This window comes from Actinotignum urinale DSM 15805, from assembly GCF_000420445.1.
In the GTDB taxonomy this organism is placed as follows: domain Bacteria; phylum Actinomycetota; class Actinomycetes; order Actinomycetales; family Actinomycetaceae; genus Actinotignum; species Actinotignum urinale.
On record NZ_ATUY01000006.1, the window covers coordinates 1 to 57,671 of the forward strand.

The 57,671-nt window shown below is 52.4% G+C and carries 45 protein-coding genes and 1 tRNA gene (1 of these 46 running past the window's edge); 12 read left to right on the top strand and 34 right to left on the bottom strand.

All coding sequences use genetic code 11. The annotated features are described in order from the left end of the window. The 7 genes from G445_RS11760 to G445_RS0105240 all read right to left on the bottom strand — a co-directional run. Window positions 1–235 (bottom strand): hypothetical protein (locus G445_RS11760; RefSeq protein WP_211210509.1); only part of this gene is annotated, 235 nt, incomplete at its 3' end. A gap of 140 nt (window positions 236–375) precedes the next feature. Further along, window positions 376–448 (bottom strand) — tRNA-Thr (locus G445_RS0105215). 378 nt (window positions 449–826) lie between these two features. Further along, complete coding sequence (locus G445_RS0105220) at window positions 827–2,371, bottom strand: alpha/beta hydrolase (RefSeq protein ID WP_022866497.1); 1,545 nt, start codon at window positions 2,369–2,371, stop codon at window positions 827–829. 148 nt (window positions 2,372–2,519) lie between these two features. Continuing rightward, window positions 2,520–3,716, bottom strand: coding sequence for a DNA polymerase III subunit delta' (locus tag G445_RS0105225; RefSeq protein WP_022866498.1), 1,197 nt, complete (start codon window positions 3,714–3,716; stop codon window positions 2,520–2,522). Window positions 3,717–3,718: 2 nt separating this feature from the next. After that, complete coding sequence (gene tmk, locus G445_RS09865) at window positions 3,719–4,702, bottom strand: dTMP kinase (protein ID WP_022866499.1); 984 nt, start codon at window positions 4,700–4,702, stop codon at window positions 3,719–3,721. Beyond that, complete coding sequence (gene topA / locus G445_RS0105235; protein ID WP_022866500.1) at window positions 4,702–7,440, bottom strand: type I DNA topoisomerase; 2,739 nt, start codon at window positions 7,438–7,440, stop codon at window positions 4,702–4,704. Before topA ends, tmk begins: the two co-directional genes overlap by 1 nt. Before the next feature lie 232 nt (window positions 7,441–7,672). Then, window positions 7,673–9,529: a DUF7059 domain-containing protein gene (locus G445_RS0105240; RefSeq protein ID WP_022866501.1), complete on the bottom strand. Its 1,857-nt coding sequence runs from the start codon at window positions 9,527–9,529 to the stop codon at window positions 7,673–7,675. Window positions 9,530–9,841: 312 nt separating this feature from the next. On the opposite strand from G445_RS0105240, the gene G445_RS0105245 reads away from it, so the two are divergent. The 3 genes from G445_RS0105245 (at window position 9,842) to G445_RS0105255 (ending at window position 15,195) form a co-directional block, all read left to right on the top strand. Then, window positions 9,842–12,238 (top strand): carbon starvation CstA family protein, encoded by a 2,397-nt coding sequence (locus G445_RS0105245; protein ID WP_022866502.1) that lies wholly within the window; start codon window positions 9,842–9,844, stop codon window positions 12,236–12,238. A gap of 163 nt (window positions 12,239–12,401) precedes the next feature. Then, window positions 12,402–12,584: a CstA-like transporter-associated (seleno)protein gene (locus G445_RS0105250; protein WP_022866503.1), complete on the top strand. Its 183-nt coding sequence runs from the start codon at window positions 12,402–12,404 to the stop codon at window positions 12,582–12,584. 289 nt (window positions 12,585–12,873) lie between these two features. Continuing rightward, window positions 12,874–15,195 (top strand): DEAD/DEAH box helicase, encoded by a 2,322-nt coding sequence (locus G445_RS0105255; protein WP_022866504.1) that lies wholly within the window; start codon window positions 12,874–12,876, stop codon window positions 15,193–15,195. 176 nt (window positions 15,196–15,371) lie between these two features. Here G445_RS0105255 and G445_RS0105260 read toward each other — a convergent pair whose 3' ends face one another. The 7 genes from G445_RS0105260 to G445_RS0105290 all read right to left on the bottom strand — a co-directional run bounded on the left by G445_RS0105260 (window position 15,372) and on the right by G445_RS0105290 (window position 20,639). Beyond that, entirely contained in the window at window positions 15,372–15,800 is a 429-nt protein-coding gene (locus G445_RS0105260; RefSeq protein WP_022866505.1) for an Rv3654c family TadE-like protein, read from the bottom strand. Window positions 15,801–15,934: 134 nt separating this feature from the next. Then, window positions 15,935–16,312: a hypothetical protein gene (locus tag G445_RS0105265; RefSeq protein ID WP_022866506.1), complete on the bottom strand. Its 378-nt coding sequence runs from the start codon at window positions 16,310–16,312 to the stop codon at window positions 15,935–15,937. Beyond that, window positions 16,305–16,511 carry a DUF4244 domain-containing protein gene (locus tag G445_RS09870; RefSeq protein ID WP_022866507.1) on the bottom strand — a complete coding sequence of 69 codons (207 nt, stop codon included), beginning with the start codon at window positions 16,509–16,511 and terminating at the stop codon, window positions 16,305–16,307. Before G445_RS09870 ends, G445_RS0105265 begins: the two co-directional genes overlap by 8 nt. A 216-nt stretch (window positions 16,512–16,727) precedes the next feature. Then, entirely contained in the window at window positions 16,728–17,309 is a 582-nt protein-coding gene (locus tag G445_RS09875; protein ID WP_169511067.1) for a type II secretion system F family protein, read from the bottom strand. Then, a complete protein-coding gene (locus G445_RS10870) occupies window positions 17,309–18,019 on the bottom strand; it encodes a type II secretion system F family protein (protein ID WP_022866509.1) in 711 nt (236 codons plus the stop codon). The genes G445_RS09875 and G445_RS10870 overlap by 1 nt, the downstream gene beginning before the upstream one ends. A 77-nt stretch (window positions 18,020–18,096) precedes the next feature. Continuing rightward, window positions 18,097–19,428: a TadA family conjugal transfer-associated ATPase gene (locus tag G445_RS09885; protein WP_306718312.1), complete on the bottom strand. Its 1,332-nt coding sequence runs from the start codon at window positions 19,426–19,428 to the stop codon at window positions 18,097–18,099. Continuing rightward, window positions 19,425–20,639: a hypothetical protein gene (locus tag G445_RS0105290; protein ID WP_022866511.1), complete on the bottom strand. Its 1,215-nt coding sequence runs from the start codon at window positions 20,637–20,639 to the stop codon at window positions 19,425–19,427. Before G445_RS0105290 ends, G445_RS09885 begins: the two co-directional genes overlap by 4 nt. A gap of 288 nt (window positions 20,640–20,927) precedes the next feature. On the opposite strand from G445_RS0105290, the gene G445_RS0105295 reads away from it, so the two are divergent. Next, the gene (locus tag G445_RS0105295; protein WP_022866512.1) at window positions 20,928–22,247 is read left to right on the top strand and encodes a hypothetical protein; all 1,320 of its coding nucleotides are present in this window, start codon (window positions 20,928–20,930) and stop codon (window positions 22,245–22,247) included. Between the two features lie 471 nt (window positions 22,248–22,718). Next, window positions 22,719–23,396 carry a Crp/Fnr family transcriptional regulator gene (locus G445_RS0105300; protein WP_022866513.1) on the top strand — a complete coding sequence of 226 codons (678 nt, stop codon included), beginning with the start codon at window positions 22,719–22,721 and terminating at the stop codon, window positions 23,394–23,396. 344 nt (window positions 23,397–23,740) lie between these two features. Here the strand turns inward: G445_RS0105300 and G445_RS0105305 are convergent, their stop codons facing one another. Together G445_RS0105305 and G445_RS0105310 are read right to left on the bottom strand one after the other, a co-directional pair. Continuing rightward, window positions 23,741–25,162, bottom strand: a complete 1,422-nt coding sequence (locus tag G445_RS0105305; protein WP_022866514.1) for an MFS transporter — start codon at window positions 25,160–25,162, stop codon at window positions 23,741–23,743. A 143-nt stretch (window positions 25,163–25,305) separates the two neighbouring features. Next, window positions 25,306–27,687, bottom strand: a complete 2,382-nt coding sequence (locus G445_RS0105310) for a glycoside hydrolase family 2 protein (RefSeq protein WP_211210510.1) — start codon at window positions 27,685–27,687, stop codon at window positions 25,306–25,308. A gap of 201 nt (window positions 27,688–27,888) precedes the next feature. Between G445_RS0105310 and G445_RS0105315 the strand changes: the two genes are divergently transcribed. Then, window positions 27,889–28,809, top strand: coding sequence for a LacI family DNA-binding transcriptional regulator (locus tag G445_RS0105315; RefSeq protein ID WP_169511068.1), 921 nt, complete (start codon window positions 27,889–27,891; stop codon window positions 28,807–28,809). 140 nt (window positions 28,810–28,949) lie between these two features. On the opposite strand, the gene G445_RS0105320 is transcribed toward G445_RS0105315, so the two are convergent. The 3 genes from G445_RS0105320 to G445_RS0105330 all read right to left on the bottom strand — a co-directional run bounded on the left by G445_RS0105320 (window position 28,950) and on the right by G445_RS0105330 (window position 33,741). Beyond that, window positions 28,950–30,671 (bottom strand): SulP family inorganic anion transporter, encoded by a 1,722-nt coding sequence (locus tag G445_RS0105320; RefSeq protein WP_022866516.1) that lies wholly within the window; start codon window positions 30,669–30,671, stop codon window positions 28,950–28,952. Between the two features lie 222 nt (window positions 30,672–30,893). Further along, a complete protein-coding gene (locus G445_RS0105325; protein ID WP_026420972.1) occupies window positions 30,894–32,279 on the bottom strand; it encodes a sugar porter family MFS transporter in 1,386 nt (461 codons plus the stop codon). Window positions 32,280–32,721: 442 nt separating this feature from the next. Further along, a complete protein-coding gene (locus G445_RS0105330; RefSeq protein ID WP_022866519.1) occupies window positions 32,722–33,741 on the bottom strand; it encodes a LacI family DNA-binding transcriptional regulator in 1,020 nt (339 codons plus the stop codon). Window positions 33,742–34,069: 328 nt separating this feature from the next. Here G445_RS0105330 and G445_RS0105335 point away from each other — a divergent pair, with 328 nt between their 5' ends. The 4 genes from G445_RS0105335 (at window position 34,070) to G445_RS0105355 (ending at window position 39,680) form a co-directional block, all read left to right on the top strand. Then, window positions 34,070–35,689: a xylulokinase gene (locus tag G445_RS0105335; protein ID WP_022866520.1), complete on the top strand. Its 1,620-nt coding sequence runs from the start codon at window positions 34,070–34,072 to the stop codon at window positions 35,687–35,689. A gap of 202 nt (window positions 35,690–35,891) precedes the next feature. Then, window positions 35,892–36,593 carry an L-ribulose-5-phosphate 4-epimerase gene (locus G445_RS0105340; RefSeq protein ID WP_022866521.1) on the top strand — a complete coding sequence of 234 codons (702 nt, stop codon included), beginning with the start codon at window positions 35,892–35,894 and terminating at the stop codon, window positions 36,591–36,593. A gap of 236 nt (window positions 36,594–36,829) precedes the next feature. Beyond that, on the top strand, window positions 36,830–38,338 hold the full coding sequence (araA, locus tag G445_RS0105350; protein ID WP_022866523.1) for an L-arabinose isomerase: 1,509 nt from the start codon (window positions 36,830–36,832) through the stop codon (window positions 38,336–38,338). Window positions 38,339–38,711: 373 nt separating this feature from the next. After that, complete coding sequence (locus G445_RS0105355) at window positions 38,712–39,680, top strand: aldose 1-epimerase (protein WP_022866524.1); 969 nt, start codon at window positions 38,712–38,714, stop codon at window positions 39,678–39,680. A 90-nt stretch (window positions 39,681–39,770) separates the two neighbouring features. On the opposite strand, the gene argF is transcribed toward G445_RS0105355, so the two are convergent. The 11 genes from argF to G445_RS0105410 form a co-directional block, all read right to left on the bottom strand. After that, complete coding sequence (gene argF, locus G445_RS0105360; RefSeq protein WP_022866525.1) at window positions 39,771–40,721, bottom strand: ornithine carbamoyltransferase; 951 nt, start codon at window positions 40,719–40,721, stop codon at window positions 39,771–39,773. A gap of 68 nt (window positions 40,722–40,789) precedes the next feature. Then, window positions 40,790–42,049 carry an acetylornithine transaminase gene (locus G445_RS0105365; RefSeq protein WP_022866526.1) on the bottom strand — a complete coding sequence of 420 codons (1,260 nt, stop codon included), beginning with the start codon at window positions 42,047–42,049 and terminating at the stop codon, window positions 40,790–40,792. After that, on the bottom strand, window positions 42,042–42,989 hold the full coding sequence (gene argB / locus G445_RS0105370) for an acetylglutamate kinase (RefSeq protein WP_022866527.1): 948 nt from the start codon (window positions 42,987–42,989) through the stop codon (window positions 42,042–42,044). The genes G445_RS0105365 and argB overlap by 8 nt, the downstream gene beginning before the upstream one ends. 137 nt (window positions 42,990–43,126) lie before the next feature. Then, window positions 43,127–44,278 (bottom strand): bifunctional glutamate N-acetyltransferase/amino-acid acetyltransferase ArgJ, encoded by a 1,152-nt coding sequence (gene argJ / locus G445_RS0105375; protein ID WP_022866528.1) that lies wholly within the window; start codon window positions 44,276–44,278, stop codon window positions 43,127–43,129. A gap of 29 nt (window positions 44,279–44,307) precedes the next feature. After that, on the bottom strand, window positions 44,308–45,462 hold the full coding sequence (argC, locus tag G445_RS0105380; RefSeq protein ID WP_022866529.1) for an N-acetyl-gamma-glutamyl-phosphate reductase: 1,155 nt from the start codon (window positions 45,460–45,462) through the stop codon (window positions 44,308–44,310). 142 nt (window positions 45,463–45,604) lie between these two features. Further along, window positions 45,605–46,036, bottom strand: coding sequence for a hypothetical protein (locus G445_RS0105385; RefSeq protein WP_022866530.1), 432 nt, complete (start codon window positions 46,034–46,036; stop codon window positions 45,605–45,607). Window positions 46,037–46,053: 17 nt separating this feature from the next. Then, entirely contained in the window at window positions 46,054–48,654 is a 2,601-nt protein-coding gene (locus tag G445_RS0105390) for an ATP-dependent Clp protease ATP-binding subunit (RefSeq protein WP_022866531.1), read from the bottom strand. 113 nt (window positions 48,655–48,767) lie between these two features. Next, window positions 48,768–49,229 (bottom strand): D-aminoacyl-tRNA deacylase, encoded by a 462-nt coding sequence (dtd, locus tag G445_RS0105395; RefSeq protein ID WP_022866532.1) that lies wholly within the window; start codon window positions 49,227–49,229, stop codon window positions 48,768–48,770. A 257-nt stretch (window positions 49,230–49,486) separates the two neighbouring features. Beyond that, window positions 49,487–49,807, bottom strand: a complete 321-nt coding sequence (locus tag G445_RS0105400; RefSeq protein ID WP_022866533.1) for a DUF2516 family protein — start codon at window positions 49,805–49,807, stop codon at window positions 49,487–49,489. Window positions 49,808–49,985: 178 nt separating this feature from the next. Continuing rightward, complete coding sequence (locus G445_RS0105405) at window positions 49,986–50,747, bottom strand: hypothetical protein (RefSeq protein WP_022866534.1); 762 nt, start codon at window positions 50,745–50,747, stop codon at window positions 49,986–49,988. Between the two features lie 62 nt (window positions 50,748–50,809). Continuing rightward, on the bottom strand, window positions 50,810–51,424 hold the full coding sequence (locus tag G445_RS0105410) for an FABP family protein (protein WP_022866535.1): 615 nt from the start codon (window positions 51,422–51,424) through the stop codon (window positions 50,810–50,812). Window positions 51,425–52,052: 628 nt separating this feature from the next. On the opposite strand from G445_RS0105410, the gene G445_RS0105415 reads away from it, so the two are divergent. Next, window positions 52,053–52,679: a DUF47 domain-containing protein gene (locus tag G445_RS0105415; protein ID WP_022866536.1), complete on the top strand. Its 627-nt coding sequence runs from the start codon at window positions 52,053–52,055 to the stop codon at window positions 52,677–52,679. A gap of 1 nt (window position 52,680) precedes the next feature. Continuing rightward, on the top strand, window positions 52,681–53,688 hold the full coding sequence (locus tag G445_RS0105420; RefSeq protein WP_022866537.1) for an inorganic phosphate transporter: 1,008 nt from the start codon (window positions 52,681–52,683) through the stop codon (window positions 53,686–53,688). Between the two features lie 321 nt (window positions 53,689–54,009). Here the strand turns inward: G445_RS0105420 and pstB are convergent, their stop codons facing one another. The 4 genes in view from pstB to pstS are tightly spaced (at most 39 nt apart) and all read right to left on the bottom strand, a layout consistent with a single transcriptional unit that may run on beyond the window. Then, complete coding sequence (gene pstB, locus G445_RS0105425; protein ID WP_022866538.1) at window positions 54,010–54,795, bottom strand: phosphate ABC transporter ATP-binding protein PstB; 786 nt, start codon at window positions 54,793–54,795, stop codon at window positions 54,010–54,012. Window positions 54,796–54,815: 20 nt separating this feature from the next. Further along, window positions 54,816–55,913, bottom strand: a complete 1,098-nt coding sequence (gene pstA, locus G445_RS0105430) for a phosphate ABC transporter permease PstA (protein ID WP_022866539.1) — start codon at window positions 55,911–55,913, stop codon at window positions 54,816–54,818. Continuing rightward, window positions 55,914–56,981: a phosphate ABC transporter permease subunit PstC gene (pstC, locus tag G445_RS09890; protein ID WP_022866540.1), complete on the bottom strand. Its 1,068-nt coding sequence runs from the start codon at window positions 56,979–56,981 to the stop codon at window positions 55,914–55,916. It lies immediately after the preceding gene. Between the two features lie 39 nt (window positions 56,982–57,020). After that, window positions 57,021–57,671: the 3' portion of a phosphate ABC transporter substrate-binding protein PstS gene (pstS, locus tag G445_RS0105440; RefSeq protein WP_022866541.1), read on the bottom strand. 444 nt of this gene lie beyond the right edge of the window; only the last 651 of its 1,095 coding nucleotides appear in the window; its start codon lies off the right edge, out of view — the gene reads right to left on this strand; it ends in the stop codon at window positions 57,021–57,023.

Genomic DNA, 57,671 nt, shown 5'->3' on the forward strand with positions numbered 1-57,671 from the left:
GCCGCCCGTAGACAGGAAGATCGATATAACGCACACAAGGACGATCTTTGACCACAGCTTTACTAGAACATGCAGAACACCTCACCGGTGTTTTCACAACTTGTTCTATCCATAATTCTTGTCGAGGCCCATCACGCCTATAACCTATAAGCCTGACATCTTTCAAACTTACTAAACAAGCCAAAATTTCGGTAGAATCAGACGTGGTGAAGGTAGTTTTTCGTTTTTTATTCACACACTAATCATGAACTACCTTCACCACTTTTTAAACCCCCCCCACCCCACCAAAATCCGAAGAGCCGCTTTTACCGGAAGAAACAGTTGAATTAGAGCAAGAAAAAATCCGCAACCAACAAGGTTACGGACTACTTCCAGAGCCACCTGAGAGAATCGAACTCTCGACCTATTCATTACGAGTGAATCGCTCTGCCGACTGAGCTAAGGTGGCACACCGCGTTTCCACGGCTTAATGTTGCGCCCCTCTTGTGGAAAAGTGCAACGTTGCTATATTAGCGAGTAATCCAAGTGCCACGCAAGCCGTAACGACGTGGTTTAAGCTACGTCTCAACAGGTTGAGGAAAAATAGCTTCGCGCTGCCGTCGAAACAACGAGGACAACTTGAACACAATCCGGGACATTACGGACTTCCGCGCATCATTCACAACACCGCATTAACCATCAGAAAACCCCAAGCCACACAATGTCTACCATCAAAATAACCCCAAGTCATGTAATGTTAACCATCCGAATAACCCCGAGTCAGGCAACGGAAGAGCAGAAAACCTTCGCCCCTAGAAACAGGTTATGAACCCGAAACCGGCTACGGCTACTTGGCTGGGCAGGTGACATCCTCCTCGGGCAACTTGCCTTTCCTAAAGAACTCGCGCACGGGCTGATTCACGCAATTGCTGGGGCCACCGAAAGCGGTATGTCCGTCGCCCTCATAGGTTATCAACCGCGTGTTCTCAAGGTGTGACGCTAATGCCTTCGACCACGAATACGGCGTGGCGGGATCATACTTAGTGCCAATCACCAAAATTGTTGGGGAGCCCTTCGCCTTAAACGGGCCACGCTTTTTGCTTACCTTATACGGCCAGACGGCACACATGTCCGAAGAAGCGTAGTCGTCGTGGAATAACAAGCCGTCCTTTGTTTCCGCGCTCGCTTTCGCGATTTCTTCCTTCGTCATTGGCGGGTAATCTGCGCAGTTAATTGCCCAGTTTGCCTCTGTCATGTTGGAGGTAAACTTGCCATCTTGTTGGCGATCTTGAGCAATGAATGCCACCATTTGAAGAGTTGAAACGTTCCCAGAACGTTCATATTCATTCAGAGCCTTCGCCAGCGTGGACCACATTTGTTTGCTATATAAAGGAAGAGTGAGCGCAGAGAGCGCTTGCTCGCCGGTGAAAGGAATACTACTGTAGTCACTTTGCATCGGTTTGGCCGATGCGTCGTCGATAATTTTGCGCATGTCCTTCAAGCCCTCTTCGACACTCCCCTTCACGGGGCACGAGTTTGCGAGATTCTGTTGACACCATTCGACGAAACGCTTCGCGGCAACTTCGAAAGCATGGCTTTGTTCTACCACCATGCGCGCCGACCCCATGCTAGAATCCACGGCGCCGTCCAAAACCAAGCGACCAACATGCTTGGGGAATAAGTCCGCATATTGGGCTCCAAGGTAGGTTCCGTAGGAGAAACCCAGGTAATTGAGCCGTGAATCACCTGCAAGGTGACGCAAAATATCAAGATCTTTTGCTGCCGAATCTGTTCCCACGAACGGGAGAAGATCGCCACTGTATTGTTCACACAAATCCGCTATTTCTTTTTGAAGGTTCTGTATTTTTTCCTCATATTGAGGAGTATTGTCCGGAATCGTGGTATCTATGTATTTTGCCTTGGTTTCATCATCCGGGAAGCATTTCACGGCGGTTGATTTCCCGACACCTCTAGGATCAAAACCAATCACGTCAAAAACGCGCATGACAGAAGATCCGAGATATTCTCGCGCCATCTTGAGCATATCGATACCAGACCCGCCCGGACCGCCGGGGTTAAGGAAAATTGTTCCTTGCTTATCTTCTTTTTTAGTCGCGGGTGTTTTTTTCATCGCGATTGTAATAGTTTTCCCTTCGGGATTCTTGTAGTCGAGAGGAACTTCTACTTCGGCGCATTCGTCTTTCCCGCAATTATTCCACGACACTTTTTGTTCATAGAATTTGGCGAGTGCGCTATCGTAATCCGCCGCCTTATCTTCATGGGATGACTGCGATTCCTTCTGGAATATATCTTGCGAATGAGTTAATGAACCAGAACAGCCTGAAAGAACAATCAGAACCGTAGCCATTACGCCGAAAAGTCGTTTTCTCATAGGTCAAGGATAGCAAGGGAATTCGTCCGCCACCCCTAAAATGACACTACATGGCGAAAGAAAGCGAAAAGCACAGAAAAGCACAGAGACGCACAGCGAAGCACCACGGCGAAAAGCACAGCGAAAACCACATTCCGCCCCACCGACGTTATCTTTTCTGGAGTCTCAAGTTAACAAAAAGCGCTTCGAGCGCAAGTTGAGGTGGCATATTCCTGCCAATCCGCTCTCGGGCGTGCGCTATCGCATCCATTCGTTCAAGGGTTTCCCCCAAGGTAAGTTGGGATGCAACACTTTCGCAATGTGCCTCAAAATCTCGATTCATCACACCCACGTCCGAGCCCAACTGTAGCGTTAAAATATCACGGTAGAGGCTCAAAATATCCAGCAAAACACGATCTATATAATCGCGATGTTGCCGCGTCTCCTGCTTTTTTTGGGCCTCCGTGAACTGGCGAATTTGCGCACGTTGCGAGGCAGATTCTTTGTCGCCGTCGCGCAAACCAATACTTGTGCGGAACCGTTCCAATTCGTTACGACGCAACTCCTCTTGAACAGTTTCGCCACCCTTTTCCACATATTTTTTCCGGACCGCAGGAAAATGATCCACGATATCTTTTGCCGCAAATACGCAATCACCCACCGTGTTCAAACGTAACACCGCGCTGAGCAAGGCCTTTCTCTCCTCACGCGCCACAATATCGCGCGCCAAACCTCGAGCGCGCCCAATGTGGCATTGCGCCATCAAAGCAATATTTAACGCCTCATCCGTGGACATCTCAGAATGATCGGCATGAATAATAGACGCAACATCACCCGCGTCGGGAACTTTCAACGTCACGATACGGCAACGTGAGCGTATCGTAGGCAAAACATCTTGTGGCGAGGATGTAATCAAAATCCACACGGTATCCGGTGGTGGCTCCTCCATTGCTTTAAGCAACACGTTCGTTGTGCGCTCCAACATGCGATCCGCATCCTCAATCGCAATAACGCGCTTACGCCCCACGGTAGGAAAAACATAAGATTTTGCGACGAGCGCGCGAGTATCCTCCACACTAATTATCACCGCCGCCGTATCGTAAAGTTCAACATCCGGGTGGGTGCCGGCGAGCGTTGTCGTACATCCGTGGCAACGCCCACAGCCCGGCTCTTCCTCCGTACACTCAAGCGCGGCGGCAAAAGCGCGTGCCACAATAGAGCGCCCCGAACCGGGTGGGCCTGTTATGAGCCACGCCTGGCTCATCGCGGCGCTCGCCATATCGCTATTCCCGCGGGACGCACGCACTGCCCGTTGAAGTGTTTCGACGACGGCTGCTTGTGAACAGGCAGCTTCCCAGACGCTCACGGCTAGTCCTTAGGGGCCTTGGAAACGGCGTTAGTGCCGGCATGTTGTTTTTTATTCGCGCAGGCGGGATTCTCTCCATCAGGATTCTCTCCGGCACCGCGGGTAATAGATTCATTCTCGCAAGTAGAATTCTCCCCAGCCTCGCGGGCAAGCTGCTCTTTCGTATGTTCGCAAACCGGATTCTCCCCAGTCTCGCGAGTAAGAGGCTTTTCCGAATGTTCGCAAGCCGTAAGATTTTGGGAAAAATGTTCGTCTATTCGGGCGCGAATTTTTGTAGCGATTTTTTCGCGGGAAAGGGTGGCGTCAACGACGAGATAGCGGGAAGGATCCGCGGTAGCCAACTCAAGGAATCGCGCACGGACGGCTTCGTGGAACGCCAGAGATTCGGCTTCCATACGGTCGTATTCAATATCCGGTTCGGCGTCCATAGCTCTGCGCAATCCAATACGCGGATCAATATCCAGGAGAACCGTCACATCCGGCCACAAATTTTGGGTTGCCCACTGTGAAAGTTGGGTAATCTCCTCGCCAAGATCGCGCGCACCGCCCTGATAGGCGAGCGAAGAATCAATGTATCGATCCGAAATCACCACCTGCCCAGCCTCTAAAGCCGGACGAATGAGGCAATCAACATGCTGGGCACGATCCGCCGCATACAGCAGGGCTTCCGCGCGCGGGCTTACCTGCCCACCATGAAGAAGCAACTCTCGGATATTGCGCCCCAGCTCCGTTCCTCCCGGTTCCAGAGTTTGTACGACGGTTTTCCCACGCGATTCCAAATATTGGCTTAGGAGTTCAATTTGCGTGCTTTTACCTGCGCCGTCTCCGCCCTCAAATGTGATGAAAATTCCTCGACTCGATTGCGGAACCGCTGAAGCTACCGATGTTGTTTCAGGAACGTCGGCGGTTATAGCAACGCAGGGCATTTCAGAAAGGCCACCTGTTTCAAGCACACTAGCTGTTGTTGGTGTTTTTGCGGCTTTCACTAGTCTGTTGCTTTCTTCGCAGCACTTTTCGCTGTGCTACTTTTCCTAGTCGTTGCCTTGGTAGCGGTTTTTGTTGCGCTCTTCTTCGCCGTTGCCTTCGTCGTGGTTCCCTTTTTTGTTGTTTTCTTCGCGCGAGTCTTTTTTGCTGGCCCCTTCGCACGGCGTTCAGCCAACAATTCGAAAGCACGTTCCTTCGTAATATGCTCCGGCATATCATCACGCTTCAACGAAGCATTCGTGATTCCATCCGTCACATACGGCCCGAAACGCCCGTCTTTCAACACAACCGGTTTTTCCGACACGGGATCTGACCCGAACTCGGCAAGCGGAGGACGCGCCTGTGCCTGCCCGCGCCTGCGCTTGGGTTGGCTCAAAACCTCTTTAGCTTCATCGAGGGTTAAAGAGAAAATCTGCTCTTCGTTTTCCAATGAACGGGTGTCTTTCCCGTGCACAATATAGGGCCCGTAACGCCCATTATGTGCCGTAATATCTACACCATCTTCGCCCTGTCCAATAACGCGCGGAAGGCGCAATAGTTGCAAAGCATCCTCAAGCGTAACGGTTTCCGGGCTCATCGTCTTTAATAGAGACGCCGTACGCGGTTTCGGCGGTTTCTTCGACACGCGCCCTGTGGCCGTATATGTCACCTCACCCTCAGGAATAATTTCCGTAACATACGGGCCAAAACGTCCCGTTTTCACAAGAACGGTGTGTTGCGATTCTGGATCCACACCCAGCTCGCGCCCATCGGATGCGGACTTCTCAATGAGTTCCTTCGCAGCTTCTTCCGTTAACTCATCGGGTGCCATTCCCTGCGGGATAGATACACGTTTTTCGCCGTCGTTAATTTCCAAATACGGACCATAGCGACCATTGCGTACAACAATACCTTCGGCAATCGTCGTCGAATTTAGTGCACGCGCGTCAATGTCTCCCAAGGATTCCACGCGCCCTTCAAGCCCTGGCTTGCTCTCGGTTCCCCTCCAGAAACGGGAAAGATAATGAACCGGATCTTCCTCGCCTGTAGCAATATGATCCAAATTGGTTTCCATACTCGCCGTGAAATCATAGTCCACCATGTCCGGCAAATTTTCTTCCAGCAATCGCACCACAGAAAACGCCGTCCACGTGGGAACCAGAGCCTGCCCGCGATGCTCCACATAGCCACGATCCGATATGGTGGAAATCGTCGACGCATACGTGGAAGGACGCCCAATACCGAGCTCCTCCATTTTCTTCACGAGAGAGGCTTCTGTATATCGGGGCGGTGGCAGGGTTTCGTGCCCCTCCGCCGAGAGTTCTTCCACCGCAACAGTTTCATCCATGCGCAACGCAGGAAGGCGAGACTCCGCCTCATCTTCGTAGCGATGGGCGTCCTGCCCTTCCTCATAGGCGGCCAAAAACCCGCGGAAGGTAATCACGGTACCGGACGCCCCAAATGTTGCCACATTCGCACCCGCTGCGCCCTCAAGATCAACGTCGAGCTTCACAGACGCCGTTGTGCCCAACGCATCTTCCATCTGGGATGCAATCGTACGCTTCCAAATAAGCTCATACAGGCTATATTCCGCGCCTTTCAATACCCCGCGAACCTGGGCGGGGGTGCGGAAATGATCCCCTGCAGGGCGAATAGCCTCATGCGCCTCCTGCGCACCCTTCGTAGCCTTCGAGTAAATTCGTGGCTTTGCTGGCAAATTTTGCGCCCCGTACATTTCTTTAATTTGCGCCCTCGCCGCGCTGATTGCCTGCTCAGAAAGATTCGTGGAATCCGTTCGCATGTAGGTGATATATCCGGATTCGTAGAGGGTCTGAGCGGTTCGCATTGTTTGACGCGAGCTCATGCGGAGTTTACGCCCCGCCTCCTGCTGCAATGTTGACGTTGTGAACGGAGCTGCGGGACGACGACGGTACGGTTTTTCCTCAAGCGCGGAAACACGGCCACGCTTTGAGTCCACAGCCTGCGCGACGGCAAGAGCAGTTTCCTCAGTGAGAGCGCGCACGCCTGCTTTTATTGCTTTAGCGCCGAGTTGTCCGTCGTCGCCAAAATCTTTACCCGTGGCGATACGCGCGCCGTCAACGAACTGGAGTTTCGCACCAAATTTTTCAGTGTCCCCAAAGGTTGCGGAAACGTCCCAATAACTTGCTTTCACAAAGGCGAGGCGTTCACGTTCGCGATCCACAACGAGCCTGGTAGCCACGGACTGCACGCGCCCAGCGGACAAGCCCGCCGAAACCTTGCGCCACAGTAGCGGGGAAACTTCGTAGCCCACAAGGCGATCTAAAATGCGTCGCGTTTCCTGCGCGTCAACGAGTTTCGTGTCCAAATCACGCGGGTTGTCGAGGGCTCGCTGGATAGCTTCCGGCGTAATTTCGTGGAAAACCATGCGTTTTGTGGGAATTTTGGGTTTGAGAACTTCGTAAAGGTGCCAGGCAATTGCTTCACCTTCGCGATCCTCATCGGTTGCGAGCAGGAGTTCGCTGGAATCCTTCAAAGCTTTTTTGATGTCGCTCACAGTTTTCTTTTTATCGGCTGCGACAACATAATACGGTGTGAAATCGTTGTCCACATCTACGGCAAAACGTCCGAAAGGACCTTTTTTCATATCTGCTGGAAGCTCGGAAGGTTGTGGCAAATCACGTATGTGACCAATTGATGCCATCACCGTGTAGTCATTGCCGAGATAACGGCCAATAGTGCGCGCTTTTGCGGGAGATTCCACAATGACCAGCTTGCTCACAACATGTCCTTTTCTTTAATTTTTACTAGTCCTCTTACCAGACTAGCAATATCGCACCCTATTGGGGAAACGATTCTAGGGTACACGATGAAAAGTGTTCCGATTTACTTTCATCCACAAGCAGGGGTATTTTTGTCCACATTTTGGTTCACGCATGTTCGGCGTTATCCACACCCAGGTTCACGTGGCTTCGTCGAAACCCTGGCTCACGCGACTTTGTCCACAACCGAACTCACGCTACCTCGTCGGCATCCACAAGCATGCCAATATCGATCAGTTCCCTGAGAGCAGGGAGAACTTCATCTAGGACGCTTTGCGGATTTTCATCCAAAAGTTGCGCTACAGCTCGGCACAAGGTGTTCACATCAAGTTGCCCATCGCAAGCGCCCACAACGGCAGCCGTTGCCGTCCCGACCGGGACACTGTGTTCCATACCTTGAGTTTGTGTGAGAAGAAGTTGAAGGGGAGAATCGTTTCCTGGTTCAAAATATCGATGTTCGACGACGCCTATGCGCTGAAGCTTTTTTCCTCCCAGTTCCGTATCTCCACGTTGGGAAAGACGGCGTGAAGTCCAGCAACGTTCGAAGTAGTCACGTACGCCCGACTGAAGGGGGCCGCGGAACATGCGAGAGTGAATAGTAGGCTTTTGTGAAGGGGGTTCAATTTCTGCAAAGGAAGCAGAACGGGCACCTTCAGGATGACACGGAATGCCGGTCTTTTCAGGATGATCCAAAATACCGGCCTCTTCAGGATGACCCAAAATAAGGTACCCCATAGAAACGCCCACAACGCCTCGCGCCTCAAAATCCTCAAGCCACGTAGCGTACGTTTCCTCATAGCCCTTATCTCGCGGGGTAAAACCACCATCACGAAGCCACATTTCGGCGTAGCGCGAGGGATCTATATCGTCGCGCCCCACAATCCATGCGTCTAAACCGGCAAGCTCTGCCCATTTTCGTGGCCCCATATCCCACTGCGAACCGTGAATTTCCGCGTTAAATAAAAGATATGCGCGCCCATCCTTCGCCAAATGCCGGGGCAGTTCACCCACAAGCTCGGCAATAAGCGAATCGCCTTCGCGGCCGCCATCACGATATTCGAAATTCACCGTGTCCCTCACCTTTTGTGGCGTGATAACGAAAGGCGGGTTGGAAATAATCGTCGTGAAACATTCCGTTACAGGTTCACATAGGGAACCCTCACGAAAATCTATGGAAACCCCCGCAAGGGCAGCGTTCAACCGCGCATAACGCAAAGCGCGAGGCGAAATATCTGTCGCCACCACGTCCCTACCCGCGAGCGCCGCACACAGCGCATGAATCCCACACCCCGTACCGATATCGAGAACCGCTCCGCGCCCGTACCGAATAATTTGAGCGAGTGTACGCGAGGCGCCACCAACCGGCATGACGTGATCTTCGCGCGGAATACGGCAGGCGAGCTCACCAAAATCTGAGGCGACGAGGAGGGTTTCCTCTTCTGCACGAAGTCGGGGTGTGAAGGGCAACATATTCGCGGGATCCTCCACGTGAGAATCCGCTAACCGTTCAGCAATATGTGGCCAATTTTCGTCCATGCCGACGGCCTCAATTGAAAAATTCGCACACACCATCGCGTTGCCACTACGCGCCGAAATGTTGTCAGCGCGGGGCGCATCGGCATTTCTCGCATAATGTGTTTCCGTGCCCCCTACGCAATCCGCGGACTCCGCCTCACATAAAGGGCTATCCTCAGCAGAATTTTCATTCGCGCGTTGCTGCGAAAACATACACGCACGCAACTGCGGATCGGCCCACACCGACGCAAACGCGCCCGCAGCTTCCGTAGCTACAACACAATCTCCCAGCAACACGAGCCGTATTATCACAGCCAAACGTTGATCTTCATTTTGTTCGACGGCGGTGGGCGCGGATACTGCCCGGCATACCCGTAAAGCCGGAACCCGCTGCACCCGCGACAGCGCCTCATAAGCATCAACGCCAAGAAAATCGCGGATATTCGTCGTCGTATATATTTCTAAATCTTTACGTAAGGCCTCTGCGAGTGCATCTATATACTTTTCGGCGTGATTTGTGTGGAAAAAATTCATTCTGCATACCCATCATTTCAGCCGACGATAACGGTTTTTCACCATATTTAACGATAGCAAAATTGCTCCGTTAATTTACCGCATGACCCAAGATTTTGTGACCCATGACATGCAGAGGTGTGGTATTGTGCATCTGTAAATATTTTGGGAACTTCCTGCCACTAACCTGGTTAACAGGAGGCTACGATAACGGCGTTATACACCTCTAATCACAAGCTCCCACATTATTTCATAGAAACTGTAAGTCATTTTCACTCACAGTACACCCTGCGTATTTTTTGCACACAATGCTATTTAGATAGAGAGGGATTCATGTCTGTTCATGAAGAAGTTCTTCCTACATACACCGCCGAGGAAGAAAAACTCATCATTCGCAATAAAAAAGGTGTACCTGTAGGAATCAAACCCCACAATCGGTGGACTCCTACCAAAGTTGTCACCTGGATTATCATTACTCTTCTTGGCGTACTCGGCTGGTACATGCTCGCACTTCACCGAGGCGAACGTGTCAACACAATTTGGTTCGTAATTACCGCGGTATGTACATACTCCATCGCATACCGTTACTACGCGCTCTATATTCAGAAGCGCATTATGCGACCCGACGATTCCAACGCCACCCCATCAGAGCGAATCAACAACGGGCGCGATTTTGATCCGACGAACCGCATCGTTCTTTACGGCCATCACTTCGCGGCTATTGCCGGCGCTGGGCCACTCGTTGGGCCGGTTCTTGCGGCACAAATGGGGTACCTGCCCGGCACGTTGTGGATTATTTTCGGTGTCTGCATTGCCGGTGCCGTTCAGGACATGCTCGTTCTGTTCTTCTCCATGCGACGTGGTGGACGTTCACTGGGCCAGATGGCCGTGGACGAAATCGGGAAAATCGGTGGCGCTGTTGCCGCCATTATCGTTCTTATTATGCTCATGATCGTTTTGGCCGTTCTCGCCATGATTTGCGTGAACGCGCTTGCCGAATCTGCCTGGGGCGTTTTCGCCGTTGGTATGACAATTCCGATTGCCGTGGCGATGGGGCTGTGGTTGCGGTTTGTTTCGCCGGGGTCGATTACGATTGTGTCCTTTGTTGGTTTCGCCGCTCTTATCGGCGTTATTATCGGTGGCCGTTGGGTTGCCGAATCCTCATTCGGCCAGCAGTTCCTTCACCTGTCCCCCACAACGCTCGTGTGGTGCATGGTTATTTACGGTTTCTTCGCCGCCGTTCTTCCCGTGTGGATGTTGCTCACCCCGCGTGATTACCTGTCCACGTTCATGAAGGTTGGCACTATCGTCATTCTCGCCGTGGGCATCATCATTGTTCGCCCGTGGGTTGAGCTTCCTGCCGTGACGGAATTCGCGTTGAACACGGAAGGCCCCGTATTCGCGGGCGCAATTTTCCCGTTCCTCTTTATCACTATCGCGTGTGGCGCCCTGTCCGGCATGCACGCAACCGTTTCTTCTGGTACAACACCGAAGATGATCCAGAAAGAAACCCATGCGCGCATGATTGGTTACGCCGGCATGCTGATGGAATCTTTCGTCGCCATTATGGCATTGGCTGCGGCCTCCTCCTTGAACCTCGGCGTGTACTTCGGCATGAACACTCCGGAAAACACCGTCAGCAAGCTGGCGGGAACCTCCATTACTCAAACCACGACGCAAGAGCAAAAGAGCGCTATTACCGCTGAAGCCGTGCGCAAACTCGGCGTCACAGATATTCACGGTAACCGCATCGAAGCCAAGTGGGAATCTTGGGATGAACAGGGTAACGAAAAGACCTACACCGGTGGCGAAGCGCTCTCGCAGGTAGCGAAGGACGTTGGCGAAACATCCATTACGTCCCGAACGGGTGGCGCGCCTACGCTGTCCGTTGGTATTGCCCACATTCTGCACCAGATAGGTGGCGGGCAACCCATGATGGCCTTCTGGTACCACTTCGCCATTATGTTTGAGGCGTTGTTCATCCTTTCCGCTGTGGATGCCGTGACCCGTGTGGCGCGTTTCCAGTTGGGTGATGCGTTGGGTAACATTTTGCCGAAGTTCCGCGACCCTTCCTGGCATATTGGTGCATGGTTGACGACGGCTGTGGTTGTTGCGTCCTGGGGTTCCTTGCTTCTTATGGGTGTTACGGATCCGCGAGGCGGAATTAAGACACTCTTCCCACTATTCGGGGTGGCGAACCAGCTGATTGCGGCAATTGCCCTTATTCTCTGTACGGTTATTGTGGTGAATAAGGGGTATAAGAAGTACATGTGGATTCCTGCCGTACCGGGACTCTTCGTTATTGTGATTACTTTCGTCGCTTCCTGGCAAAAGATTTTCTCCCCCGATAAGAACGTTGGCTACTTCACCCAGTACTTCAACGCTAAGACGGCACTTGCGGCTGCGAAGGCGTCTGGAAACAGTAAGGATATTGCGTTCCAGAGCTCCGTTGTTCGCAACACCTTCATTCAGGGAACTCTGTCCGCAGTATTCCTTATCTGCGTGGCTTTCGTTCTGGTTATGGCGATTGTTCGTATTGCAAAAACCCTTTCCGCTGGAAAGGTGTGCCATTCTGAAGATCCTTACCAGGAGTCCAACTTCTATGCCCCGGAGCATATGATTCCTCATAGCTTGGAGAAGAAGCTCGTTGCGGAATACGCTGTAGTTGGCGACCCGGATTTGGTTCCCGGCCAGCATCATCCGCATGAACATGGCGACGATAAAAAATAGTTGCCACTCTTCAGAGTTAAAGTAAAGTGTGGAGAAACCTCATTACATTGACCTCGCAACTTTGATGTCATGAATGTTCGACGGTAGCTTCTACGTTAACACCACGTAGATTTAACCGGTTTCCCCGTGCCAACTCAACTCTGCGGAAATGAAAGGTTTCACTATGAAAGAAAAATTGCACAAAGCAAAGTGCATGTGGCGCGACATGACGGGCGAATCTCTCTATGACCGTTACCTTATTCGCCACAAGCGCGAGCATCCCAACGAAAAACCGATGACAAAACGTGAGTTTTGGAAGTCTCGCTCTGAGTACGATGCAGAGAACATCAATGCGAGTTGCTGTTAATTCTTCTTTGTAAACCTTGCGGGGAGCGCATGTTTTCATGCGCTCCCCGTTTTTGCGGTTAAACGCACCCCACGTTAAACGCACCCCACGTTAAACGCACCCCACGTTAAACGCACCCCAGTTTTAACCTCGCTTGGGATCGTATGATAACCGGTGAGCCACACGCAGCATATGCTTCACCGGTTCTTGCAAGGCAAGCCCTGGAAGAAGTCCTGGCAGGCCGAGCCCTTATGCAGCGAGCTAATCAAGCTCATTGGCAAAAATCATCCGCCCGTGGTAAACACAAAGGGTGACGTCCTTTTTTGACACGGTGGTAAACAGCGTAAACGACGACGAGATTGCGGGAACCCTTCACCGCGATGCTCGCCCGGCTCGCTACGCCCCCTGGCCACGCGAGGTTCCAGAAAGCGTACAAACCGCGTGTTCTCATCAGGGCATTTCCCAACCATGGACGCATCAAGCTGAGGCCATGCACCACATTTTTCGTGGTACCCACACCGTTGTCGCGACGGGAACGGGGTCCGGTAAATCCTTAAGCGCCTGGGTTCCCATGCTTTCATGGCTCGATACACACACCTGTGGCAGTTCTCTATCGTCGATAACTTTTCGCCCAACCGCTCTTTATCTTTCCCCCACAAAGGCCTTGGCGGCAGATCAATATTCGCATGTGCAAGAATTAGCGCGCCTTATTAACACATCTTTTAACGTAGCTCTCTGCGACGGCGATAGCGATAGCCCAATGCGCACTTTTGCCCGAGAACACGCCGATATTATTCTCAGCAATCCGGATTTCCTCCATCACGCCCTTCTGCCTTCTCACGAACGCTGGTCAAGAGTTCTACGTGGCTTACGGCTTATTATTATTGACGAGTTTCATAACTATCGTGGAATTTTCGGAGCACATGTTGCCCATACTGTCAGGCGGTTACTGCGTTTATCCGCCTATTATGGCGCGCACCCAACCGTCGTCTTTCTATCCGCAACCACGGCTCATCCCGAAGCCTCCGCACAGCTTTTCCTTGGAGAACGCTACGATGTTAAAGCTGTTACCGAGGACGGTTCCCCACAAGGCGCGCAACACATTGTGTTGTGGCGCGGGAAATCAATCGAACGGGGCGGCGGTCTTGTTCGCAGGCCCTCAACTGTTGAAGCAGCAGATTTAACAACGCGACTCGTCGCGCATGGCGCTCGTGTTTTAACGTTTATGCGGAGCCGTCCGGGCACTGAACGGGTTGCCGAACTCACGAGGGAATATCTTGAAGCCGAAGGCTCACCCTTCGCTCAGCATGTTGCCGCATACCGAGGCGGGTTCCTTCCCGAAGAACGGCGTGAACTTGAGCATCAGTTACGCACAGGCGATCTTCGTGCTGTGGCAACAACAAGCGCTTTAGAGCTAGGTATTGATATTTCGGGACTTGACGCAGTGATTGTCACGGGCTGGCCGCGAACACATGCCTCCTTTTTCCAACAAATTGGGCGCGCTGGACGGGCGGGAGAAGAAGGGCTCGCCATTTTTATTGGACGCGAGGATCCCATGGATCAGTATTTGTTAGAACATGCAGATACTCTCCTCACGTCCTCCCCCGAAGCCATTGTTTTCGACCCCACCAATCCTTCTGTCCTTACCGGACAGCTATGCGCAGCGTCCTGCGAACTTGCATTAACCGCCGATGATTGCACCCTTTTTGGGCTTAAAGACACCTCCTTTTTTGACGAACTCACACGTCAGGGTTTGTTGCGCCGTCGTCCCCACGGATGGGTGTGGGCGTGGCCGGGCATACCTCCCCAGTCGGTTGTTAACCTGCGTGGAGATGATTCCACGGTTTCCATTATCGACGTACACAGCGGAAGCCTTCTTGGAACAGTTGATTCATCGCGTGCCGACACAACCGTTTATCCGGGCGCCATTTATCTTCATCAGGGCAAACCTTTTGAAGTTGAAAGTTTGTGCGACGATGTAGCCCTTGTTCACGAACACCGTGAGGACAGTTTGCGAACCTTTGCCCAGGAAGAGAGTCACGTCGTTATTCTTGACGAAGAGCAATCAATTCCTACCGGTGTAGGCGTGTGGGCGCGAGGACGTGTTGCGGTCACTTCGCGTGTAACATCGTATGATATCCGCCGTGCTGATGACGGAGTTTTCCTTGCAACCAAGCCACTTTTACTGCCGGAACGAGTTTTGCATACGGGAGCAGTGTGGTTCACAATTACACCCGAATGGGTTCGTTCTGCCGGGCTCATGAATGAGGATTTACCCGGAGCACTCCACGGTGCCGAACATGCAACCATTGGCCTCCTCCCACTATTCGCTCAATGCGACCGCTGGGATCTTGGCGGGCTGTCAACTCAACTCCATGGTGATACAGGGTGCGCTACCGTGATTATTCATGATGCTGTTGAAGGCGGTTCTGGTTTTTCTGCACGGGGTTTTTCCTGCGGGAGTACTTGGATACGGGCAACATTAGAATGTATCGAATCTTGCCCGTGTTCCAGTGGCTGCCCGCGCTGTATTCAATCTCCAAAATGTGGCAATAACAATTCTCCTCTCTCTAAAATTGGCGCGATCAAGGTATTACAACTGCTACTGGCCGCCATGCCAGACACGTTGTAATACTCCACGTTGTAATACTCCACGTTGCAATACTCCACGTTGCAATACTCCACGTTGCAATACTCCACGTCGAACACTGTATTGGGTGATGGAACTAGTAGCCTGCCCGCACGCATTACCCAGGTTCAACCGGCCTTTTGCATCACCCGATTAACAGCCAGCGTGCCCGCCGCGCATTACTCAGGTCCAGCTTCTGCTTCTGCCCGAATATCGGGAAACAGCAGGGATCGCGGAACGCGCACCGTAATAATAATGTGCTCACCTTGAGAACGGCATTCAACAAGCTCAGCGCGTTGGCGACGAAGAGAATTCCTTCCCTTTTCGCAGGCCTCCTTGACGCTCTGACCTTGATTCACGGTTCTATCCGCTATCTGGATTGCCGTAATATCGGCAAAACTGCGCGCTTGTGCCCGACCATATAGCCATGTAAGCCCGCCTATCGCCATAAGGACGCAAAGAATTATGGAACATGCAATTCCTGCCATTATTGCGCTTCCCGCTCCGCGTTCAGGATTAAGCATCGCATTGCTTTTTGTCGTAGAAATATTCAGCGCTCCTTCCAACAGCTCCTTCCAAGCATTCTTGGGAACATACACGTTCGCCACTTTTCCGTGCCTCCTTATCACTACGTTTTTCCGCACCTCCTTTCACTACGTTTTTCCGCACCTCCTTTCACTACGTTTTCCGCGCCTCCTCTCATAGCATCTTTTCACCGCCTATTTGAAACAGTTTTTCTCATTCACCCTCCCTTTTCGCTCAACCCCTCTTTCTCTACTTGCGTGCTTCCGCTGATATTCACCGGGAAAGGCAGCTGGATACGTGAACGCACGCGCACCGTCACGAATGTTCCGTTATCCTCATATTCGACATGAACATGCGGGGGTATTCCACTGTGTGCTTGTGCAGGACTTTTCCCTCGCGCTAGCTGCACAGCAATTTCACGGCTTTGTTCTTGAACATTTCCGTATTCAATTCCCGCGCGAATAACGCCAAGCATCAGAATGATAACGAGCGATAAAACCATTAACCCCATGGCAATTTCGCTCGTCACCATGCCTTGTTCCCCGTGGTCAACCATGCCGTTTTTTCGACGGTTGAGGGTTCGCATATCACGCAACCGAGAATGCCTTCTTAAACATTCCAGCGATTAACTCACGTAGCCAATCCTGGCGGGCGGCCCAGATAAGAATTCCTGCAATTGCGCAAGCTCCCACTGTTCCTATTGCGTATTCCGATGTTGTCATCCCCGATTCCGAGGATGCGGGCATAACGCCATTGAGGTCGTTTCGTCCAAGATACAGTATGTCGCTATTCATGATTTTCCTTCCGATGTGGTTTATGTATTTTTGTCACGTACCCCAAATGAAGATGTACGTTGTTTTATTGCTTTGTTCGCAACCTTGCTTTATAGCGTTGTTTTTACATCGCTATATGATGTTGTTTTGCCATTATTTCGTATCGCATTGCACGAGTTCATACACCCCGATTTTGCGTTACTTTCACGCCAGAATTCACGGTTTCACTAGTTTCTTCTACCCATAAAAACCCTCCTGCGCTGTAGAAAAAATCAAGGGAATAATCCCCCAACAGATGAAAGCTGGAAGAAAATTAAACCCTAGAGGCAACGTCACATGCGAACTTAAACGTGCAGCGGCAGCCCTCGTTTCTTCACTTCGCCGGCCTCTAATGCTTTTCGCAGCTCGTTCTAAAAGGGGCATGGGGGAAGAGCCTCTCTGCCACGCCGGATATAGTGCATCTTTCATTTTGTTGGCTCTGCTGGGAACATGCTCCCAGGCTTCCTCCCAACTTCCGCCAAGGAGGAGAAGGGACGCCGTGCGTTTTAACCCCAAGGGTTCCTGCTCTTCCGCCAAGGCATAATCCACAGCACTCAAAGCACCCGGTATCGAATGCCCAGATTCTAAACTCGCCCGCATAAGATCTGCCAACATTGCGCTGTCAAGGGGTGGCATTCCCTGGTTTTTCTGTACGCCACGCTGCGTCCGTCGTCGTAGAGAAAAAACTGTTGACGAAAAAACGGAACTTTGGGGTGGATCGGGCGTATAAGGCTTCGGCTGATATATCCAGGCGAGAAACACGCAAACCGCAGTGAACATTAGGAATCCCATTTTTTCGCCCTTTCTACGAGCTTGCGAATCCACAACAACCCGCATATTTCACATAGAGTTCCGACGACGAAACACGCCACCCCCAGTGGCGAGGTAAATAAAAACTTCAACGGGTTTGCGCCCAGGGCGTAGCCAAGAAAAACGCCACAAAATGGGAGGATCGCCAATAATTTAACGGAGGACATAGCGCCTGCTATGGCAATGCGACGTTCAGAGGCGGCGCGGGCACTCTCGCTCAGGCCTTGCACGCAGGAATTTAGCATTGTCACGGCGGGTGCTCCGCGTTGGTAACTCAGGCGGCATATTGCGATAATTGCGGGGATTCCGAGGATGCCGTTGTCCTTTGTGTGGCGTCGTTTTCTTAGCCACGATAAGGTGCCGCGGTTCTCATGTTCTTCCCATAGTCGGCGCAAAATAGGCGGGACGCCGTGTCTATCGAGCACGTGTTCTTCCGGGATGCCCAGTCCGCGGTGGTGTAGCGTGTAGCTCCACGCTTCCTTCATGCTACTTCCGGCTTCCATATGCGTCGCAGTTTCCGCAACAAGCATGCCGACGTCAATTTTTGTGGCTTGTTTGCTGGAGCGTCGCCACAAACGGGTGGGAAAAACTGAGCGTGCGTCGATTGTTTTCTCTGAACCACGAAGCTCGCGGGATTGAGGTACGTGGTTCAGAGAAAACGGTTTTCGACGACGGGACACAGGTAATCCGCCAGACCGTGGAGCATATATCCATGAAAGACAACTAGCTAGTATGCAAACCAGGATTATTAAGGTTTTCACTGCACACCACCTGCCCAACGGGAATGAATCGTTTCCCACCCCGGATATATGGCGCTTTCCCCAGACGCATTGACTTCAAGTGCGGGCACACAGCGAAGTTTTTCTCCGTCGGATTCCACGAGAGATATCTGCGCAATATAGCGTTTTTGCCCGTGCCGTGCCACGTGAATAACCGCATCGAATGCGCTACACGCCTGGGCGCGAACCATGTTTTCGCTCATGCCCGCGAGCGCCCCTAATGCCACTAGCCTGTTAGGCACGTCGTGTGCGGAGTTTGCGTGAACTGTTCCCCAGCTTCCCTGATGTCCGGTGTTGAGCGCGCTAAGAACGTCTCGTATTTCTGTTCCTCGACATTCGCCCAAAATAATGCGGTCCGGGCGCATACGCATGGCTGCTCGAACAATGTCGCTGAGATTGATTTCGCCACTTCCTTGGACGTTTGCTTGCCTGGGACGCAAATGCAGAATGTGCGGGTGGCGCGGGCGAAGTTCCGTCGCCTCTTCAATAACAAGAATGCGTTCATGTGCAGGAACTTCGCTGAGAAGTGCTGAAAGAAGCGTTGTTTTACCGCTCCCAGTTGCACCCGATATGAGCACATTTGCTTTCTGGTGAATAAATCCACGTAGCACGTGAGCAATATCCGCGTTGAAACTTCCTCGTTCTGCGAGTTCGTCGAGGGTGTAACCTACCGGCCGGTGGATACGTAAAGAAATACATGTTCCCTCTTCAGCAAGGGGTGCGAGCACGGCGTGAAGGCGTATTCCGTCGCCAAAAGTTGCGTCAGCAATGGGGCTCGCGTCATCTAACCGTGCGCCAGCTTGCGCGGCGAGGCGAACAGCGAGTGCGCGGATGTCTTCTTCTCGCGCCACGTGTGCGCTAAGTTCTTCGTCGACGATAACACCATTTCCTCTATCTACCCATACCCCGCGCGTGCCATTGATGAGGATATCTGTGACGTCTGGGGAGTTAACGAGCTTGTGTAGTTGGGCTCCTAATCCTCCAGCGATGTTCTCTATGTCGTTTGCGTATCCGAGGAGTTTTTTGGCTCCTACAGCGAAGGGTTGGATTTGTGAGATGACTTCTGCGTAATTTTTCCCCTGTGCGAGGTGGCGACGAATATCTGCAACTTTGGATTGTGAGCCTTCATCTCGATGTTGCACCGTGGATACGTCTGGCATGTAGTGGGCGACGGTGGATACGTCTGGTATGTAGTGGGCGACGGGCGAACTGGTTGTGCTCGGCATATGCCGTCCGGGGTTTGCGAATACTTTCGCCGCGCCTAATTTATCTGTTTCCTTGGACATAGTGGAGTTTCTTGTTGTTCTCATGCCAAGACGTCTTTCATGAGTGCCCGAATATCTTTTGCCGTTGTGCTTCGACGACGATGTCCGACGTACAAGCCATGCTCGCAGTCTTGCGTGAAATTTCGAAGTTTCCTAATGACTCTTACCGGGCGGCCCAATTTTTCCGACCACGCCGCCCCCATCCCAAGTGACGACCCAAGCGCCGCGCACCTCAAAATCGGCGGCCGCCCTCCCCCGTCCTCTTCACACCGCGCCACAGCCTGTTCGAGAGCCATGAATTCACGATATGATTCCCCGCTGTGGAGGATGAGCACGTCACACCAGTTTTTCCAGGTTGTCATGCTCGGGTTGTGCCCCCATAGAGCTTCACGAGGTAAGTCCACAATGGTTATGGTGAATGCTTGGGAGAGGGCATCAAGTGCCCATCGTCCTACGTCCCCTCGCCCGGGAACGCCCCCGCGTTCATCTCCTGTGAGAATAGGAATTCCGAGCGCGCGGGGAAGCGCAGCCGACACTCTGCCCGGAAGGAGAACTCCGTCTTCTTCGCGTATGTCCTGCCATCTCAAACCCGGCGCGTCCTCTATGCCGCAGTATCCTTCGAGCCCCCACCCGCTCGAATCCATATCAACAAGGCACACGGTTTCTTCCATCATGGAGGTGTGCGAATCTCCTGTAGCGTGGCCGTAACCTTGGCGTAAAGCGCCAGAAGTAGCCACCCCGCCAAACCCAGCGCCACCAGAACCAACGCCGCCATACCCCGCGTCACCAAATCTAGTAGCCTCGCCCGAACCATAACCCGCGCCACTGCCAAACCCAGCCGCACCGCCAAACCCAACAACCTTTTGCGCCTTTGCGCTTTCCCGAATTTCTTTTGCCAACCATATCGCCGTAACGCTGGCCCCTACGCCTCCATTAACGCCCACAACGCCAATAATTTTCCCGCGCTGGGTTGACCCGGCAGCTACAACGAGCTCCAGCAAATCCTCCTCTTGTTCGGGAAGCACAATATCGACGCTCCCTTCCGCTAAATACGGCGCATACAGGGGATGGAATTGAGCACGAACCATAGGTTTGCCGGCACGTACTTCAACCAGTTGCAACACTCCGCCAGGAGCCCGCTGAGACGTCAAAATTGCAGGTTTCACCCCGGCAAGCTCCATCACGTTCCACACGGCTGAGCGCACCGCGTCCGTTGGTGCGTAAAGAGTAATCAGATGATGAGGTTCAGTAGCCATGTGCCTAGTGTTGCGCACCTTCGTCGTCCTTATGTGGTGGTACGACGAAATTGTGGATAACGTGGAATCTCTAGCAACTTGTGGATAAAGGCTTTTCCACAACTCTCCACACTCGATGTGGAAATGTACTAGCGGCCACCACCTCCCACCCCTCCCCGCAACTCACCGCAAAAGACCCCTATATTTCCAACTTTTTCGTTGTAAAATATGCATAACTATGAAACACACTGATGTAATTCACTGTTTTCACATTTAGCTAAGGCGTTCATTGAATAAAGGAGCAGCACCGTGTCCACTCCCCAAAATCCGTATAATTCTGGGCAACCTCAGCGGTTCGACGACGAAGAAATTCTCGAACCCATCGGGGAAGATTTACTGGAACAGCAGGAAACAGTGGCGTATCCGACGTCGGGCGCCACACCTTCAGCCGATTTTTCCGACACACAAACTTCTCAGCTTCCACCGCTTCCTATTGATGACCTTGATCGTCAATCCTCTGCTAGCTCAGAGTGGCGGTCAGCTACTTCTTCCTTTGATGCCGAAGCACCGTCCGCAACTCGCCCGTTCGTAGTGGCTGGCACAAATCCCGCAGGCACAAACCCAGCAGGCACAACCGTCGAGGAAACACTAAGTGGCGCTTCAACAGATTCCGGTGTGAACCTTCCCGCCATTGACGGAGACGTAGCTCCCACAGATTCCGCCATCCCTTCATCGGCATCCGCGCCGAGGCCCCAGAAAACCGGCGGGTCTACACCCGGCGTAGACCCTCGCTCTCTCAACGCGCAGACCACCTCAGAACAGAACGATTTCCCTGTTCGCACCTCAATCACAAACGGTTTTTCCGACACGAATATTGATTATTCCTACGGTGTAGATGAACCCACCGCAAACCGTGAATACGTAAATTTGGCGCAGGCTGCGGGCGTTGCCGTCACACCTCCTGAAATTGAAACACCTCCGGCTCAAGAAAGTAAGCCTGTCTCCAAGGCGCGCCGGGCGGAAATCGATTCCGCACCCGTCGCAAAGCCTTTAACCCCGGATGTAGCCGCACGCTGGGCAGAATACTCCGACGGCGAAGCAATTCCCGCAGCTCCGAAAAAGCGCCTCTGGACGCATCTGTGGGTCACTCTTGTCACCCTCCTTCTCACCCCTCTAACCTGGTATGTGCTCTCCGATTCCATTGCTCGCTTTGAAATTTCCCGTCCTAGCGCACTGGAAGCAGCCTCCGTGAATTACGCCGCGGTATTCGAACTCCTTGGCGGGGTCGCCCTCGTTATCCTCATCGCTCTCCTTGCGCGCCGCTCCACGCTGGGAACGCAACTGTGGGGTTGGTGCATTATGCTCGGTGGCATCTTCTTCCTCATTTTCCCCAAGATTGGCGTGAAAATTAGTACAGCTCTTTCCGGTTTAGAAGGCCCAACATCAACGATTAATACGACGACGGAAAACTTCGTCCACCACTTCTCCCGCGATATCTCCTTTGGCGGTTTCGTCATCTTCGGAGCAATGCTTCTTGCCATAGGTTTCGCCGCACATGGAGCACGCCGCCGTGGAGAAACACGCGCCACCGCGCAAACCGCACGTGCCTTGACCGGTACCGACGATTAACTCCTGGAACGCACGTCCTAGCCCGGCGCAGTTATACGCCGGAGTCGCCCCATTGCATTAGCACCTCGGACGTTCGGCCTAGCTTTCCCTCGATGTCCCCCGGTTGCGTTTTTACGCGCAGACCGGGGGATTTTCTCTATCGGCATATTTTAGAACTATTCCATTTACGACGGTGAATGCGCGCCTCACCCTTCTCGTCGCCTTTTGAGCGCGTCTCACATAATGAGAATACCCTTGTTCTTAAACCCGCAAAATTCCGCCCTTTTCCACCCGCACAACACACGCCCCTCATTCGTCGTACCTTATCTTTTTTATTCACAACGTCCCCCAGGCGTAAATGGCCCCTATTTTTAACGTCAAAAAATACATTTATTCACACAAATTTCAGCGAGTGTTATGAAAGTTGCCTCAATTAATGGCAAAATGTGATGTGAGACCTAATTATGTCATTCGCAAAAGAAGGAAACAGATATGGATACCACGGTTCTAAGAACCGTCCCTCTTTTCTGGGAGATGGACGAAGCCAGCTTGGAAGAACTGGGTGGAATGCTTACAGAAACTTCCCTTCGCCGCGGGGAATCCCTTTTCCACGAAGGCGATAAAGGCGATCGCCTCTACGTCATTACCGAAGGCAAAGTGAAGCTTAGTCACACATCAGACGACGGGCGCGAAAATCTTCTCGCAGTCCTTGGCCCGGGAGAAATCATTGGCGAACTTTCTCTCTTCGACTTAGGGGCACGTTCCTCTTCAGTCACAGCGATTACTCCTACGCACTTATTCTCCCTTTCGCACAAGGACATGAGCGCCTTCCTTGAGACTCACCCGACACTCGCCATGTCGATGTTGCGCGAAATGGCGAAGCGCCTGCGCAATACAAATGAAAATCTCGCAGATCTTGTATTCTCCGATGTTCCCGGGCGCGTCGCCAAAGCACTTCTCGATTTGGCCAAACGTTTCGGTGAGCGCACAGCCGAGGGCATGTATGTTGCCCACGATTTAACGCAGGAAGAGTTGGCACATTTGGTTGGTGCTTCACGCGAAACCGTCAACAAGTCCCTCGCTGATTTTGTTTCGCGTCGCTGGATTCGCCTCGAAGGGCGTGCGGTTCTCCTGTTGGAGCCGGGTCGCCTTCAGCGTCGAGCACATTAAACCAACTTTTTTACACATGTAACGTCGTTTCGTTAACAAGGCATGTCCGTAACTTTCGAGTTGCGGACATGATTTTTTGTACGACGACGGCTACTTACCGCGCCCGGCACCCCGTCGATAGGGCAAAAACTGCAGGAAAACAACAAGCGAAGTGCCCTGGGTATCCCACATATTTTACGGGACTCCCAGGGCACTTCATGTAACTATGTATCTTGTAGTTCAGCTACATTCTTCGTACACGATACTTCTTAGGGCATCTCAACACCTATATTTGGCAAAGAGGTAGACATTAGAGGCATTACCACAACCAACCCATCTGCCGAGCGTTTATCGTCTTTGATTACTTATTCGCCGCGCTTTTCCTTCAACGCCAGGGTGTTTTCCTGGACGCGCTTCTTACCCAGCGGGTAGATAAAGATAATAAGCAATGCCATGACGCCGAAGAAGATAGCGGGCAAGAGTGTCACGTACATGTAGAGCCCATTAAGAGTCTCTTGTGACTGCACGACTTCAGCACCAACCTTGTAGTGAATCCATCCGAGGGCCGCGCCGGAGAACCATCCGGCAAAAGCCTGCCCGAGTTTACGGGCGAAAGAGTACACAGAGTAGCATGTCGCGTCCTCACGCATACCGGTTTTTACTTCAATATCATCGATAACTTCGGTAATCATTGCCCAAATAACGATGTTGAACAAACCAATACCGATGAAGGAGCCAATGTATAGAGCAGAGAACACATACACGTTATCCGTCTTGATGAGGTAGGCAACAAACATGCAACCCGAACCAATTAACGAACCTACGGCACCCATAACCTTATGCCCCACATGCTTCGCCAAAGGTCCTGCGAACGGAGCGATAATGAATGTCATCACGGAGCAGATAAGGTTGACCGTAATCAGCATGGCCTTATTGCTGAAGTAATCCGCATACAGGTAGTTTGACATCTGCTGCAAGAACAGCATCGCCATCAGCAAGGCAATCGCGGCACCGATAATACCTGCCATGGAACGAGACTGGAATGCACCAAGGAGCATCTTTGTGATGGAGCGATCTTCGTGCGCTTCTTCTTCCGGGTCCTTCTTCACGCGCTCTGTTGTCATCGCGTAGCAGATGTAGTAGCAGAGGAAGGATGCAATAGCGAAGATGAGTGATACCCACATGAAGATGTTGGAACCTTCACCGCCGCGAATAATCTGGTTACCATTTTCGTCCTTGACGTAAATGATCATCGGACCCAAAACGCCGATAATAAGCATGGCGCAGGTAGCACCCACTGTACGGAAGGTGGACAGCTGGGTACGATCTTCAGGCTTGGAGGAGATCACGGAGGCCATGGAGCCGTAGGGAATGTTCACGCAGGAGTAGAGAATACCCCAGATAATGTACGTGACATACATGTAAATAATTTTCACGCTCATGGAGGACTCCACGAACCATGTCTGGTACATGAGGAAGGAGAAAATAACCGTCGGCGCGGCCATACGCATCATAATGACGCGATACTTCCCGTTTGGATGATTTTTTGCCCTATCGACGACGACACCCACCGTTACGTCGGCAAAAGCATCAATAATACGTGCGATAAGGAACAAGGTTCCCACAACCCCAGGATGAATTCCCATCACCTTGGTGTAGAAAATCATGAGGAAACTGCTGGCAAAAATGAACATAAAGTCATTTCCCCAGTCACCGAACATGTAGCCGACTTTGTCTTTAATGCCGAAAGGCTTTACAGCCTTTGCTTGCTGAGTGTTTGCACTCATATCTCTCCATTCGTTGGGATTAGGGTGTGCGGGAAACCGGAGAGGAACCCGCACACCATTTTTTATGTAAAATTGTGTAATTCTGCTTCATCAAAGGGACTGTGGAGAACTACTTGGGATGATTTTTACCGTATGGAATCTACTTAGTCTTTCTTGACTTTTTGCAGTTCCATATTCAGGTAAGAAACTTTGCCGTCGAAATCGTCGATATTTTCGAACATTGCTTTCATCTGGTCAAACATTTCAAGGATTGACTTGTTGCCCATAATCCCCAACATGCTTGCCTTCAAACGCATACCAGACATGCTCGACGCGGCATTCGTCAGAATTCCGGAAGCGTCGGGGTTCTTGATAATTTCGGATACCGTGTCGTGGACGGAGTAGTAGTTGTGGTTGTAGGGTGCGTCGGCGGGTAGGCCTTCTTGGGAGGTGTCGTCAAACCAGTTCATGACGATGTTCCCGCCTTCGGGGTCAACATACGTGTAGGGCTCGAATGGTTCTGCCACCTTTTCCCACGCGGTTGAATCCACAACCTCACCGGCAAACGCGGATACCTGTGTGAAACCTTGCTCGAGAGGAACATTCTCGAAGATAAACACGTGACGGTTTGCGTTATCGGTTTCGGATATCGTCGCAAATTCTTTATTATCGACGACGAGGGTGACCTCGCTTTGGTTGGAATACACTTTCACCGTGATCTCATCTGTCGCACGCTTGGCATAACGCTTGGAGCAAATATGGACCATGGGTTCATCCGACCAATACGCCTGGCAGATGAAGTAGGCATCTTTTTTAATCTTGCGATCAAACGTGACCAGGCCTTTATTATTACGGCCCTTCACCCCGCCCTCGTCACGAGCATCGCAACCGAAATCGAACATGTTCCACACATGGGTTCCCCACAACCAGTCACGTTCTTCAATAATCTTGCACATGTGTTCGTGATAGACCGCCTGATATTCTTCCGAATAATCCCCAGGCTTGGGTTCATCACTGTGATAGGAAATAATCCCTTCACACCCATACTCGGACAGGCCTGTCGAACGGGTGGGATGCATTGCGTGGAAAGAATCCAACCAAGTCTCATTATCTTCAAGCTCACCCGTATACCACCCGAAGTAATGGTTATAACTCAAAATATCAGTAATCTGGTTATGGTCACTATCCTTAGGAGTATTCGACACCTGAGCCATTGTTGTCACACGGCTAGGATCAAGACGCTTAGCCAGGGCGTGAAGTTCCCGAAGATTCTCGGACAGCTTCTCACTACCCCCACCAATAAGGATCTCGTTAGAAATACCCCACATGAGAATCGAGGAATGGTTATAGTTCTGGTAAATCAACTCATGCAACTGGTTAATACAATCCTGGTGAGCAGCCGGATCCGGATTCATCTTCGAAATAAACGGAATCTCAGCCCACACAATAAAACCAAGACGATCACACAAATCATAGACATCCTGGGACTGCTGATAGTGAGCAAGACGAACCGTGTTCGCACCCAACTCACGAATCATCAAGAAATCTTCCACATGATCATCAAAGGATAACGCATTACCCACACCCAAACGATCCTGATGACGCGATACTCCACGAAGAGGCATCAACTCACCATTCAAGAAGAAACCCTTCTGCGGATCAAACTCGAACTCGCGAACACCGTGATACAACTCCACCGTATCCATCACTTCATTATGACGAACAAGCGAAACAAGCACACGATACAAATACGGATCATCCACACCCTGCCACAAACGAACATCCGGGATCTCCACAACACCCCAAACCTCATCTCCTGCAGGACGAGTCAACCCACCAACGAGGCGTTCTTCGTCGTCGAAAATCTCAACAACAACCTGATCCACCGCCTCAGCATTCCTCACCCAAGCACGAACATCCACAACACCCGCACCCGCTTCGGAAATAGTAGAGGAAACCCTCACACCACGCCCGCCATACGTTTCCACATCAAAATGAGTCGGATGAACATACACAAGGTGAACCGGGCGATACAAACCACCATAGAACGTGAAATCAGCCATCTGAGGATACACATCACTACGCTCCTCATTCGACACGCGAACAGCCAACACATTCTTACCCTGGGCAAGCACATCCGTCACATCGCAACGGAACGTCGAATAACCCCCAACATGCTCACCAACACGCGCTCCGTTAACAAACACCTCAGCAACATTAGCGGCGCCCTCAAACTCCACAAAAACGCGGTACCCCTCAGGGCGATCCTGAGGAATAAACTCACGAACATACCAGCACGCCCCACGGTAATAATCACCGCCACCATCCTGGCCATCAAAACGATTCCACGTATGAGGAACACTCACACAAACAAAACCATCCCCACCACAAGCAGGAACACCATCAACACTATCCTTGGTAAAGAACCAACCATCTTCCAACGTCTCAAACCAACGCATAAGAAAACTCCTTCCGCCCCTATCTTCCGTTGATAACAAGGGCTTAAGCGGTTTACCGGCATCATTGCCGTCCGGTAACCTCACCATTGCGGTCATTTTTAGCATATTATTTGAGGTTAATTTATGGTGAATTTTCCATCATTTTCCATAAACCGTACAAACGGCTTTGCTTGAGCTATAAAATTATATGGGTAAGTGCAAAGGGGCGTGCGTGATGGATTCGAAAAAAATCACGATACATGATGTGGCGCGTATTGCGGGGGTCACCCCACAACGGTGTCGCGGGCTTTGTCGCGTCCGGGCCGGGTTAATCTTGACACTGCAAAACGTGTTCGGAAAATTGCCGATGAACTTGGGTATCGCACGAAAGCGCTCGAACCTCAAGAAGAAGAAAAATTACACGGCTCCATTATGACCTTAGCCTCCGATTTAAAGTACCCCATTTTTGCCGAATTTCTTTATGGTATGCAAAATAGGTGTCTCAAAAATAATTTTTGTTTATTAACGGCAACTACGAAGGAAAATTACGATATTGAACGGGACACTATATTGAGGATGCTCCCGCATGTAGACGGTTTCATTTTCACGATGGCACGAATTTCCGACTCCGCGATTCGAAAAGTGGCCACCATGAAACCCACGGTTATTATGAATAGAGAAGTGGGTGGTGTTCAAGCCATTATTTGCGACGATAGACCCGCTCTCTACGCTACCGTCGTGCGATTAAAAGAACTCGGGCATACCTCGCTTTCGTATATTTCTGGGCCGGAAGCGTCCTGGCAAAATGGATTCCGCTGGCAATCGCTGAAAACAATATGCGAGCGTGAAAAAATACGGTTGCGCCAAATAACTGGAACCATTAGGGGAAATATTTTTAGCGCGAAAAAAGCGTTCCGCTCCTACATTCAACACCCCACATCCGCAGTCATTGCGTTTAACGATTTGCAGGCAATAGAACTGATGGACTTGTTTATTGCACACGGCATTAAAATTCCCGGAGATGTGTCCCTTATCGGGATTGACGATATTCCTGGGAATACGTCAACGAAAATACCGCTCACTTCCATTCGTATTCCGCGTGAAGACATGGGCGCGGTTGCCGCAAACCGCCTAATTGAGCGGATTCTCAACAAGACATCGGTTAACACTACGCCAATTTATTGTCGCTCGGTTTTTATAGAACGTGAAAGTATTGGGCCCGCAAAATAACGTCTCTTACCGGCACAACAGGTGGATTCTAGGGGTGGTACGTTTCCACGTACCACCCCACTTCGTCGTCCGAAATCTTATAAACAAACAACAGCAAAAAGAAGCTGTTTATTGCTAATCCCTAGCAAGCGCGTAGAAAACTATTTCTTAGCTGCGTCGAGTTCGTCGAGAATTTCTTCCGCACGTTCCCAGGCGGCCTCGCGCGTATCGCGGTAGTGGTCGTCGACCTGATTCTGGCGGAGAAGCCCCATGCGAATACCCATCGCCAAGACTTCGGGAGCCGCGCCCAACACCACAACTTTTCTTCCGGAACCGAGAATACGGTCTACCACTTCACCGATACCCTTCACCCCGCTAGCATCCAAAACACCTACGCGGGACAAACGCAGAATAACAACCTCCACGCCCCCAAGTTTCGGGATTTCGTGCTCCATGCGGTCTGCGACACCGAAGAACATGGTTCCGTCGATACGAATTGCAGCAATCCGCGGATTCTCGCTATTTTCGCGCACAATACCACTCCGCGCGGCGAGCCTCCTCAACACGAGGATTCCCGCAACCAAAATACCTACAGCAACCGCCCAAATAATATCGAGAACAATTGTGAGGATCGCGGTGAGGAAAAGGACGGAGAGGTCGGAGCGAGTTGAGTAGGCGATTTGCATAATATTTTTGCGGCTCACCATGTTCCAGGCCGTCACGATAAGAACGCCCGCAAGCGTCGCGAGCGGAATATACGACACCGCTGTGGAGGCCAGGTAAATCACGCCGATAAAGAAGAGTGCGTGAATAACGGCAGAGAGTCGGCTACGCCCGCCGGTGCGAATATTCACGGCTGTTCGGGCGATTGCGCCGGTGGCTGGCAAGCCCCCGAAACACCCGGCTGCCATGTTCGCCATCCCCTGCCCCACGAGTTCGCGATCCGGATTATAGGATCCACCTGGAACCATGCCGGCAGCCACGCGCGCGGACAAAAGGGATTCGATTGCGCACAGCGCCGCGGCCGCTAATGCAACGGGAAGAAGTTGCATCACCATATCCATGGTGGCGTGAGGAAGATGCGGGGCAGAAAGCGAATCGGGAATGGTGCCGATGCTGGGGATTTTTACTCTACACACAACCGCTACGCCTGTCGCAACAACGACGGCAATAAGCGAACCGGGTATTTTTGGCGAAAGTTTTCCAAGCCCCACAATAATGAGGACGGTCAGGAGCGCCAGCATTAGGGTAAACATCCACGCTATGCCTTCAATGTCAAAGAAAGCACGAAATGCTGTGACGACGGTGTTCCCACCCTTTTTCGCCGCCACGCCTAAAAGATTGGGAACCTGTTGGAGGAAGAGAAGACCGGCAATACCGAGGGTGAAACCTTCAATAACCGGCCATGGGAGGAGGGAGACTGCGCGCCCAAGTCCGAGAATACCGGCGAGGAACACAAAGAAACCACACATGAGTGCGAGGAGTGGCACTATCCCCTGCCCGTACAGTGCAGTCACGGGAGCAATAATCACGACCATGGCCCCGGTGGGGCCAGAAACCTGATAGTTAGATCCGCCAAAAATAGCGGCAACTGTTCCCGCAACGACGGCGGTAATGAGCCCCATTTCTGCGCTGACTCCCGAAGCGACAGCGAAAGCGAGGGCTAGGGGAAGGGCAACAACGCCGACGGTAATACCGGCAAAAATATCGCCTTTCCAGTGGCGGGCTACCTGCTGGGCATCATCTTTGCAGGGTAAAACGGAACGAATATGGGCAAGGATAGACACAAACATACCTTTCAACAGTAGGAGGGTGCATCCATAACGAGCGTGCATATTGAGGATTCCGACAGTTCGAGAATCATCACAATCTTCGTTGGCCACACGTATTATTTCCGACTACGTGTTTTATATGATGAAAGCGAGCTATCGCGTGTTTAGCTTATCATGCACAGCGGAATTTTTTATTTCTATTACCTTTTTTACGACGAAAAATATGGCGGGCAGTAAACTGCCCGCCATACCGTCGTCATACCTATCTCACGTTATCCCAACGAACGTGAGAGAAGTGACAACCATGCTGATTCACAAAGCTAAGCACTCATCCTACTTAGCGCGCTGTGCAGCATGTTCCTCAATCTCTTCGAGCGTGCGCCCACGCGTTTCCGGAACCGCAAACTTCACGAAAACGACGCCGAGGACGCAGATAATACCGAAGATCAGGAAGACGAATTCTTGGCTCATATGAACCGTCATGATGGGGAAGATGAGACCCACGAGGAAGGAGCCAATCCAGTTACATGAGGAGGCAATACCGGAGGCGCGTCCGCGAATTGCCAGCGGGAAGATTTCGCCCACAATAACCCAGGTAAGTGGCGCCCATGTGAAGGAGTAGAACGCAACGTAGATGCTGAGGAATACAACAATCATCATGGGGTGTGCGCCCGGCATGACCCAGTTAATAATCGAGGGAAGAATAAAGGACAGGGCCATCACGCTACCGCCAACCATAATGAGGGTCTTGCGGTTGATTTTTTCCGCAATGGCAATGAAGAGGAGTGAGCCGAGAACCAAAATCACGCCCTGGATAATGGGCCACATGAGAGCTTCGCCCGCGGCCTGGCCGGTTGCCTTTTCAACAATGAGCGGAATGTAGTAGAAGATGGCGTTTGCGCCCTGGAACTGCTGGAAGGCTGCCACGCCAACACCGGCCATAACGAGGTAGCGGTAGCGTGAGGAGAAGAGGCTTCCCCAGTTCACGGCGTGGGCTGCACGGCTTTCTTCCGCAGCAGTTGTCTTAATTTCTGCGATTTCTGCTTCAACTTCTTCTGGGGAGCGGATATAGCCGAGAACCTTGCGCGCTCCTGCTTCGTCACCCTTACGGATAAGGAAACGCGGAGATTCTGGAAGGCGCAACACGCCGAGGAAGAGAATAATCGCGGGAACCGCAGCTGCAATAAGCATGGTGCGCCATGCCCATTCGTGAGGCAGATCCTTGAGAATGTAGTCAACAATATAGGACAGCAACATACCCGAAACGATCATTGTCTGGTTCAAGCCGGACAGGTTTCCGCGAAGGTGTGCGGGGGAAAGTTCAGACATGTAGGCGGGAACGAGGGCGGAAGCCGCACCAACGGCAAGTCCAAGGAAAATACGGCTAATAATGAGCCATAATGTTCCTCCATCCGGAACAATACCGCAGGCGATGGAGCCGATAACAAAGACGATTGCCGATGCGAGAATCATGCGACGCCGTCCAAGGTGATCCGAGAGCAAACCTGCAAGGGCGCCACCAAAAATAGCGCCAGCCATAACGCCCGCTGTAATCCAGCCAATAACGGTGGCGTTTGTTAGATTCCAGTCATGGACGAGGAAGGGCAGTGCGCCCGTCATCACACCGATATCGTAACCAAAGAGGATTCCGCCGAAGGAACCGAAGAAATAAATAAACTTGCCGGAAATTTTCTTTTCCGAAGCTGTTTGTTGTGCCATAGAAACTCCTTTGTAGAAACACCCATGTTTCGTGATGTAAGCTGCGTCAACGGTGATGAACTTACCCATCCATCTAAATGTTATCGCTAACATTTTCGCATACATTGCATACTAGGGAAGAAAAACGCATATGTCAACAGATTGAGAGAAAGTGATGCGGCTCACAGTTTTTCGGGCGTCGTGGTAAAAATCTCCTGCGCCGAGAATTTTAGAGGCTCAGCCGGCGCCACAACATGATGTTTTTACGACGATTTTTGGACACGTAACATGAGAATGTTCATAATCTTGGACAAATCAGGGTGAAAAATCGGTGTTTTGGACATAACCGAAACGAATGCAGGCTTTTGGGCTACGTAAAGCATCGGTTTTTGAACTACACGAAGCGTGCTTTTTCAACCAAACGAAACGCCGATTTTTGAACTAAACCAACCCCGGTTTTGGACTATTCGACGCGCAAACGCGCCGTGGATTCACGTATAACAAGACGCGGAGGAACCGGCGTTAAATCGGGCTCTTCTCCGGCAACCAAAGCAAGGGCAGCCTTTAACACCCTAAACCCTAATACATCAAAATCTTGAGAAATCGTAGATAGCGCAGGGCTGTAATATCCGGACTCCGGCACGTTATCAAAACCAATGACGGACATGTCGCGCGGAACAGAAATCCCGCATTTAGCGAAGGCTGCAAACAGCCCCAAAGCCATATGATCATTGGCGGAAAAAAGCCCCGTGGGGCGCTCTACAACGGGCAGGGAAGCAATATACATTCCCGTATCGAAACCGGATCTCGCGCTCCAATCTCCGGAATAGTTGACAATTCTCATGCCTAATTTTTGAGCCTCGTCGAGCGCCGCATCGTGGCGAAGCTGGGCATCATTCCAATTTTCAGGGCCGTTAATCAAACCAACATGCTCATGTCCAAGCTGGTGAAGATGCCGAATTGCCATGCGTGCCCCAGCATCCTGATCAACACACAATCCGGGAATATGTTCGGCCGCATCAGCCTCGATTCCCACCGTAATCAGTGGAATATCCAACTCCAACTCCGCAACGAATTCCGTCGTCGAATGACGTGCGGCAATGACGATAATCACATCAACGCTACGCTGGAGAAAATTATTGACAGCGGCGAAGAATTCTTCACGAGAATTCTCTGAAACCGTGGTTAAAAGCGTGGTGTATCGCGCCTCGCGCGCCTCTTTTTCGAGGGCTGCTAGAGTATGCGTCGGACCAAAAAGGAATGAGCCTACCGAAATAACTCCCACCATAGAAGAACGGTTTGTTACCAGGGTTCGAGCCGCCGTATTTGGCACATATCCCGTATCGCGAATAGCTTTCTTGACGCGCTTGCGAGTTTCTTCACGCACTCCGGGGAAATTATTGATAACACGTGAGACGGTTTGATGAGACACGCCAGCCACCTTGGCTACCTGAGCCATTGATGTTGTTCGCATATCGCGCATAATCAATCTTTCCTATCTGTTCCGTTTATCTCTCGATCTCTCAGCTTCCTGCAACCCCTGATTTATCAACACTATTGATACTTTACAGGAAACCGCACAACGCCTCTGACGCTCAGAGGAAAAATACTCGACTATTCCGTGTCAGCACATCACAGCCCCTGAATTTTACCAATGCGACGCAGGTGATTCTAGAGAAAAATACTATAGGGAAAATTGCCCCTTGCATATCTTCAATTTTTTGTGCATACTAAGAGCATACGGATGTTAACGCTAACATTTACCCTCGTGTTAACCGCAACTTCGCACATACCACTCGAAGGAGAGTCACATGCCACTTGGCCCCGATTACGCACAGATTTTGTCCTCCGGGCAAGCCTGCCTGGGAATCGAATTCGGTTCCACCCGTATTAAAGCCAGCCTGGTCACCCCGGACGGCGAAGCCTTCGCCTCCGGCGTTCACTCCTGGGAAAACCGGCTCGTTGATGGCCACTGGAGCTACTCGCTGGACGCCATCTGGGAAGGAATCGCAGGCGCATACGCTTCACTAGTGAACGAATGCCAGGAAAAATATGGCGTCGTCGCAACAACATATTCAGCCCTCGGAATTTCAGCCATGATGCACGGCTACATGGCTTTCGACAAAGATGCAAACCTCCTTGTCCCCTTCCGCACATGGAGAGATACGACGACGGGGCGCGCAGCCGAGGCGCTCACCGCAGCTTTCAACTTCAACATTCCGTTGCGCTGGTCCATTGCTCACTACTACCAGGCAATGCTGGACAATGAACCACATGTCCCCAGCGTTGATTTCTTCACAACGCTCGCGGGATACGTCCACTGGAAGCTCACGGGCAAGAAGGTCATCGGGGTGGGAGACGCCTCAGGAATGTTCCCCATTTCCGACGACGGAAGCACCTACGTTCCCGAATTCATCGAAAAATTCAACAACATAGCCGGCGATGGACGCAATGTTGCCGATCTTCTCCCCGAAGTTCTGCCGGCCGGTGCCGATGCGGGAACCCTGAGCGAAGAAGGCGCACGCCTCATTGACCCTTCCGGAAAACTCCAGGCCGGCGTGCTCTGCGCTCCTCCCGAAGGCGACGCAGGAACAGGCATGGTTGCCACCAACGCCGTACGCCCCCGCACCGGAAACGTGAGTGTGGGAACCTCCATTTTCCTTATGGCAGTCTTGGAAAAAACGCTCAAGAATGTTCACCCCGAACTTGATATTGTGACCACGCCCGATGGTGCTCAGGTTGCCATGGTTCACTGCAATAACGGCGCGGACGAAATGTCACGCTGGGTGGAAATGTTCCGTGAAGTCGGCATTGCCCTGGGCGCTCCGGATGTTAGCTCCGATACGATTTACGCAGCTATGCTCGGCGCGGCCCTCGATGGAGAACCGGATGCGGGCGGAGTCCTCGCCTACAACAATCTTTCCGGCGAACCCGTCGTTAACCTGACGGAAGGCCGCCCCCTCATTACCCGCGCACCATGGGCAACACTTAACCTTGCGAACTTTATGCGCTCCCAGGTGTACTCCACCTTCGCAGCCCTCGCTATCGGCCTGGAAGTCCTCGAAAAGGAAGACGTTCATCTCGATATTCTCTCGGCACACGGTGGCGTATTCCGTACCGAAAAAGTGGCTCAGCGCCTGCTCGCCGCCGCAACGCACACCCCGATCACGGTTCCCGATGGCGCTTCCGAAGGCGGTTCGTGGGGCATGGCGGTTCTCGCAGCCTACGTGGCCTACTGCAAGAAGAACGGCGCAAAGACACACGCACTGCCCGATTTCCTCGACGAAGTTGTTTTCGCCTCCGCATCTAACGCCACGATCAGCCCCTCAACTGTTGATGAGCGCGGATTCGCCACATTCCTCGCGGGATACAGGCAGGGATTGACCATCCAATCGAGCGCAATTTCCGCCCTCCCCCCGCGTGCCCTGTAAAACCAGGCGAGCTAGTTGAGTTAAAGCCGGGCGAGATGCACGCCATCTCACCCGGTAGAAACTCGGCTAGATGCCTAACAGTTTTTGCGCGGGTAACCGCCCGCGCAGTCTCTCAAGTAGCGCCCTGGGCCACGCCTTCCAGGCCGGCCCGCATGCGCAGCCACTTCAACACGTAACACCCCACACAACATAAAGGAGAACAATGGGACTCGAAGCATATCCCCAACACATTCGCGAAAAGGTCGCTGAAACTCGCGATATTGTCTGCAAACTTCACGCCGAACTCCCCCGCTGGGAACTCGTGGTGTGGACAGCAGGGAATGTGAGCCAGCGCGTCGTCGTCGGAGATGAACCTAGTGAAAAAGACCTGTTCGTCATCAAACCATCCGGTGTACGATATGACCAACTGACACCAGAATCCATGGTCGTCTGCGATATTAAGGGAAATCTTGTTGACGGAGACAGAAATCCCTCATCCGATACCGCAGCGCACGCCTACGTTTACGAAAATATGCCCGAAGTAGGTGGGGTTGTCCACACGCATTCCACCTACGCAACCGCATGGGCGGCACGTGGTGAAGAGATTCCGTGCGTTCTGACCATGATGGGCGACGAGTTCGGTGGCCCTATCCCCATCGGCCCGTTCGCCGTGATTGGCGACGATTCCATTGGACGCGGCATCGTCGAAACGCTGAAAGGACATCGTTCCCCGGCCGTTCTCATGCAGAATCACGGACCCTTCACCATCGGCAAAGATGGCGAAGCGGCTGTGAAGGCGGCGACAATGGTCGAAGAGGTTGCACGAACTGTTCATATTTCCCGCCAACTTGGCGAACCGTTGCCGATTCCCCAAGAAAAAATTGACCATCTCTACAACCGTTACCAAAACGTTTACGGACAGTAGGCACACCACGCGGTTAACCGCGCTCCTGGCGCAAGGTTCGGGCGTAACCAACCGGGTCTAGCGAACCGGGACCCAATAAAATGAGCCCCGGAAGTGGAAGAATCCGCGCGAGGACCGCGAACCGCACATAAGAATTTCCACTGGAAATACGTCCAACAGCGCCCACAGCGCTCACAGCGCCAACAGCGCCCAACAAACAAGAAAATTTTTAACCCAACACAACAAAGGAGTTATCCATGAAAAACCCATTCGAAGGTAAGGAAATCTGGTTCCTCACAGGAAGCCAGTTCCTCTATGGTCCAGAAACACTCGATCAGGTTGCCGAGCAGTCCCAGACGATTGCGAACGCCATTGACGAAGCCCCGGAAGTTCCCGTCAAGATCGTGTGGAAGCCCGTTCTTACCACGTCAGACAATATCCTTCGCACCTTCCTCGACGCTGGTGCCAACGATAACGTTGTTGGTGTGATTGCGTGGATGCACACCTTCTCCCCCGCAAAAATGTGGGTCCGCGGGCTTGAAGCCATGCGCAAACCACTCCTCCACCTCCACACCCAGATTGACCGCGAAATGCCGTGGGCACGCATGGACATGGACTTCATGAACCTCAACCAGGCTGCGCACGGGGATCGCGAATTCGGCTACATCCTCACCCGCATGGGCGTTTCCCGCACAACCGTTGTTGGACACTTCACCGATAAAGAAGTGCACGAAGAGGTCGGCATTTGGGCACGCGCAGCTATCGGCTGGAACGAAGCACAGACACTCAAGGTTGCCCGCATTGGCGACAACATGCGCAATGTTGCAGTGACCGAAGGTGACAAGACGGAAGCCGAAGTTCGTTTCGGTATCTCCGTTAACACCTGGGGCGTAAACGACGTTGTTGCCGAAATCGAAAAGGTTGACGACGCAACAGTTGACGCACTCGTCGCAGAATACATGGATCTTTACGACGTGGTTCCCGAACTTCACCCGGGCGCAGAACGCCACGAATCCCTGCGTTACGCAGCTAAGCAGGAAGCCGGTTTGCGTTCCTTCCTTGAAGCCCAGGGCGCCGGCGCCTTCACGGACACCTTCGAAGATTTGGGTGGCTTGAAGCAGCTCCCAGGCCTTGCCGTTCAGCGCCTCATGGCCGACGGTTACGGTTTCGGTGCGGAAGGCGATTGGAAGACAGCGATCCTCGTTCGCCTCGCCAAAGTTATGGGTTACGGGCTCCCCGGTGGCGCCTCCCTTATGGAAGATTACTCCTACAACCTCGTTCGCAACGACGAAAAGATTCTCGGTGCCCACATGCTCGAAATCTGCCCCACGATTTGCGACGAGAAGCCGCGCCTCGAAATCCATCCGCTCGGCATTGGCGATCGTGAAGATCCTGTACGCCTTGTCTTTACCGCAACTCCGCGTGACGCTGTTGTTGTTGCGATGTCCGATGTTCGTGAACGTTTCCGCCTTGTTGCAAACAAGGTAGACGTTGTGGAACCTGATCAGCCACTCCCGATTCTTCCTGTGGCTCGTGCAGTGTGGAAGCCTGCGCCTGATTTCCAGACCTCCACGCATTGCTGGCTTGCCGCGGGCGCTGCCCACCACACGGTGATGACAACCCAGGTCGGCTTGGATACGTGGAAGGCATTCGCCAAGATTGCCGGTGTTGAACTCGCCACAATTGATGAGAGCACAACAACCGAAAAGTTCGAAAACCACCTGCGCTGGAACTCCGTGTTCTATCGCATTGACCCGAGCCTCTAAGGTTTCTGTGGAGTGTTGAGGCAAAAAGCTGACACACTCTTTATCGCGTATCTATGGAGCCGTGGAGCACCCCTTCCATATGCTTTCGGTTCTAGGTCTACATGTCGGAGATTATGTTCGACATGTGGCTCCATGCGAGGTGGGTGGTTGCAACCCCCTGAGCAACCACCCACCACTTTTCTTATTGTGCCGCATTATGTGACACGTATTCGCACATCCGCACATCAGCGCATAATCTCACCCTCGTAGCTTCGCCGTCGTATATTACTATGGCGTATATACACCGAAGTTCGTTATCGTCGTACATTCATATCCGCAACCACCTCAACCCGCGCAAATATTTCACAACTTTCACACGTTAGATAGGAAACTGATGGGCAACGAAACTCCACAAACTTACGCAACCCGCATCTTCCCTCCGCTCGCAAATGCACACAATGCAAGCGACACCCTCACCGTCACCCCGCACGGCGCCATGATTCGCGAATGGGTTGTTGACGGAAAAAATATTCTCGACGGTTACCGAAACGATGCCGAACAAAAAGCAATGAACGGTTCGCGAAACAATGTTTTGGCGCCCTGGTCCAACCGGATTCGGAATGGACAGTGGACGGACACAGAAGGGCACACTTTTGAAGGGCCGGAACCTCTTGCCCCAGGCTACGAAAAAGGTATTCACGGTATTGTTTTTGCCCAAGATTTTGAGGTTGTGGATACGGATAATAGCGCATGTGTTCGCCTGCGCACGCGGATCACGCCGAGTGCCGCATACCCCGGCGATATTGACCTCACCGTCACGTATTCTTTGGTGGGAAGCGGTGTTCTTGACGTACTGATTAAGGCCGAAAATTGTGGGGACGTTCCCGCGCCAGTTGCGCTCGGGTGGCACCCCTATTTCCTTCTCGACGATAGCTACGATAAACACAAGGTTTACGTTGAGGGACGTTACGTAATTTCTTCGGATTCCGCGAAAATTCCATACGACGGCAACGAAGCCTTCCGCGATATTGACGGCTTGAAAAATGTTGCTCTACCACGAAACTGGGACACCGGCATCACGGGGCTTATTCCTGATCCAGATGGTTGGGTGAGTGCTGTTTTGCGCACGGGGCGGCGCACAATCACGGTTCGGGCACTTCTCGATACCGGTGTTGGGCAAGGGAATTTCCATCTGTTCTCCGGGCAAGGTTTGGGGCGTGACCCGCTTCGCGCGATTGCCATCGAGCCGTGCCAGTTTATGCCGAACGCCTTGAATCGTCCCGAATTGCGCGAGGCCCTCGCGCTTCAACCCGGCGAAACGCGCACGCTTTACTCCCAGTGCATTGTGGAGTTCAATCAGTAACTATGAAACTTCCTGTGGTGCATGACTACAAGAAGTAGAGTTCATTCGAATCTTTTACTTGGGTATGAAACTCCGCAGAAGTTTTTCAGCCTATTCAGGTTGGTGTTCCATGAGCCAGACGAGTAGGGCTTTTTGGGCGTGGAGGCGGTTTTCGGCCTCGTCGAACACCCGCGATTGAGGACCGTCAATCACGCCTGGCGTGACCTCATTATTCCGATATGCCGGCAAGCAATGCAGGAAAATCGCGTCCTCATTCGCCCTGGCCATTAGCTCCTCAGTAACCTGGTAGGGCAGGAAAGGCGTACGCCGGTCAATGCCGTCCTTCTCCATCCCCATGGACACCCACGTATCCGTAATAACCACATCGGCACCGCAAATTGCCTCATCCACATTATCGGTAACAACAATATGTGCACCCGTTTCCTCCGCACGCTTCTTTGCGCGGTTCACGAATTCGGGAAGGGGCTGGAAGCCAAGCGGCGAACAAATGGTAATATCCATGCCGGCTGTGGCGAAACCAAGGAGGTACGAGTTACCCATGTTGTTGTTTCCGTCGCCAAAATACACGGCTTTGTGGCCCTTCAAACCCGCAACGCCCTCCTCGGGACACAGGTTTTCAATACAGGTTTGCAGATCCGCAAGCACCTGGCAGGGATGTAGATCATCGGAGAGCGCATTCACAATGGGAACCGTTGCTGTTTGCGCCATCTGAGTCAAATTTGAATGCGCAAAAGTCCGCCACACAATCGCGCTAACGAAACGCGAAAGTACCGCCCCCGTATCCTGGTAGGTTTCGCCCTTCCCCATTTGAGATTGTGAAGAATCGACGACGATACCATGCCCGCCGAGCTGCGTCACACCAACGTCGAAAGAAAACCGGGTTCGCGTCGATGTTTTGTCGAAAAGAATCGCAACCGACTGCGGACCGGCGAAGGTCGCGCGCGAATATGGCGCCTTTTTTAACTCCGCCGCGAGCGCCAAAATTTCGGCTTGCTCTGCGGGTGTTACGTCATCATCTGCTAAAAAATGCCGAACTGCCATGCCTTACTTTCCTTTCTTTACGCCAGTATCGTAACCTACTAACGTTACCGGCCACTGCCAAAGCCCTGCTATAACTGTAGAATCTCTATCTGCGACCGTAGAATCTCGGAAACGGATTTCACCCCTCGCGTGATTTCTTTTTCCGTGATAACAAGCGGAGGGACGAACCGAAGCACATTGGCCCCGGTTGCGTTAAGAACAACGCCACCTTTCGCGCCACACGCCTCTGCTGTACCTGTAGCGCCTTGCGCATGTGGAGTGGCTAGAGTGAGCCCCTGCGCAACAGCCTGTTTCGCAATAGGCTCTTTGAGAACTGCGGCGAGCATGAGCCCGCGCCCGCGCACAAACTCCACTTGCGGCAGAGCTTCAAGGCTAGATCGTAATAGCTGGCCACGTTTTTCCACGGTCGTCAAAAAATCCGGGGTGAGAGTATCAAGCACAACGCCAGCCGCTGCACAAGAAACAGGATTGCCGCCAAAAGTTGTTCCGTGATCGCCCGGTACGAAAAGCTGAGCCGCCTCACCCCACGCAAGGCAAGCACCAATTGGCAATCCTGCGCCAAGCCCTTTCGCCATAGTCACCACGTCCGGACGCACGCCTTCATGCTGCCACGCAAAAAACTTTCCGGTACGCCCGGCACCGGTTTGTACTTCGTCGGCAATCATGAGGATGCCGTGTTCGTCGCACAAACTACGTACTTCGGCAAGGAAACCCTCGGGTGCTGGAATCACGCCCGTTTCGCCCTGGATCGGCTCCAAAATAATTGCGGCGGTGTCCTTCGGGTTAATCTCCACGAGTTGACGCACATAATCCGCGTCCCCATAGGGGTAGAACTCCACGCCTGCCGGGAAGGGGTGGAAGGCCTCTTTCTTATCGGGCTGGCCCGTCATGGCGAGGGCTCCCATGGTGCGTCCGTGGAAACCGTGATTGGCGGCAAGAATACGCCTCCGCCCGGTTTTCCGCGCCAGCTTGAAAGCAGCCTCATTCGCCTCAGCACCAGAATTGCAGAAGAAAACGCGGGCGCTACTGGCAACATCCTCATCCCCGGTCGCGAAATGCTCGATGAGCTTTGCCCCCGCCTCAACAACGGGAGTGGACGCCAACAGGTTGGACACGTGGGCAAGCTTCCCCACCTGCCTACTCACCGCCTCAACAACCTTCGGGTGAGCATAACCTAAAGAATTTACGGCAATGCCGGCAAGGAAATCAATGTAGGAGTTGCCGTTATCGTCGTACAACGTGGCTCCGCTACCGCGAACCATCGTCACCGCTGGCGTCCCATACGTATTCATGAGGACGTGTCCCCACGTTTCACGAGTGTTACTCATCGTTAGCCGCCTTCCTCATCACAATACCGTCCGGGTATTCCTCCCGGTTGAAATTATCTGGCAACACCATCGTGCCAATACCGCCCATGGTGAGCAGTTCCAGGACCACCGCGTGCGGGATACGCCCGTCAATCACCTGCGCGGCACGCACCCCGTGCTCCACCGCATTCAAGCACGCCTCCATTTTCGGAATCATGCCCGAATCCAGCTTGGGCAGGAGGTTCGCGAGAGGCGTTGCGTCAATACGGGACACAAGCGAATTTCGGTTGGGCCAATCCGTGTAAAGCCCGGGCACATCCGTGAGCATAACGAGCCTCTCCGCGCCCAGCGCAACCGCGAGCGCCCCGGCAGCCGTGTCCGCATTAATATTGTAGGTATTTCCGTCCTTACCCGGCGCAATCGTTGAAATCACGGGGATTCGCCCAGCATCGATAAGATCTCTCACCGCGCTGGGATTCACCTCCGTAATATTTCCCACCAGGCCAATATCTGTGGGAACCCCGTCCACCGTGGCAAACCGCTTCGTGGCGGTAAACAGCCCGCCGTCCTCGCCCGAAGAACCAATCGCGTAGGGCCCGTGCGAATTAATGAGCCGCACCAGTTCGCGCCCAACCTGCCCGAAGAGCACCATGCGGATAACGTCAATAATTTCGGGGGTTGTGACGCGGAAACCGCCCTTAAATTCGGAGTGAATCCCGAGCCGCCCCAGCATCTCGTTAATCTGCGGCCCTCCCCCGTGCACAACAACGGGGCGCGCACCCACGGTTCGCAACAACACCATATCCGCGGCGAAGGCAGCCTTGAGTTTGTCGTCAATCATCGCGTTTCCGCCATATTTCACGACGATGATCTTGTCCCTGAAGAACTGGAGCCAGGGTAGCGCTTCGGCAAGCACCTCCGCGCGGTTTGCGTCCGTGAGCTTTGGGGTATTCGTGCTCATCTTCTGTTTCCTTTACTGTTCCCTCATCTGTTTTTGCTTTATCGTGTGAGATGCGGAAATTCTCGGCTGTCGCGAGGTGCCTAACACGCTACACGCTGTCAGCTTTTCGGTAACAACCATCAGCAACATCTCACCCGTTACGTCGTGTATGCGGAGTTGATTTCAACGTAGGCGTGGGAAAGGTCCGTCGTGTACACGGTTGCTGTGCCCGCACCGCCCGTTCCCAGGTCAATCTCCACGGCAATATCTTCGCCCGTCAAATCCACGTCGCGCGCCCCGGCAGTCGCGCATGTTTCGCTACACACGGTTTCTCCGTTAAAAGCGACGCTAATATTGTCCGGATCCATTGCAACAGGAGCCATGCCAACTGCCGCAAGAACGCGCCCCCAATTCGGGTCCGACCCGAACATTGCGCATTTGAAGAGGTTGTCCCTGCCGACGGTTCGCGCCGCGTCCAGGGCTTCCTCGTCGCTCCCGGTTCCTCTAACGGTGATGCTTATGCGCTTACTGGATCCTTCAGCGTCGGACTGCATCTGGCGCGCAATATTGACGCAGGCTTCTTTCACGGCCGCCGCGAATTCTTGCGGATCCGGGCTTATCCCGCTGGCGCCACTTGCCATGAGAATAACGGTGTCGTTGGTGGAGGTTGATCCATCGATGTCGACGAGGTCGAAGCTTTTCGCGGTTGCTGCGCGGAGTGCCGAGTCCGCTAGCGACGCATCCACTACGGCGTCCGTTGTGAGGCATACAAGCATTGTTGCCAGGGACGGCGCCATCATCCCCACGCCTTTACCCATTGCCCCAACAGACCACCCATTTTTTACGACGATTGCCTCCTTGGAGACGGTATCTGTTGTCATAATGGCGCGGGCGGCTTGGCTACCGTGTGAGCCTAGGGTTGCTGCGAGGGTGTGGATACCGGATGAAATATTCTCCATCGGCAGGTAGTCGCCAATGATTCCGGTAGAGCAGACGGCAACGTTGTCCGGTAAGCAGCCGAGTTCGTCCGCAGTTTTTTTCTGCATAGCGAGCGCGTCGTTCCAGCCACGTTCTCCTGTACACGCGTTGGCGTTTCCCGCATTGTAGATGACCGCGTGTAGTTCTCCGTGTCCCACGGCTTTTCGGCTGAGTTTCACGGGCGGAGCGCACACTTTGTTTCGGGTGAACACAGCTGAGGCAACATAAAGTGGTCCATTATTGACGACGAGAGCCATATCCGGTTTGCCGGATGGCTTGATATGCGCAGCTGTTGCGCTAGCGCTAAATCCTGCGGGTGTTGTGATGCTCATTGTTGTCCTTAACTTTCGTTCCTACCCGTTTACGGCGCCACTCCAACGAGTGGCAAGCCCGCTGTTTCTTCCCAGCCGAGCGCAATATTCATGCATTGAATGGCAGCGCCGGCCGTGCCTTTCGTGAGGTTATCAATGGCGGAAACCATGAGGAGTCTGCCTGATTGCGAATCAACTTCCACCTGGACGTGGCACAGATTCGCGCCCAACACGTGCTGCGTTTGTGGCTGAATACCTTCCTCAAGGAGATGGACGCAGGCTTCTTTCGCATATGCATCCTCGTACGCTCCGCGAATCTGCGCGGTGATGTCACGAATCTGTTCGGTAACGATTTGAGTGTGTGCGGGGTGTACGTTCTGCGAGATGTTTTTATCCGGGCAATCCACGGCCGCAACCACGTCCTTTGTTTTGTTCATGATTGTGTCGGAAAGCGGTGCAGATGCGACGGTAAGGATTCCGCGCGGAAGTGGCGCTAAAACGGGCGTGAAACTAATATTCACTTTTTTGCCGCCGCTGACCTCTTCAAGGTTTTGAATAATTTCTGGTGTATGCCGGTGCGTTCCGGCGGTTTTGTAGGCTTTTAGCGACCCCATGGTTTCCGCGCCGAGCATCGGCACAGATGCGCTTTTACCTGCCCCGGAAACGCCGGTAACGCTCGTAATGGAAATATTTGGTTCAATAAATCCGTGCTGGAGTGCCGGATAGGTGGCGAGGGTTGCGCCCGTGGGGAAGCATCCTGGTACGGCAACGTGTTTGCTCGCGGCGATGGCTTCGCGGTGGCCGGGAAGTTCCGGGATTCCGTAGGGCCACGATCCTGCGTAGGTTCCGCCGTAGTAGTTGTCCCAATCTGTTTGATGTTTCAAGCGGAAATCTGCTGCACAATCGACGACGATAGCGCGGTCCCCTACCGCTTTGGCAACTGTGGCGGAGTGTCCGTGTGGGAGCCCGAGGAAAACAACATCATGTTGGGCAAGAATGTCTGTATTCATGGCTTCAATAACGCGGTGGGCGAGCTGTGGCGCATGAGGGATGGCGGTAGCACAACGTTGTCCAGCGCTGGAATTTCCCATAAGTGCGCCTATGGTGAGTTCTCCCGAGGCGTATTTGGGGTGCCCGAGGAGCAAACGAATTATTTCTCCGCCGGCATATCCGGTAGCGCCAGCGATTGCAACGTTAATAGCCATGCACACAATAGTACTATTTATGCAAGTTTCTGCAAGTTATGCACAATAGCTGAACGTCTCAATTTTGTAAGTAACGTTGAAATTGCGCGTTTTTATAGTTTTATGGCATTGGCCATGCTTAAAATTTATGTATTTCTATGCATTATGCTTTATGTTTTCGCCTTTTCACATATCCATACGCCTGATAACCGATACACACCATCGCACACAGCAAGCCACATATCCACGGCTCAACATGTTTTGCCATTCCTGCATACAACGATAGAGCTAACGTCACTATCAACATCAGATATACCTTGCCAAGCAGAAGTTTTCGTGGCGTTACCTCATCTGATTCGTCCGGCGCCTCACAAGAATCAGTCTCGTCCACCGTGCCTTGCGGAGAAGTAACTCGCTGGCGAAGTTGTTCACGCTCAACACGATACGCTGCGACACAAAAAATACCGACGACAAGCACCCCAATGGCGATAGTCCACCATAAAGAAAACGAGGCAATAGCTTTTGCAAAAAGTGCGCCAGTGGCACATGCCACTGGCGCACCGGCAAGTATTTGCAGAGTTCTGCTTCTATTCATTCCTGCCTTATCCGTTACTAGTTAGCGGCCTTCATGCCACCACCGGAGCCTCCCCCGGCAACTGGCGCAGACCATGCCGGACGGGTGGACTTATTCGAGGCCAAACCTTCCATCTCTTCAGGTTCTGGAACAAGCTCCACGCCCTCAGGTAAAGGCTCGCCGGCTGCCTGGCCACGGAACGTCAACTCCTTGGGATCGTCTGGATTATCAACATCGGTGATAATCACATCGCCCTTCTTGAACTCGCCATACAGCAACTTTTCGGAAAGAACATCCTCAATGTCGCGCTGAATGGCTCGACGCAACGGGCGAGCACCAAGAACCGGATCGTATCCACGGTCCGCAAGCAATTCCTTCGCCTGCTTCGTGAGAACAATCGTCAAATCCTGTTCCTTCAAACGCTTATCGAGCTTAGCGATCATCAAATCAACGATCTGGAGAATTTCCTTATGCTCAAGCTGCGGGAACACAATAATATCGTCCACACGGTTCAAGAATTCGGGACGGAAATTATCCTTCAATTCTTCAGAAACCTTCGACTTCATACGCTCATAGGATGTTTGCGTATCTGCATCAAACTGGAACCCGGTTTGAACACCCTTCGCAATATCCTTCGTACCGAGGTTCGTCGTCATAATAATAATGGTGTTCTTGAAGTCAACAACTCGTCCTTGCGAATCCGTCAAACGCCCCTCTTCCAAAATTTGGAGAAGTGAATTAAACAGATCCGGGTGTGCCTTTTCAACTTCGTCAAACAAGACCACGGAGAACGGCTTGCGGCGAACCTTTTCGGTCAGCTGCCCGCCCTCTTCATAACCGACATATCCTGGGGGCGCACCGAACAGACGCGAAACCGTGTGCTTCTCGGAGTATTCGGACATATCCAGCGTAATCAACGCAGATTCGTCGCCAAACAAGAAATCAGCCAGGGACTTCGCCAACTCGGTCTTACCCACACCGGTTGGGCCAGCGAAAATGAAGGAACCGCCCGGACGGTTCGGGTCCTTCAAGCCCGCACGTGTACGGCGAATCGCCTGCGAGAGCGCAGAAACAGCCTCATTTTGGCCAATCACACGCTTATGCAATTCTTCTTCCATACGCAACAGCTTCGCAGATTCAGCTTCTGTGAGCTTAAAGACCGGAATACCTGTTGTCATGGAAAGAACTTCGGTAATCGCATCTTCGTCGACGATGGAAACCTCATCCATCTCGCCATTCCTCCAGGCTTCTTCGCGCTGAGCACGTTCCTCAGAAAGTTTCTGCTCTTCATCGCGAAGCCCTGCGGCTTTCTCAAAGTCCTGTGCGTTAATCGCAGCTTCCTTCGCCCGGCGCGTTGCCGTAATGCGATCATCAAGTTCACGCAATTCCGGCGGAGCCGTCATTTTGCGGATAGCGAGGCGAGCCCCAGCTTCATCCACCAAATCAATTGCCTTATCCGGCAAGAAACGGTCATTAATATAGCGATCGGCCAAGGCGGCTGCGGACTCCAAAGCATCATCGGTAATCGTCACGCGATGGAATGCTTCGTAACGGTCACGCAAGCCCGTCAAAATCTCAACAGTTTGCTTCACCGAGGGCTGCTCAACCTGAATCGGCTGGAAACGACGCTCCAACGCCGCATCCTTCTCAATATATTTGCGGTACTCGTCCAAAGTGGTTGCACCAATCACCTGAAGTTCCCCGCGCGCAAGTTTCGGCTTCAACAACGAGGCGGCATCCAAGGCACCCTCGGCAGCACCCGCACCCACAAGAGTGTGGATTTCGTCGATAAACAACACAATATCGCCACGCGTATTGATTTCTTTCAAAATCTTCTTCATACGCTCTTCAAAATCGCCACGGTAACGCGAACCGGCAACCAACGACCCCATATCAAGAGCGTAAATCTGCTTATCTTTCAACGTTTCGGGCACTTTTCCGGCAACAATATTTTGTGCAAGACCTTCCACGACGGCAGTTTTTCCGACGCCCGGTTCGCCAATCAACACCGGATTATTTTTTGTACGACGAGACAGAATCTGCATCACGCGTTCAGTTTCCGTATGGCGCCCAATCACGGGATCCAACTTATGTTCACGAGCGGCAACCGTGAGGTTACGTCCATACTGATCGAGAATCGTGGAACCGGAGCGTTGACCCGAGCGTGGCCCGCCACCTCCAACACCGACGGCTTCCTTGCCTTGGAAGCCTGAAATCAGTTGGGAAACCTGGTTGCGCACCGTCGCCAAATCGGCGTCGAGTTTAATGAGAACCTGCGCGGCAACGCCGTCGGCCTCTCGCGTCAGCCCCAGAAGCAAATGTTCCGTACCAATATAGGAGTGTCCCATTTGAAGAGCTTCACGCATCGCATATTCAATGACTTTCTTGGCGCGCGGCGTGAAAGGAATATGCCCCGAGGGCGCCTCCTGCCCCTCACGAATAATCTCAATAACCTGCATGCGCACAGATTCGAGGGTAACCCCGAGCGCTTCCAACGCTTTTGCCGCCACCCCTTCGCCTTCGCGAATCAGCCCGAGCAGGATGTGTTCCGTACCCAGGTAGCTGTGTTTGAGGTTGCGTGCTTCCTCCTGCGCCAATACGATAACGCGACGGGCGCGATCGGTAAACCTTTCGAACATAACTCTCCTATGGACTAGGTAATCACATAACAGAGTAACGATAAGAGAGCCTTATCGCTCCACACTTTCGCCAAGGGCATGAGCTGAACGCTGAGAGAAAAACCTCACTACCCCTATGCTTCAACCTCAACCAGGAGTGTGAAGGGGCCGTCGTTCACCAACTCCACATCCATCATGGCTCCGAAAGACCCTGTTTCCACATGAAGCCCGTAAGTTTCCCGAAGTTTTTTCGCTACACATTCATACATTGGTTCCGCAATATTTCCGGGGGCCGCGTGAGACCAGGAGGGCTTACGTCCCTTACGCACATCTGCGTAGAGTGTGAACTGCGATACCAGGAGAATGGGCGCGCCCGCTTCTTCTGCGCTCAACCTGTCCGACTGTTCATCAGAACCGTCCGCCCCGCGCAACACCTTTAATTGCGCAATTTTTTGAGCCACTTTGGTCGCTTGCGCATCTGCGTCGCTGTGAGTAACGCCAAGGAGAACACACAGCCCAGGCTCTTTAATCTCCCCAACAATCTCGCCATCAACCGTGACGCTCGCCCTTTTCACGCGCTGAATAACCGCTCGCATAACCTCGTTTCCTTTCACTCCTGTATTCTGTGTTATCCGTTACGTTCATATCCGATATGTTCGACGAAGTTTTCCCAATCCGCCACGCGCATTTAGCTCTAGCGGTTCTTGCACGACATGTGACGGTGAGCTTCACCAGGCTTTTTGCAACATGCGTCGCGCATCCGTCCTGCCTTCGTCACCTTCGTCTTATTACTTTCGTCGTACTACATCCGTCGTACCTTCTAAAACCGCGATTCCACGCACAAGGTGCGCGCTTATTTTCTGGGACGTCGCCTGCGTGGTCCCATCCACTGCTGTTCCGGCCCAAGATAGAAGAGCGCTGCGAAAGCGGAAGCGAAAGTCAGTATCCCCTGGAATGGCAGGCGGAACGGCAATACGATTGTCATCACCATAATAACTAATGCCACCACCAGAACACTCACCCAAAACTGTTTGGATTTGCGAGCGTATCTGAAATCGCTTTCCGGCCGCGTAAAGCAGGAGACAAACGCCCACAGCATAAAGAGGCAGATAAGCACGTTCACCGTCATCATTGTCCACCACGAAATGTTGTACACCAACTCTGTTGCGCTCATACGTTGCCTTTCCATCACCGCGACATGGTTAATTTCGCGCACTGGGGCGCCTCTTCACCCACACATTGTAGCCTGGCACCCTGGTTTTCTTATGTGGCGCGCGCAAAGGCGTCGGGCTAGCGAGGAAACACATCGGGTTAGTGGCTCGACGCATCTAGTCAGCGGCTCAACACACCAGTTAGCAAGAAAACAGATCGGGTGCGCACGTAAAACTACCCACGGTAAGTTGAGGCGCAGAGTTATGCGACTTACATGCATCTGATTCGAGGACGTGCGTGCTGGCGGGCGCGAGCCCTGCCCCTGTCATAAATTGTTCACGCACATCCTTGCGCAAAAACCCAAGCGCGACGGGCCCTTCTTCCCAGTGGCGCGCGACGGTTGTCACGTAACCGCAGACATTAGCGCCGAGGTTAGCGTCTGCATCTCGGCCTGCGCCACCACCTAGGCGACCGCCCGCGTCATCACCTATTTTTTTTACGACGAAAATCGGTGAGCCCGGCTCTGGAAGCTCTTGGGCAGGAACACCTTCGAGCCAGAACTTCGTCAGAACATAATCTTCGGGCGCAATTTTCAGGCAGGTATCTTCTACTGCGTCAGGAATCCCTTTGGATACCCGAACTGCGCGCCACGCCTCAATACCCGCACATACATATCCGCGAGCGCAAAATTTTTCCCATTCCGCATTGATGTTTTCAGTTTCAACAATCGCCGGTTCACCAGATTCCACACAACCATATGCGTACCGACGCCTCGTGTCGTGTTGGCCATTCTCCGTCGTATAAACAACCCTTAAAGAAAGGTCGGCAAACCCGTGCCCGTCCTCAAGGGCGCGCTGTTCTTTTACCGGGTTTCCGAAGTGAAGCGCGACGCCTTCCAGGTCGCCCCTCCCTTCGACTACGCCAGGCATTTTCAACAACGGACTGTAGTAACTATCACTCATGCGTCATCTTCACAAAGTTGCAGGTTTCGTCGTCGAAAAAATCGTCGTCGAAAAAACGTTAGTTAGGCGTTTTCGGCGTGAGGCGAGCTACCCGGAGTGTCCATATCCGAGACCCTCTGAAGACGAGCGGACATGTAGGGACGCATATCCGCACCAAAAGCGGCCATATCGTAGGCGTAAAACAGCTCAGATTCGACGTAACCGCCCATAATCTGCCCACCTTCAAAAGTAGCGGCAGAGGGGGTGGCGGCGATGGCGTCGGCAACAATTTGGAATTGCGGGCCTTTAATGAAACCAGCCCACGTGGTTGCGTGTCCAGCAGCGAAGGACACAATGCCTTCAAGAACGTAACGCCCGTCTTTGCCGTCCGGGAAATTCGGGGATTGGCGCAAATACCCGCTACAACTGGACCACAGCTGCCCCTTGGTGAGCTGGTTATACATGCGTCCGCCTGGAATATCGCGGTCGATAGCGCCGGCCGGTTCCTGCGCGAGCCAAACATTTGAGTGAATGTGCAGGTAGGGGCCACCGTTATCGTTGTCTATACGAAGCTCGTGGAGATAGGCGCTGGCATCCACACCTTCGTATTCGAGAAGCCCGGCACCGCGCCACGTATCAACAAGCCACGCCATCGGATATGTTTCCGGGGCAAGATTTTCAGGAATTGCAAAAGCCATATTCTTAGCCTAGCCGGGGCGCGGGTGCTTTGCCACGTCACGGCGTTTATCTCGCTTTCTAAGTTTTGCGAACGCCATGCGCGCCCCGCTTATATGCGCATCGTAGCAACCTGAACACCTAACATCACCTGCATTAAGTCATCACCTTTCACGAACGCCCCACGCGCCCTGGAATATACACACCGCAACATCCCGAACGCATTCACACAAAAGCGACGGCGAGTTCCTTCAGCGGAATCATTTTCCCAGTTGAGTGACATGAGACACGATGTTAAACTTAACGCAAGACATCGAACCTCGAAAGCCCCGGGCTCCACTATTAGCCGCTACGAGCGGCCCTCGCGCCGTCAGGCGCTCTCAGGTTCGGTGTCCATTTTTCTCTACACGTATTCTCTACACGAACACGTTTTTTCTCTACACGAACACATTGAATTTTGTTCCAGTGTTCACCTCTCACTCCTGCTTTAAGAGTGGCCCATTATCATTCCACACGCACACACGAACTCCCTTCGTTAGAAAAACTCCACAAATAGCAATTACTCACACAAAAAACGTGCGCACACCCGTCACCATGTCATATATTGGTAAGGGAATGTTCATCTCCCGTTAATATGAAACGAGGATTCTTATGGGTCTTTTATCCAGATTCTCCGGTAATAGTGTGGTTTTTGACCTTATTTCAAACCAGGCAAAATACCTCAGCCGGACAGCAGACCAACTTGCCAAGCTATTTGCAACACCCGCACATGACCGCGCTGAAGAGCAAAAAGCCCTGCACGCCATCGAAAATAAGGCCGACGAAGCCAACCACACACTGTTAAAAAAAGTGAATGTTTCCTTCGTCCTCCCCTTCGATCGCGAAGATATTTACGAACTCGCCGGGCAGGTGGATACCTGCATTGACCGAATGGACGAAGCGGGCGAAAACCTTACCTACCTTAAACCGGGTGCCCTGCCCGCAGAAATTGATGAAATGATTGATTTATTGCGCGCATGTGCTCGTCGTTCCACCGACATTCTTCGTAAATTTAAACCCACAGATCCGGCAACCAAAGATTACTGGATTGAAATCAACCAACTCGAAAACCAAGGCGATGCTCTCTACAAGAAAATCATCGCAAATCTTTTCGACGAATCCACGGATCCCTTAGAGGTTTTGCGCATCAAACTCATTGTAGACGCACTTGAAGGCGCGCTCGATTCCTTCGAAAACCTTTCCTCCGTCGTCGAACGCATCTCCCTCAAGGAGTCGTAAAGTGTCCGAGCTTGCTTTTCTTGTTGGGCTCGTTGTCGTTATTGCCCTGGTTTTTGATTTCACCAACGGCTTTCACGACGCCGCCAACGCTATCGCGACATCTGTAGCTACGCGAGCCTTGACCCCGGCTGTCGCCCTCGGTATGGCGGCGGTGATGAACTTTATAGGCGCCCTCATGGGGACGGCCGTCGCGGAAACGATTGGGTCAGGAATTGTCCACATCGGCGACCTCCCCCCGCTTAAAGGACTCAACCTTGTTCTCGGTGCGCTCATGGGAGCTATCGTGTGGAACCTTATTACCTGGTGGAAGGGTCTGCCTTCCTCATCCTCGCACGCCCTCATTGGCGCGCTGGCGGGTGCGGGGCTGGCAAGCTCCACCCAGGTTCACTGGGGAGTTATTCTCGACAAAGTCGTTATCCCCATGGTTCTCTCCCCCGCCGTAGGGTTCTTCCTCGCCTACATCCTTATGAAAATCGTGCTCATGCTTCTACGCAACGCAACCTATCGCTCCACCATGCACAGGTTCCGTTACGCACAAACCGTTTCCGCGGCCGCAATGGCCCTCGGGCACGGCTTGCAGGATGCGCAAAAAACAATGGGCGTGATGGTGCTGGCAATGGCTGCTGGTGGCTACCACGATCTCGGTTCAGGAATTCCCCTGTGGGTAAAGCTCAGCGCTGCGGGCGCAATCTCCGCCGGAACCGCAATGGGCGGTTTCAAAATCATGAAAACTCTCGGTTCTGGGATTATTGATCTCGACCCCGCGCGCGGTTTCGTTGCCGAATCCATTGCGGCTAGTGTTTTGTACACCACCGCTTTCGTGTGGGCCGCCCCGATTTCTACGACGCACACTGTCACCTGCGCCATTATGGGTGTGGGCGCAACCAAACGAAAATCAGCTGTCCGTTGGGGAATCGCAGGAAATATTGTTACTGCATGGGTGCTTACCCTACCGGCGGCCGCGGCCGTTGCTGGTGTCACAACATGGTTATTACATCTCGTTATCTAGGTTTTCTCGCACACCAGTAACGCACGCGCCCCGGAATATTTCATTATCGTCTCATTTCTCTGGCGCATTCATTGCCACAACACCGTGGCATAGCGTTAACTGCGAATCGTTACGACGATATACGACGAAAAGCGACGCTATACGAGATACGTAACGATATACGACGATATGCGTGGGGGTCTGGATGTGCACCGCATCCAGACCCCCACGTTTTTCTCTACTTGGTTATTATCACAGGCTCACGAAAACCTGCACTAGCCCCCCCTGGTAGGCATTGAAAGAGTACAACGACGAACAAACATCGCACTCTTTCGTCGTACTTTAACCAAAACGACCAGAAACGTAATCTTCGGTTTGCTTATTTGATGGGTTCGAGAAAATCTTTTCCGTGTTATCGAACTCAATGAGCTGACCCGGTTTACCTGTTCCTTCAATGTTGAAGAAACCTGTTGTTTCGGAAACGCGAGCGGCCTGCTGCATATTGTGGGTCACGATAACAATCGTGTAGTTATTCTTCAATTCCGTCATGAGATCTTCGATGGCGAGGGTGGAAATCGGATCGAGAGCCGAGCACGGTTCGTCCATCAACAGAACTTCGGGCTGCACAGCGATAGCGCGAGCAATGCACAAACGTTGCTGCTGACCACCGGAAAGAGAAGAACCGGGGCGACTCAAGCGATCCTTCACTTCGTTCCAGAGGTTAGCGCCACGCAAAGAACGCTCAACGATTTCATCGGCATCTGACTTCTTGATCTTCTTATTGTTGAGCTTCATGCCCGCCAACACATTATCCGCAATGGACATTGTGGGGAACGGGTTGGGGCGCTGGAACACCATACCTACATGCTGGCGAACCGTTACCGGATCAACGCCAGGCCCGTAGATATTTTGGCCGTCGATATAAACTTCACCTTTAACATGAGCGCCCTGAATGACTTCATGCATACGGTTAAGGGAGCGGAGGAAGGTTGACTTACCGCAACCGGAAGGACCTATAAGTGCCGTCACGGAGTTCGGTGCAATATCAACATTCACGTTTTTCACTGCGAGAAAATCACCGTAATAAATGTTCTCATTGCGTACTTGAATTCCTTTGTTGGTAGCCACAGCTATCCTTTCTTGTGGCCTTAACGGCCCTTGGGCGCAAAAATATGCGCAATAATTCGGGCAAACAGATTGAGCAGCAACACCACGACGACGAGAACGAGCGCCGCGCCCCAGGCGAGTTCCATCTCGCCCTTGCTGAACATGTTGTAAACGAAAACAGGAAGTGTCATTACCTGGCCGTTGAAGATGGTGTAGTTAAATCCATCCGGGCTACCGGCAGTAATCATGAGGGGTGCCGATTCACCGATAACGCGCGCAACAGCAATAACGCAACCGGAAACGATGCCCGGAAGGGCTGTTCGCAACACGACTTTCACAATCGTTCGGGATTTTGTGACACCCAGTGCATAGGAAGCCTCACGCAACTCGTTGGACACGAGACGCAACATTTCTTCCGTATTTCGAATAACCAGCGGCGTCATGAGAACCACAAGGGCTACCGCACCCATGAAACCGTTATAGAAACCAAGGGCAGGAGCCAAAAGAGGCACAATTGCGGCGGCGAACAAACCGGCGACGATGGAAGGAATACCCGTCATAATATCGACGAGGAATGTCACGGTTCGCCCGAACCAGCCACCTCTGTTGTATTCGACGAGGTAGATTGCGGTAAAGATACCGAGCGGGATCGCAATCAACGCTGTTGTTCCGGTAATGATTAACGTACCTACGATGGCGTGTCCCACACCGGGGATAGCGCCTTTCATCGTCATACCTTGTGTGGAGTTGTTGAAGAAACCCCAGGATAGCGTTGACCACGCTTCAACAATAACTGCATAGAGCAAGCTGAAGAGCGGGATAACCGCCAGCACAAACGCGGAGGTAATTTTGATGGTTGCCATGCGGTCTGCACCGCGACGTGAACCTTCCACAACATATCCCACGATTCGCATAATCAGCATGAACAGTAGGACACCGACGATGAGTGGCGCAAAAAGCGATTCACTCTTGAAAACGAAGTGAAACACCAACCAACTCACGAGGAGGCTCGCCACAAGAACAACGGGTGTTGTATAGGAGGGGAGCGTTCTGCCGGAGCTTGCAAAGATAGAGCCTGAACTTACCTCGGGAACTTGTGCAGTATCCGGGGAGGCTGTAAATGTGACGTCGTTACTCATTTATGCATTCGCTCCTGAGAATTCAGCGTACTTAGCGAGTACGCGACGGGCAGCCCAGTTCACAAGGAAGGTGAGGGCGAACAGCATGAGGCCGATACCGATAAGGGTTTGGCGCTGTAAGCCGGGATGTGCTTCTGGGAAGTTCAACGCAATTTGGGATGCGATAGTGGAGTGCTGGCCGGGTGCGAAAATATTGAAATTAATCGCAAGCCCTGGCGAGAGAACCATGAGGAGAGCCATCGTTTCACCAAGCGCTCGTCCAAGCCCAAGCATCGCGGAAGACACAATACCTGAACGCCCAATGGGAAGAACTGTCATCTTAATCATTTCCCACCGAGTTGCACCCAAACCGAGCGCCGCTTCTTCAAGAAGTGGCGGGGTTTGAAGGAATACCTCACGGCAGAGGGATGTAATAATCGGAAGAATCATGATGGCGAGAACGAAACCACCCATGAGGATGTTACGCGCCGGAGGCGTGAATTCCACGAGAGAGGGTTTTAATGGCCACCAGTCAAAACGTGCTAATCCGTGTTCTTCGCCCATGAAAGGCACATAATCGACCCACCACTGGAGCGGCTTCTTCAATACTGAAGAAACCCATTCAAAGATGGGACGCATAATCGGTTCAAGCGTACGAATACCCCACAAACCGAAAACTACCGACGGAATAGCGGCAAGAAGATCAATCACATACCCTAGACCCGAAGCGAACTTACGGGAGGCGTAGTGGGAAATAAACAGGGCAATTGCCACTGCAAAAGGAACGGCGATAGCTAGAGCAATGAGGGAGGAAAGAATCGTACCGAACAATGCAACGCCAGCATACTGCCAGAAGCTCATTCCTTTTGTAAAGCTCACATATCCTTGAATTTCTTGGCTTTGAGCTACGAACGCCGGGTATGACTCCAGAAGCAGGAAGAGGAACACTGCGCCGAGGATAACCATAATAAATCCACCAGCAGAGATTGATACCCATTTGAAGATCTTATCAGCGCGGCGACGCACGCGCTTACCAGGAGACGCCGGTGTAACAGTTTGTAAGCTTGACGCTTTACTTTCTGTTGCCACAGGCGTCTCCTTAACGTTTAATTCGTGGTTTGCCATAAGTTACTTGATGGTGTCCACTACTTTTTGAGATTCTTCACGGAGCTTATCGGAGATGGGTGCGTTACCGCCGTTTGCCTTGTGAGCTGCTTCCTGTCCGTCCTTGGAGATGATGTAGGAGAAGAAGTCCTTCACAATTTTGGCGTGGTTGGCATCCTTGTATTCCTGGCAACCGATGAGGTAGGAAACCATAACAACCGGGTAACCGCCTTCGATGGAGCCGTCACGCTTGAAGTCTTTAGAAAGAAGCGTATCTGTCGCATCCTTGGATGCCGGGGAGTGATCAACAATCTTTGCCGCCGCTTCAGCTTCCGGACCGATGAAGGACTTACCAACTCCAACCTTCACAGGTGTGAGCTTCTTAATCTGGGAGAAGTCCGCGTAGATAATGGAGTTCGGTGTGGATTCTGCAAGGGTAACAACACCGGAGGTCTTTTCTGCAGACTGTGTACCACTGATTGGCCAGGTTTCTTCAGGCTTGTGCGTCCATACGCTGGGGGCAACAGTCTTGAGATATTCCTGGAAGTTCTTTGTTGTTCCGGACTTTTCAGCGCGGTTAATCGGAATGATCTTTGCGCTGGGGAGCTTAGCCTTGGGGTTGCTTTCCTTAATTGCCGGATCATCCCACTGGGTAATCTGTCCTGCGAAAATCTT

What these genes read in the sequence shown, in the direction of transcription:
- G445_RS09875 (WP_169511067.1), bottom strand. Translation starts at nt 17,309, where the DNA reads ATGTTCACTGCGGTTTGCGTGTTTCTCGCCTGGATATATCAGCCGAAG.
- G445_RS0105300 (WP_022866513.1), top strand. Translation starts at nt 22,719, where the DNA reads ATGGATACCACGGTTCTAAGAACCGTCCCTCTTTTCTGGGAGATGGAC.
- argB (WP_022866527.1), bottom strand. Translation starts at nt 42,989, where the DNA reads ATGAGCACGAATACCCCAAAGCTCACGGACGCAAACCGCGCGGAGGTG.
- G445_RS0105220 (WP_022866497.1), bottom strand. Translation starts at nt 2,371, where the DNA reads ATGAGAAAACGACTTTTCGGCGTAATGGCTACGGTTCTGATTGTTCTT.
- G445_RS0105355 (WP_022866524.1), top strand. Translation starts at nt 38,712, where the DNA reads ATGGGCAACGAAACTCCACAAACTTACGCAACCCGCATCTTCCCTCCG.
- argJ (WP_022866528.1), bottom strand. Translation starts at nt 44,278, where the DNA reads ATGAGCATCACAACACCCGCAGGATTTAGCGCTAGCGCAACAGCTGCG.
- G445_RS0105385 (WP_022866530.1), bottom strand. Translation starts at nt 46,036, where the DNA reads ATGAATAGAAGCAGAACTCTGCAAATACTTGCCGGTGCGCCAGTGGCA.
- G445_RS0105330 (WP_022866519.1), bottom strand. Translation starts at nt 33,741, where the DNA reads ATGCGCGATATGCGAACAACATCAATGGCTCAGGTAGCCAAGGTGGCT.
- G445_RS0105250 (WP_022866503.1), top strand. Translation starts at nt 12,402, where the DNA reads ATGAAAGAAAAATTGCACAAAGCAAAGTGCATGTGGCGCGACATGACG.
- G445_RS0105240 (WP_022866501.1), bottom strand. Translation starts at nt 9,529, where the DNA reads ATGAATTTTTTCCACACAAATCACGCCGAAAAGTATATAGATGCACTC.
- argF (WP_022866525.1), bottom strand. Translation starts at nt 40,721, where the DNA reads ATGGCAGTTCGGCATTTTTTAGCAGATGATGACGTAACACCCGCAGAG.
- G445_RS09885 (WP_306718312.1), bottom strand. Translation starts at nt 19,428, where the DNA reads ATGAGAACAACAAGAAACTCCACTATGTCCAAGGAAACAGATAAATTA.
- G445_RS0105340 (WP_022866521.1), top strand. Translation starts at nt 35,892, where the DNA reads ATGGGACTCGAAGCATATCCCCAACACATTCGCGAAAAGGTCGCTGAA.
- G445_RS0105410 (WP_022866535.1), bottom strand. Translation starts at nt 51,424, where the DNA reads ATGGCTTTTGCAATTCCTGAAAATCTTGCCCCGGAAACATATCCGATG.
- G445_RS0105305 (WP_022866514.1), bottom strand. Translation starts at nt 25,162, where the DNA reads ATGAGTGCAAACACTCAGCAAGCAAAGGCTGTAAAGCCTTTCGGCATT.
- argC (WP_022866529.1), bottom strand. Translation starts at nt 45,462, where the DNA reads ATGGCTATTAACGTTGCAATCGCTGGCGCTACCGGATATGCCGGCGGA.
- G445_RS0105325 (WP_026420972.1), bottom strand. Translation starts at nt 32,279, where the DNA reads ATGGCACAACAAACAGCTTCGGAAAAGAAAATTTCCGGCAAGTTTATT.
- G445_RS0105365 (WP_022866526.1), bottom strand. Translation starts at nt 42,049, where the DNA reads ATGAGTAACACTCGTGAAACGTGGGGACACGTCCTCATGAATACGTAT.
- G445_RS0105390 (WP_022866531.1), bottom strand. Translation starts at nt 48,654, where the DNA reads ATGTTCGAAAGGTTTACCGATCGCGCCCGTCGCGTTATCGTATTGGCG.
- G445_RS0105290 (WP_022866511.1), bottom strand. Translation starts at nt 20,639, where the DNA reads ATGGCTACTGAACCTCATCATCTGATTACTCTTTACGCACCAACGGAC.
- pstA (WP_022866539.1), bottom strand. Translation starts at nt 55,913, where the DNA reads ATGAGTAACGACGTCACATTTACAGCCTCCCCGGATACTGCACAAGTT.
- G445_RS0105405 (WP_022866534.1), bottom strand. Translation starts at nt 50,747, where the DNA reads ATGAGTGATAGTTACTACAGTCCGTTGTTGAAAATGCCTGGCGTAGTC.
- G445_RS0105400 (WP_022866533.1), bottom strand. Translation starts at nt 49,807, where the DNA reads ATGAGCGCAACAGAGTTGGTGTACAACATTTCGTGGTGGACAATGATG.
- araA (WP_022866523.1), top strand. Translation starts at nt 36,830, where the DNA reads ATGAAAAACCCATTCGAAGGTAAGGAAATCTGGTTCCTCACAGGAAGC.
- G445_RS0105335 (WP_022866520.1), top strand. Translation starts at nt 34,070, where the DNA reads ATGCCACTTGGCCCCGATTACGCACAGATTTTGTCCTCCGGGCAAGCC.
- dtd (WP_022866532.1), bottom strand. Translation starts at nt 49,229, where the DNA reads ATGCGAGCGGTTATTCAGCGCGTGAAAAGGGCGAGCGTCACGGTTGAT.
- G445_RS0105415 (WP_022866536.1), top strand. Translation starts at nt 52,053, where the DNA reads ATGGGTCTTTTATCCAGATTCTCCGGTAATAGTGTGGTTTTTGACCTT.
- G445_RS0105245 (WP_022866502.1), top strand. Translation starts at nt 9,842, where the DNA reads ATGTCTGTTCATGAAGAAGTTCTTCCTACATACACCGCCGAGGAAGAA.
- G445_RS0105310 (WP_211210510.1), bottom strand. Translation starts at nt 27,687, where the DNA reads ATGGTGAGGTTACCGGACGGCAATGATGCCGGTAAACCGCTTAAGCCC.
- G445_RS09870 (WP_022866507.1), bottom strand. Translation starts at nt 16,511, where the DNA reads ATGAATAGCGACATACTGTATCTTGGACGAAACGACCTCAATGGCGTT.